The organism is Ruegeria sp. TASC047, assembly GCF_059612445.1.
In genome coordinates this window covers 1-49,982 of the sequence record NZ_JBXWQP010000017.1, presented here as the reverse complement: position 1 = coordinate 49,982, position 49,982 = coordinate 1, and the positions used below count along the sequence as shown (strand labels likewise).

49 protein-coding genes are annotated in these 49,982 nt (G+C 56.1%); 25 read left to right on the top strand and 24 right to left on the bottom strand.

The genetic code is table 11. The features are described 5' to 3' along the window. Positions 1-60 precede the first annotated feature (60 nt). The 4 genes from AC2FLO_RS02180 to AC2FLO_RS02165 all read right to left on the bottom strand — a co-directional run bounded on the left by AC2FLO_RS02180 (position 61) and on the right by AC2FLO_RS02165 (position 5,337). Positions 61-450 (bottom strand): ABC transporter substrate-binding protein, encoded by a 390-nt coding sequence (locus AC2FLO_RS02180; RefSeq protein ID WP_496754635.1) that lies wholly within the window; start codon positions 448-450, stop codon positions 61-63. 221 nt (positions 451-671) lie between these two features. Next, a complete protein-coding gene (locus AC2FLO_RS02175) occupies positions 672-1,244 on the bottom strand; it encodes a helix-turn-helix domain-containing protein (protein WP_480484623.1) in 573 nt (190 codons plus the stop codon). Positions 1,245-1,965: 721 nt separating this feature from the next. Further along, complete coding sequence (locus AC2FLO_RS02170) at positions 1,966-2,898, bottom strand: phosphotransferase (protein ID WP_496754637.1); 933 nt, start codon at positions 2,896-2,898, stop codon at positions 1,966-1,968. A gap of 15 nt (positions 2,899-2,913) precedes the next feature. Further along, entirely contained in the window at positions 2,914-5,337 is a 2,424-nt protein-coding gene (locus tag AC2FLO_RS02165) for a GcvT family protein (protein WP_496754638.1), read from the bottom strand. A 146-nt stretch (positions 5,338-5,483) separates the two neighbouring features. Between AC2FLO_RS02165 and AC2FLO_RS02160 the strand changes: the two genes are divergently transcribed. Beyond that, entirely contained in the window at positions 5,484-6,266 is a 783-nt protein-coding gene (locus tag AC2FLO_RS02160; protein WP_496754640.1) for a DeoR/GlpR family DNA-binding transcription regulator, read from the top strand. 453 nt (positions 6,267-6,719) lie between these two features. Here the strand turns inward: AC2FLO_RS02160 and AC2FLO_RS02155 are convergent, their stop codons facing one another. The 7 genes from AC2FLO_RS02155 to pobA all read right to left on the bottom strand — a co-directional run bounded on the left by AC2FLO_RS02155 (position 6,720) and on the right by pobA (position 12,445). Beyond that, complete coding sequence (locus AC2FLO_RS02155; RefSeq protein WP_496754642.1) at positions 6,720-7,781, bottom strand: 3-carboxy-cis,cis-muconate cycloisomerase; 1,062 nt, start codon at positions 7,779-7,781, stop codon at positions 6,720-6,722. 66 nt (positions 7,782-7,847) lie between these two features. Next, positions 7,848-8,669 (bottom strand): 3-oxoadipate:acetyl-CoA acetyltransferase, encoded by an 822-nt coding sequence (locus AC2FLO_RS02150; protein ID WP_480920853.1) that lies wholly within the window; start codon positions 8,667-8,669, stop codon positions 7,848-7,850. 48 nt (positions 8,670-8,717) lie between these two features. Next, entirely contained in the window at positions 8,718-9,335 is a 618-nt protein-coding gene (gene pcaG, locus AC2FLO_RS02145; RefSeq protein WP_496811616.1) for a protocatechuate 3,4-dioxygenase subunit alpha, read from the bottom strand. 2 nt (positions 9,336-9,337) lie between these two features. Continuing rightward, complete coding sequence (pcaH, locus tag AC2FLO_RS02140; RefSeq protein ID WP_496811615.1) at positions 9,338-10,066, bottom strand: protocatechuate 3,4-dioxygenase subunit beta; 729 nt, start codon at positions 10,064-10,066, stop codon at positions 9,338-9,340. A 51-nt stretch (positions 10,067-10,117) separates the two neighbouring features. Then, a complete protein-coding gene (gene pcaC / locus AC2FLO_RS02135) occupies positions 10,118-10,495 on the bottom strand; it encodes a 4-carboxymuconolactone decarboxylase (RefSeq protein WP_496811614.1) in 378 nt (125 codons plus the stop codon). Continuing rightward, positions 10,488-11,276 (bottom strand): 3-oxoadipate enol-lactonase, encoded by a 789-nt coding sequence (gene pcaD / locus AC2FLO_RS02130; protein ID WP_496811613.1) that lies wholly within the window; start codon positions 11,274-11,276, stop codon positions 10,488-10,490. Before pcaD ends, pcaC begins: the two co-directional genes overlap by 8 nt. Beyond that, the gene (gene pobA, locus AC2FLO_RS02125; protein WP_496754649.1) at positions 11,276-12,445 is read right to left on the bottom strand and encodes a 4-hydroxybenzoate 3-monooxygenase; all 1,170 of its coding nucleotides are present in this window, start codon (positions 12,443-12,445) and stop codon (positions 11,276-11,278) included. Before pobA ends, pcaD begins: the two co-directional genes overlap by 1 nt. Positions 12,446-12,542: 97 nt before the next feature. On the opposite strand from pobA, the gene pcaQ reads away from it, so the two are divergent. The 9 genes from pcaQ (at position 12,543) to AC2FLO_RS02080 (ending at position 21,958) form a co-directional block, all read left to right on the top strand. After that, positions 12,543-13,484 (top strand): pca operon transcription factor PcaQ, encoded by a 942-nt coding sequence (gene pcaQ / locus AC2FLO_RS02120; RefSeq protein ID WP_496754650.1) that lies wholly within the window; start codon positions 12,543-12,545, stop codon positions 13,482-13,484. Between the two features lie 44 nt (positions 13,485-13,528). Continuing rightward, a complete protein-coding gene (locus AC2FLO_RS02115; RefSeq protein WP_496754652.1) occupies positions 13,529-14,185 on the top strand; it encodes a class II aldolase/adducin family protein in 657 nt (218 codons plus the stop codon). A gap of 247 nt (positions 14,186-14,432) precedes the next feature. Beyond that, on the top strand, positions 14,433-15,458 hold the full coding sequence (locus tag AC2FLO_RS02110) for a LacI family DNA-binding transcriptional regulator (protein ID WP_480588717.1): 1,026 nt from the start codon (positions 14,433-14,435) through the stop codon (positions 15,456-15,458). A 93-nt stretch (positions 15,459-15,551) separates the two neighbouring features. Beyond that, entirely contained in the window at positions 15,552-16,856 is a 1,305-nt protein-coding gene (locus AC2FLO_RS02105; protein WP_496754654.1) for an ABC transporter substrate-binding protein, read from the top strand. 106 nt (positions 16,857-16,962) lie between these two features. Continuing rightward, on the top strand, positions 16,963-17,829 hold the full coding sequence (locus AC2FLO_RS02100) for a carbohydrate ABC transporter permease (RefSeq protein ID WP_480488815.1): 867 nt from the start codon (positions 16,963-16,965) through the stop codon (positions 17,827-17,829). Between the two features lie 12 nt (positions 17,830-17,841). After that, positions 17,842-18,672 (top strand): carbohydrate ABC transporter permease, encoded by an 831-nt coding sequence (locus AC2FLO_RS02095; protein ID WP_209506825.1) that lies wholly within the window; start codon positions 17,842-17,844, stop codon positions 18,670-18,672. Between the two features lie 12 nt (positions 18,673-18,684). After that, complete coding sequence (locus AC2FLO_RS02090) at positions 18,685-19,689, top strand: ABC transporter ATP-binding protein (protein ID WP_480588715.1); 1,005 nt, start codon at positions 18,685-18,687, stop codon at positions 19,687-19,689. Further along, on the top strand, positions 19,686-20,459 hold the full coding sequence (locus tag AC2FLO_RS02085) for an L-iditol 2-dehydrogenase (protein ID WP_480588714.1): 774 nt from the start codon (positions 19,686-19,688) through the stop codon (positions 20,457-20,459). The genes AC2FLO_RS02090 and AC2FLO_RS02085 overlap by 4 nt, the downstream gene beginning before the upstream one ends. After that, a complete protein-coding gene (locus tag AC2FLO_RS02080; RefSeq protein WP_496754657.1) occupies positions 20,459-21,958 on the top strand; it encodes a mannitol dehydrogenase family protein in 1,500 nt (499 codons plus the stop codon). The genes AC2FLO_RS02085 and AC2FLO_RS02080 overlap by 1 nt, the downstream gene beginning before the upstream one ends. Positions 21,959-22,048: 90 nt before the next feature. Here AC2FLO_RS02080 and AC2FLO_RS02075 read toward each other — a convergent pair whose 3' ends face one another. Genes AC2FLO_RS02075 through AC2FLO_RS02065 form a run of 3 tightly spaced genes read right to left on the bottom strand, consistent with a single transcriptional unit; the run spans position 22,049 to position 25,270 of the window. Next, entirely contained in the window at positions 22,049-22,930 is an 882-nt protein-coding gene (locus AC2FLO_RS02075; RefSeq protein ID WP_496811612.1) for a DMT family transporter, read from the bottom strand. Continuing rightward, entirely contained in the window at positions 22,931-24,082 is a 1,152-nt protein-coding gene (argE, locus tag AC2FLO_RS02070) for an acetylornithine deacetylase (protein WP_496754661.1), read from the bottom strand. It lies immediately after the preceding gene. Between the two features lie 3 nt (positions 24,083-24,085). Next, positions 24,086-25,270 carry a M24 family metallopeptidase gene (locus tag AC2FLO_RS02065; protein ID WP_496754662.1) on the bottom strand — a complete coding sequence of 395 codons (1,185 nt, stop codon included), beginning with the start codon at positions 25,268-25,270 and terminating at the stop codon, positions 24,086-24,088. A gap of 492 nt (positions 25,271-25,762) precedes the next feature. On the opposite strand from AC2FLO_RS02065, the gene AC2FLO_RS02060 reads away from it, so the two are divergent. The 7 genes from AC2FLO_RS02060 (at position 25,763) to AC2FLO_RS02030 (ending at position 33,032) form a co-directional block, all read left to right on the top strand. Continuing rightward, a complete protein-coding gene (locus AC2FLO_RS02060; protein WP_496754664.1) occupies positions 25,763-26,137 on the top strand; it encodes a hypothetical protein in 375 nt (124 codons plus the stop codon). 304 nt (positions 26,138-26,441) lie between these two features. Continuing rightward, on the top strand, positions 26,442-28,025 hold the full coding sequence (locus AC2FLO_RS02055) for an ABC transporter substrate-binding protein (protein WP_496754666.1): 1,584 nt from the start codon (positions 26,442-26,444) through the stop codon (positions 28,023-28,025). A gap of 68 nt (positions 28,026-28,093) precedes the next feature. Beyond that, positions 28,094-29,188: a M24 family metallopeptidase gene (locus AC2FLO_RS02050; RefSeq protein ID WP_496754667.1), complete on the top strand. Its 1,095-nt coding sequence runs from the start codon at positions 28,094-28,096 to the stop codon at positions 29,186-29,188. After that, a complete protein-coding gene (locus tag AC2FLO_RS02045) occupies positions 29,188-30,195 on the top strand; it encodes an ABC transporter permease subunit (RefSeq protein WP_480588708.1) in 1,008 nt (335 codons plus the stop codon). Before AC2FLO_RS02050 ends, AC2FLO_RS02045 begins: the two co-directional genes overlap by 1 nt. Beyond that, positions 30,195-31,097, top strand: a complete 903-nt coding sequence (locus AC2FLO_RS02040; protein WP_496754669.1) for an ABC transporter permease subunit — start codon at positions 30,195-30,197, stop codon at positions 31,095-31,097. The genes AC2FLO_RS02045 and AC2FLO_RS02040 overlap by 1 nt, the downstream gene beginning before the upstream one ends. Before the next feature lie 4 nt (positions 31,098-31,101). Next, positions 31,102-32,079: an ABC transporter ATP-binding protein gene (locus AC2FLO_RS02035; RefSeq protein ID WP_480508272.1), complete on the top strand. Its 978-nt coding sequence runs from the start codon at positions 31,102-31,104 to the stop codon at positions 32,077-32,079. Further along, positions 32,076-33,032, top strand: a complete 957-nt coding sequence (locus AC2FLO_RS02030; RefSeq protein WP_496754671.1) for a dipeptide ABC transporter ATP-binding protein — start codon at positions 32,076-32,078, stop codon at positions 33,030-33,032. Before AC2FLO_RS02035 ends, AC2FLO_RS02030 begins: the two co-directional genes overlap by 4 nt. Before the next feature lie 73 nt (positions 33,033-33,105). Here the strand turns inward: AC2FLO_RS02030 and AC2FLO_RS02025 are convergent, their stop codons facing one another. Next, complete coding sequence (locus AC2FLO_RS02025) at positions 33,106-33,876, bottom strand: transporter substrate-binding domain-containing protein (RefSeq protein ID WP_496754672.1); 771 nt, start codon at positions 33,874-33,876, stop codon at positions 33,106-33,108. 121 nt (positions 33,877-33,997) lie between these two features. Between AC2FLO_RS02025 and AC2FLO_RS02020 the strand changes: the two genes are divergently transcribed. The 3 genes from AC2FLO_RS02020 to AC2FLO_RS02010 are packed head-to-tail and all read left to right on the top strand — an operon-like array spanning position 33,998 to position 35,850. Beyond that, positions 33,998-34,738, top strand: coding sequence for an amino acid ABC transporter ATP-binding protein (locus AC2FLO_RS02020; RefSeq protein ID WP_480588705.1), 741 nt, complete (start codon positions 33,998-34,000; stop codon positions 34,736-34,738). Between the two features lie 9 nt (positions 34,739-34,747). Next, the gene (locus AC2FLO_RS02015; protein WP_267365874.1) at positions 34,748-35,503 is read left to right on the top strand and encodes an amino acid ABC transporter permease; all 756 of its coding nucleotides are present in this window, start codon (positions 34,748-34,750) and stop codon (positions 35,501-35,503) included. An 11-nt stretch (positions 35,504-35,514) separates the two neighbouring features. Further along, entirely contained in the window at positions 35,515-35,850 is a 336-nt protein-coding gene (locus tag AC2FLO_RS02010) for a carboxymuconolactone decarboxylase family protein (RefSeq protein WP_480588704.1), read from the top strand. A gap of 31 nt (positions 35,851-35,881) precedes the next feature. On the opposite strand, the gene AC2FLO_RS02005 is transcribed toward AC2FLO_RS02010, so the two are convergent. Then, the gene (locus AC2FLO_RS02005) at positions 35,882-36,814 is read right to left on the bottom strand and encodes a hydrogen peroxide-inducible genes activator (RefSeq protein ID WP_480588703.1); all 933 of its coding nucleotides are present in this window, start codon (positions 36,812-36,814) and stop codon (positions 35,882-35,884) included. A 107-nt stretch (positions 36,815-36,921) separates the two neighbouring features. On the opposite strand from AC2FLO_RS02005, the gene katG reads away from it, so the two are divergent. After that, positions 36,922-39,102: a catalase/peroxidase HPI gene (gene katG, locus AC2FLO_RS02000; protein ID WP_480588702.1), complete on the top strand. Its 2,181-nt coding sequence runs from the start codon at positions 36,922-36,924 to the stop codon at positions 39,100-39,102. A gap of 69 nt (positions 39,103-39,171) precedes the next feature. Here katG and AC2FLO_RS01995 read toward each other — a convergent pair whose 3' ends face one another. The 6 genes from AC2FLO_RS01995 to AC2FLO_RS01970 form a co-directional block, all read right to left on the bottom strand. Further along, a complete protein-coding gene (locus AC2FLO_RS01995; RefSeq protein WP_496754676.1) occupies positions 39,172-40,014 on the bottom strand; it encodes a fumarylacetoacetate hydrolase family protein in 843 nt (280 codons plus the stop codon). A gap of 18 nt (positions 40,015-40,032) precedes the next feature. Further along, positions 40,033-40,788, bottom strand: a complete 756-nt coding sequence (locus tag AC2FLO_RS01990; RefSeq protein ID WP_496754678.1) for an SDR family oxidoreductase — start codon at positions 40,786-40,788, stop codon at positions 40,033-40,035. 139 nt (positions 40,789-40,927) lie between these two features. After that, positions 40,928-41,758: an amidohydrolase family protein gene (locus AC2FLO_RS01985; RefSeq protein ID WP_496754680.1), complete on the bottom strand. Its 831-nt coding sequence runs from the start codon at positions 41,756-41,758 to the stop codon at positions 40,928-40,930. Beyond that, entirely contained in the window at positions 41,755-42,183 is a 429-nt protein-coding gene (locus tag AC2FLO_RS01980; RefSeq protein WP_480588698.1) for an RbsD/FucU family protein, read from the bottom strand. Before AC2FLO_RS01980 ends, AC2FLO_RS01985 begins: the two co-directional genes overlap by 4 nt. Continuing rightward, the gene (locus AC2FLO_RS01975) at positions 42,173-43,225 is read right to left on the bottom strand and encodes an aldo/keto reductase (protein WP_496754682.1); all 1,053 of its coding nucleotides are present in this window, start codon (positions 43,223-43,225) and stop codon (positions 42,173-42,175) included. Before AC2FLO_RS01975 ends, AC2FLO_RS01980 begins: the two co-directional genes overlap by 11 nt. Beyond that, entirely contained in the window at positions 43,222-43,959 is a 738-nt protein-coding gene (locus tag AC2FLO_RS01970) for a GntR family transcriptional regulator (protein ID WP_496754684.1), read from the bottom strand. The genes AC2FLO_RS01975 and AC2FLO_RS01970 overlap by 4 nt, the downstream gene beginning before the upstream one ends. Positions 43,960-44,040: 81 nt before the next feature. Between AC2FLO_RS01970 and AC2FLO_RS01965 the strand changes: the two genes are divergently transcribed. Genes AC2FLO_RS01965 through AC2FLO_RS01950 form a run of 4 tightly spaced genes read left to right on the top strand, consistent with a single transcriptional unit; the run spans position 44,041 to position 49,155 of the window. After that, entirely contained in the window at positions 44,041-45,594 is a 1,554-nt protein-coding gene (locus AC2FLO_RS01965; RefSeq protein ID WP_480588695.1) for a UxaA family hydrolase, read from the top strand. 41 nt (positions 45,595-45,635) lie between these two features. After that, entirely contained in the window at positions 45,636-47,159 is a 1,524-nt protein-coding gene (locus AC2FLO_RS01960) for a sugar ABC transporter ATP-binding protein (RefSeq protein ID WP_480508298.1), read from the top strand. Further along, entirely contained in the window at positions 47,159-48,166 is a 1,008-nt protein-coding gene (locus AC2FLO_RS01955) for an ABC transporter permease (RefSeq protein ID WP_480588693.1), read from the top strand. Before AC2FLO_RS01960 ends, AC2FLO_RS01955 begins: the two co-directional genes overlap by 1 nt. 44 nt (positions 48,167-48,210) lie before the next feature. Next, complete coding sequence (locus AC2FLO_RS01950; protein WP_209506853.1) at positions 48,211-49,155, top strand: ABC transporter substrate-binding protein; 945 nt, start codon at positions 48,211-48,213, stop codon at positions 49,153-49,155. Positions 49,156-49,209: 54 nt separating this feature from the next. On the opposite strand, the gene AC2FLO_RS01945 is transcribed toward AC2FLO_RS01950, so the two are convergent. Together AC2FLO_RS01945 and AC2FLO_RS01940 are read right to left on the bottom strand one after the other, a co-directional pair. Next, positions 49,210-49,509 (bottom strand): CcdB family protein, encoded by a 300-nt coding sequence (locus tag AC2FLO_RS01945; protein WP_480484665.1) that lies wholly within the window; start codon positions 49,507-49,509, stop codon positions 49,210-49,212. Continuing rightward, the gene (locus AC2FLO_RS01940) at positions 49,509-49,739 is read right to left on the bottom strand and encodes a type II toxin-antitoxin system CcdA family antitoxin (protein ID WP_480539822.1); all 231 of its coding nucleotides are present in this window, start codon (positions 49,737-49,739) and stop codon (positions 49,509-49,511) included. Before AC2FLO_RS01940 ends, AC2FLO_RS01945 begins: the two co-directional genes overlap by 1 nt. Between the last annotated feature and the right edge of the window lie 243 nt (positions 49,740-49,982).

Below are 49,982 nucleotides of genomic sequence, written 5' to 3'. Positions count from 1 at the left end.
CGAAACCATCATCTCAATGGATCACAGGCCAATGATGCACTAACAATCAACTTGGACCAGTCAGATGAGGCTGCTCACCCATGGGCTCAGATCGGGATTGCGGGCGCGATCCAGCGAAAAGACAACGTCTTCTCCGGTCAAAGGTGTTCCATCCGAAAACGAGACGCCGCTGCGCAAGGTAAGCGATACAGACTGTCCATCGTCGGAGATACTGTATTCTTCGGCCAGTCCTGGGATGACAGAGTTCCCATCTTCACTGGGGCGCAAAAGCGTGTCGAAAAGGCTGCCAACCATCCAGATGTCAGGGTTTCGATCGGCATAAATAGGGTCAATCAGGTTTGATCCGTCATATCTGGCGAAATTCAGAATGCCACCACGCTCTTGTGCAAACAAAGGTAGGGCCATTGCAGCGGCCACGACGGCAGTCGCTGCCATCAAATTACGTTTCATTGATGAGTTCCTCCCAAAGCGATTCTCCATCGCGTGAAAGTGGTATATATTAACTTCATTACCGCTAAAACGTTTTTTAGCTATGCGTAAATTGCATATTGTGTTCACAGAAGCATTGATTGAGAATTTCGGGGCACGCCACGACGTTCGGGGCAGCACTTTCAAGTGCGACCCCGCGATAGAATATGGAGAACTTTCAGTAAGCGGTTCAGCCGGTGCGATTACTTGGACGTATTTTTGATCGGCGTCGTATCCACCCACAATTCAACCGCTTCGGTATCTCCTAGAACGATCGAATAATGCGGCTTGGACGCGTCGTGATGTATCGTGTCACCGCTCGACATGATGTGGACTTCGTCACCCAGATGATATTCCAACTGACCCGAAATCAGATAACAAAAGGTCTCGCCTTCGTGACACATCTTCTCGGACATGTGACCCGCAGGGCGATGAACAATACAAGGATACAAAAGCGCGCCCGAAAACCCCGGACCCAACTTTTCATAGAACCGCCCGTTGACTCCCAAAGCATAGGTTTGACGTCGATCTTTGCGAACGTATTCGGTGTACTCTTCGGGAACGCTGACTAGCTGTTCAATGCTGGTCTTCAAAGATGCAGCAATTGCCATAAGCGAAGACAGGGACGGGGCACTGATGCCGCGTTCAACCTGCGATATGAATCCTGTCGTCAAATCAGCTTCATCCGCAACCTCGACAAGTGTTTTGCCAAGCGCTTTCCGGCGGCGTCGAATTGCTTTCCCCAGTTGAGACGGGTGATTTTTCTGATCCATCATTTCTTCTCTAGTGGTAGAGCTCGACAGCTCTCAGAGGCCTTGTTTCAGCAAATCCTGTACCAGTGTCCAAAGGGGACAGCGATTCGCTTACCTAGGCGAACTTCATAACCGGTACGGTTATCATTGGCTAAGTTTCTACTAAAAGTGTTTTTGACCCTGAAAAGCAAATTTGGTTCGGACCTTCGTGTCTCTACAAGTTTCTGAATGAGAGGCGTTGTCTTGGCGAACACGTGTGAGGAACCTAGCCAAATCAGCCCGCCGCTATGACAGACTCAGATATGACAAGGGACCTTGTTACAGTCGACTTACTTCACCGCGCGCACAGAAGGAAATCAGTGATTTTGACGCCTTCATTCAAGAAGGGGCGAAGAAACGCCCGCGTACCTGTTGCGTTGATATACGTTTCGACCAAGCGCCAGGAATTCTGCACTTAGCGTTCCTTCGAATGTGCCCCGGGCAAAGACCAACGGTGAAAAATCGCAACCCGTATGTTGAGGTCGCCAGATCAACTCTCGGACCGCATTCAGCTATGATATCTGTTCGATCACGACAGGAAACTGTGCCTCAGGTAGAATTGCACAGCATTTTAACCGACGTTTTGGGGACGTTGCGGCCCCTCAAAGAGCCTACCGTGAAACCTGTTCGAATCCCATTTGTCCGAACCATTTTTCATTTCCACATGCCAGTCATTCATCAAGAGATTGCAACTTATCCATCTGCACTATTCGTTCGCAACTGCCTGAACATGCGCCGCGAAAGCAGGATTGAACATCAGTGCCTTGCACCTGTCGAACCGACCCGTAGCATAGGCCCAGAAATCTTCGGCCGGGTTATCATCGGCATGTTGGATCAAGCCCCAGAGTGTCCACAGAAGATCGCACATCGCCTTGTAGATCACCATTCGCCCGAATTGAGCCGCTGTTGGTGCCGCGCCAAAATAGGAGGTCAGCATTTCGATTTCCTGCTTCTCGGTCAGCCCGGCTTCGACTGACAAATCGCCGAGGTCCCAAAGAGCATCATTCATCCCGGAATATTCGAAATCCACGATCCACATACGGTTGCCATTGTCGAGAAAGTTCTCGCAAAGCGGATCGCAATGGCTGGGAACCAGCGCGCCCGGCTTGTCCTGCAGCAGCTGTTTGATCGGCGCCGCTTCGGTGACGATTTCAGTATAGCCTTCGGGTAGGGAAATATCCTTTGTTGCCAGGACTTTCAGATATTCATCGATCATCGAAAAAAGTTCGAACCGGAACTCGAAAGGACGGGGTGACTCGTGTAGTTGCCGCAGGGCATGCCCGGCACGCGCGGCCGCTCCGGTGCGCGCTGCGAAAAGCTCGGGTGTCATGGTGACGATATCGTCAATGCAGTCACTGATCATCACACCGGTATCTGCATCCGCCCAAAGCACAGCGGGACCGATACCAGCTTCGGCTGCGACCTTGGCATTGTGAATCTCAACGCCACGATCGATATAATCCGCGGTGCCGTCTCCGGGGATGCGAACGATCATGGTGTGCCCGCAGGTTTCCACTCTGTAGACTAGGTTGGTCAACCCACCCAGCCGCTTGATTTTGCTGTTTTGTGCTGAGGTGTCCTCAAAGCCTTTCAGGTTGCGAAGTTCACTCAGGACACGGTCAGTGTTTCCGTCAGTCATTTTCTGCCCTCCCCCTCAGGCTTTTAGCCGTTCATTGGTCGATTCGAACAGAGACCCGTCCACCCGGCGGATCTGTTTGCGGTCACCGAACAGTTCGAGTTCGAATTCCGTCTGGTCCGTCATCGCCACCGGAAGATAGCCGTAGATGATCGTTTTCCCGACATGGTACCCATAACCACCGCTGCTGGCGCGCGAAACGGTTACGCCATTGTGCAGGATGGTTTCTCCCCCGGTCATCGGCAGTTTTTCTTCGGTCACAAAGGTACAGTGTATCTGTGCCGTGCCATTGGATTTCTGGTCCTCCAGCACATCGCGCCCTATGAAACTTTCCTTCGATTTCAGGTGGACGCGAGAGCCTAGGCCCGCTTCTACAGGTGTATAGTCCGGGGTGATGTCGGTGCTCCAGTAAAGATACCCCTTTTCCAGGCGCAGCGAGTCAATGGCCCGGTAGCCGATATCGCGGATGCCATGGGCCTGTCCGGCCTTCCAAAGCTGATCATAGACATGAAGTGCAAATTCGGTTGGGATGTGCAGTTCCCAGCCCAACTCGCCGGTATAGCCTATGCGCACCGCACGCACTCTTGCTGCTCCGACTGTAATGTCGCGCGCTGTTGCAAAGGGAAACGCAGCGTTTGAGATATCCTCTTCGGTTACCGCCTGCAGGACGTCGCGCGCTTTTGGTCCGCAGATGTTGATCACCGCCCGGGAAGAGGTAACCTCGATTAAATGTGCTGATCCGTCTTCCGGTAGATGACGTCGGATCCAGTCGGAATCGTGAACCCCGAATCCGGCGCCGGTCACGATATAGAAATGGTCGCGCCCTAGGCGGGTGATAGTGACATCCGCCTCGACGCCGCCTTTGTCGTTACAAAGTTGGGTATAGATTACGCTGCCATCCGGCTTGTCCATGTTTGAGACCGCCAGGTGTTGCAACACACCCAACGCGCTAGAGCCGATCAGCTCGAACTTGGAAAAGCTCGACTGGTCGATCAGAACGACACTTTCGCGGGCAGCGCGGTGTTCTTCGGCCGCGAAGACATGCCAACCGGGATTGAGGAAATCGAGCTGATCCACTGGGGCGACCCCAGCTGGGGCAAACCACAAAGGCCGTTCCCACCCGTTCTTCGATCCATAAACCGCCCCGTGTTCTTTCAATCGGTTATATAGTGGAGACAAGCGCAAATTACGTGCGGTCTCGGCCTCCTGGCCCGGATAGCGCATCTTGTAGTGATGCGCGTAATGTTCGACGGCTCGGGGATACATAAAGGCCTTGGTCGCATGATGTGGGCTGAACCGCCGCACGTCCAATGGCCAAAGATCCAGGCTTGGGCGCCCGTTCAGAATCCATTCGGCGATCATTTCCCCCGCGCCCCCGCCAGCCGCAATGCCGTAGAGGAACCCGGTCGAAAGCATCAGGTTCTTGATCTCAGGGGCCCAGCCCATTACAAAATCACCATCGGCGGAATAGGGGATCGGTCCATTGATGATTTGCCGGATTCCGACCTGGTTCACGACAGGGGTGACGACACCGGCAAGTTCAGCCAGCGGCGCGAAACGGTCAAGATTGTCAGGCAGCAACTGGCGCACAAACTCTCCGGGAATACCCCGTTCTCCAAATGGCAATGTGTCGTCTTCGTAACCTCCGATGACCAGACGCCCGCCAGCATCGGGCTTGTAATAGACCAGACGCTCGGGGTCGCGCAGTGTGGGCAGGCCCTTGGCCAATTCCGGCTCTGGCAACGGTTCTGTTACGACATATTGGTGCTCGACAGCGCAGGCTGGCACCACGACGCCCAGTTTTGCCGCCAGTTCACGGCTCCACATGCCCGAGGCCAGCACAACGGTTTCCGCCTCATAGTCGCCGTTGGTTGTCATCACTTTGGTTATGCGACCATTGCGGATTTCGAAATCCTCAACCTTCACCCCCTGCCTGATCTGCGCGCCGTGGTTACGCGCACCGGCTGCAATCGCCAGACACAGGCCAGCGGGGTCAACGTGGCCGTCCGACGGAATAAAGGCGGCCCCCTCTAACCCGTCGGCATCGATATAGGGAAACAGGGCCTTCGCTTCGGCGGGTGAGATGATTTCCATCTCCAGGTCAAAACTGCGTGCCATCGTCGCCAAGCGTTTTGCCTCCAGTAACCGTTCCTTGGTTGCCGCCAGCCGCAAGCTGCCGACTTTCTTCCAGTCGAATTCCATACCGGTCTCGTCAGCCAGCCGGTCGTAGAGCGCGACTGACCGTTTCAGCATCCGGGTTGTATTGCGGGAAGATCGCAATTGCCCAACCAGCCCGGCGGCATGCCACGTTGCCCCCTCTGTCAGAGATGCCTTTTCCAGAAGGACCACATCCGTCTCACCTGCCCGGGCCAGATGATAAGCGATTGAGCATCCGATGATGCCGCCGCCAATAATAAGGTGTTTTGCAGAATGGGTTGTCATGGCCTCGCCCCTGTCGACAAATTGGGTGCCAGATCACCGTATCGGCCAAAATAAATCAACAAAAATTAAACAAGAGTGTTGAAATATGTCGATTTAAGGGAGTAACTACAATTTATCCTGTTAAAGTCCAACATCCGAGTGACTGAATGTCAAAATACGAAAAGGACATCCTGAGCGCGGTTAACATGCATGGCCGAATCTCGGTCATGGACCTGGCGCAGAAGCTTAACGTTTCCGATCAGACAATCCGTCGAATTGTAAAGCCGTTGGTGGATGCGGGGCAAATCGACAAGGTTCACGGCGCGTTGATCAGCACCCAAAAGGTTCTGGATCCCCCTTTCATCGCGCGTATGACAACCAACCGCGCAGCGAAAGTCGCCATTGCCAAGTCAATATTGAACCTTGTGCCAGATAACGCGTCCATTGCTATCGATACGGGATCTACGTCGGGTTTTGTGGCCCAAGCCCTCAAGGCGCGCAGAGATCTTACCGTGGTGACGAATTCAGCGTTCATCGCAACAACTTTGGCCATGGGGAACGGCAACCGGGTCTTTATGGCAGGCACACAGCTTCGAAATCATGACGGGGCAGCGTTCGACCGCGCGGCCTTTGACGTTATTGCAAATATGTCGGTGGAGTACTCAATCCTGTCGGCGTCACGTGTGGATCCGAAACAGGGTTTTTTGGTGTTCGAACAATGCGAAGTCGATATTGCGGTCGCAATGAAGGCGATCAGCGAACGATGTTTCATGGCAGTGGACTCGACCAAGTTCCAGGCATCCGAACCCAAACCGGCCTTGCGTCTTCCGGCTCTTTCGGCAAGTGACTTCCTGATAACCGAGCGGAAGCCTGCGCCAAAATTTGAAGGCGTCATAGGTCGGGCAAAGACAGTAATCGCCGCAGATCAGTTTCAAACTTCTGATGAGTGATTGGCCTTTGGGAACGGACGTTTTTTCCTATTGTTTACCACAAAGCTGTGTGGAGTGGCGGGATTGCGTCGCTTGCATAACGCGTGTGCCGCATCAATATTGTCGGCGACATCTGACATACTCCGGCACTCCAAAATGGCAACTGTCCTGATATCCGCTTCAACGAAATTCCGATATGTTCCGTCCAACGTAGGCTGACTTCCTTGGCCGTGAAATAAGCCAGCGACAGATCGACAGGGCGATCCTCGGCCATCGCCTTGATCGGGAACGCTGCCTGTTCTCGATTGTTCGATGACTTATGGTTGCCCGCACCGACACTGATCCTTCGCTACTGAAGTGGCCCGTCGTTGTGATTGGGAAAACGGAGGAAACACGATGCGAAACAAGTGACAGAACCTGCGACGCCAAGTCAGCGTCGCACCTGAGTAACGTCGGGCTCAGAGGCCAGTGCAGTCACTCCACCATGCCTATCCGTTCGATCTGTTGCACTAACGTACCACAGCTGATCAGAGCCTGCCCCGTTGCCAGGATCATCTGGGGCAGGATCATCCATTCCAGCGTCCAGGCAACGCCGGAACGTTCTTGCTCGTGCACCAGCGCCTGATGCATGCCCGACAGTTGGGTTGCGTTGAAACGAGCCAGTGCGACCAGCAGTTCCGCGCGGACCGGGTTGCGCTTGTGAGGCATCGCCGAAGATCCGCCGCCACCTGTCAGCGAAACCTCGTCCACCCCCTGCTGGGCCATAAGCGACACGTCCTGACCGATCTTCCCCAGCGATCCGGTTATCAATGAAAGCCATGAGGCAAATTCTGCAAGATTGTCCCGGCGGGTATGCCAGTTTGCATCGCAGCTGGTCAGGTCAAGCCTATGGGCCATATGATGTGCGATTGCCTGTCCGGACCCGTGCATCCCGGCGCGGTCGCCAACGGCACCGCCAAGTTGCAGCACAAGCAATCTGGGCTGCAATTCGGTCAGGCGTTTCTGGTGATCGGTCAATGGCAACCGCCAGTTTCGCAGGCGCGTGGCAACAGAAATCTGCAATGCCGCCTGCATTCGGGTTCGCCCCATCATCACGTGTTCGCCATGTGCCTGTTCCAGCGCCACAAGCGCATCCGTCAGGTCAGAAAGACGGGCCGAAAAAACCTTCAGAATGTCCTTGATTGACAAAACCAGAGCGGTGTCGACAACATCCTGCGAGGTCATCCCCTTATGCAGCGCGACGTGGCAATGATCAGGCAATGCCGCTTTGAGCGACCGCACCAGCGCGGGCACCACAACGCCATCCGATGCCGTCCCGTCGCGCAGCACCTGCATGTCGGGACCGTGTTGTCGGATGAGTTTTGCCGCGGTTTCCGCCACCTCGGGTGGTACGGTGCCGACAGCCGCCAAAGCCTCTGAATATGCGGCCTCGACGGACAGCATGTGTCTCAGCTGAGCCTTTGCACCCAGCAACTCTGAGGTCTGTGGGTCCTCAAACAGCCCGCTGAGCCAGGGATGAGTGGAAAGCTGTTCCATCCTATATATGGCCTTTGAATTGAAGCGGGTGGGAATCAATCGTCATGGCACAATTACTCCCTGCGCTCAAAGAGCCAAAATCTCGCGGGCCTGTTGCCAGGTAGCGACCGGACGTTCGTGCTTTGCGCATAGCTCTGTCACGCGATTGACCAACGCAGCGTTCGAAGGCGCAAGCGTGTTGCGGTCCAGCCGGACATTGTCTTCCAGACCTGTTCGCGTGTGCCCGCCCGCAGCAATAGCCCATTCATTTACCACAATCTGGTTTGGACCGATCCCAGCGGCACACCATTCGGCATCCGGAGCGCGATCCTGCATGGATTTTACGTAGAAGTCGAACACGGCCCTGTCGACTGGCATCGCGTTTTTTACACCCATGACAAATTGAACATATAGCTTGCCATACAGCTTGCCTTCCTTGTGCAATCTGATCGCTTGCAGGATGTGGGACAGGTCAAACGCCTCGATCTCGGGTGTGACTTCGTATTTTCGCATCTCGGCTGACAGCCAGTCCACCAGGTCGGGTGGGTTTTCATAAACCCGGGTGGGAAAGTTGTTCGACCCAACAGACAGCGAAGCCATATCAGGTGACAGGGGCAGCATTCCGCCCCTGGCCTGACCGGCCCCTGACCGCCCGCCGGTGGAAAACTGGATGATCATTCCGGGGCAGTGTTTTTGCAAACCCTCTTTCAAGAGAGCGAATTTTTCGGGGTCGCTGCTGGGCGTCTGATCATCGTTGCGAACATGGGCGTGGACAATGCTGGCCCCGGCCTCGAACGCCTCTTGCGTGCTTTCGACCTGTTCCGCAACCGAGATCGGCACCGCTGGGTTGTTCTTCTTGGTCGGCAGGGAACCGGTGATGGCCACGCAAATGATGCAGGGTTTGGTCATGGTGATTTCCTGAATTAAGTGCTGCCTTGGAAAGACAGCACCAAGTAGTCAGATATCAAAAAAGACGGTCTCATCTTCGCTTTGTATCTTGATATCGAAGCGATAGACAACTTGACCGTCCCGATTAGTGCGTTTGGCCAGCAGCGTTGCGCGGCGGCGTTCCCATTCGATGAGATTAAGGACCGGGTCCTTGCTGTTGGCCTCTTCCTCGTCTTCGAAATAGATACGCGTATTCAGGCCGACATTGATGCCCCGGGCAACAACCCAAAGGTTGATATGAGGCGCTTGCTGGCCCACGTTTCGTCCTGGTGTCGGGCCAGGTTTGACTGTGTCGAACGCCCATTCGCCGGTTTCAAAGTTGGTGATGACGCGTCCCCAGCCGCGAAAGCCGTCTTCGACATCGCCGCCTCCCTCAGGATGAGCATAGACGCCCCTGGCATTTGCCTGCCAAGCCTCAAGCAGAACATCCTTGATGGGCGATCCTGCCCCGTCCACGACCAGTCCTTCGACCCGAATTCGCTCACCCTCGGCATTTGGTCCGGCTATGTCCCAGCCCAATTCCTGCCTGTAGATTTCAAATCCGGCAGCCCCGGGTGCCAGACCGATATGGACGTAAGGCCCGGCTGTTTGCGAGGGGGTTTCCTTCAGATAATTAAGCTGTTGCATCTTCAGTTCCCCTCCAGACGGTTCTCAAAAAGGGTCGAGCGCCGACCGCGCAAGACCACGTCGAATTTATAGGCGATGGTATCCAGAGGGATCGTTGAATTCATATCAAGCCGCGAAATCAGGCGGCTTATCGCATCGGCATCAGGAATAGTTTTCACGATCGGACACCTGTCGATCAGCGGGTCACCTTCGAAATAGCATTGTGTGATCAGACGTTGTGCAAAACCTGTTCCGAATATCGACATGTGGATATGAGCAGGACGCCAGCTGTTCACCCAATTGCGCCAGGGGTAGGCACCGGGTTTTACGGTGCGGAAGAAATAATACCCGGTTTCATCTGTCAGGGTGCGGCCGCAACCACCGAAATTGGGATCGATCGGTGCCAGATAGGTATCCTTCTTGTGGCGATAGCGCCCACCCGCATTCGCCTGCCAGATTTCCACCAACGTGTTTGGCACCGGACGTCCGTTTTCATCCAGCACCCTGCCGTGCAGAATGATACGCTCGCCAATCGGGCTTTCACCGGGCCGCGCATAGTTCGAGATCAGGTCGTTATCCAGAGGGTCAACATCGTTGTGGCCAAAAACCGGGCCGGTGACCTCACTGATCGAGTTTTGCAGCGAGATCAGCGAGTATTGCGGTGAACGGGTCACGCTGGTCTTGTAGTCGGGCGTCAGCGCAGGTGGGTGCCACTCGCGGTCGCGCTGGTAGAATTCACCTTGTTTCAACATTGTCGAATCACACTTCCTTTTGTCTGACTGGGGTTTCTGCGCGTTTCCCATTCAGTCCTGTTCCATTTCGTCATAGGTCTGTTTTGCCAGTTTGAGGGCCTGATTGGCGCGTGGCACACCCGCGTAGATCGCGACGTGCTGAAACGCTTCAAGTACATCCTGCTTGCTGGCGCCTGTACGGGCTGTGGCGCGGATATGCATCGGGATTTCTTCGAAGTTTCCCAACGCAGCCAGCAAAGCCAGCGTTAGCATGGATCTCTCACGGTCGCTGAGTCCGTCCGAGGCCCAGACGGTGCCCCATGCGCCTTCGGTGATAAGCGTCTGAAATGGACCGTCCAGATCAGACTTGGCGGCTTCGGCACGATCCACATGGGCATCGCCCAGAATTCTGCGCCGCACTCGCATACCGGACTCGTATTTGTCACTCATTGCGGTTCTCCATTAGGAAGGCGGACAAGTGTTCAGCATAGGCGGCGGGGGCTTCCACGCATGGCAGGTGCCCGGTGTTGGGTATTTCGGCATAGCGCGCCCCGGGGATCCTAGCACAGGTCTGCCGGACCAGTTCGGGCGGGCAGGCGCGGTCATATGATCCGGTAATGGCAAGAACCGGCAATCGCAGCGCCCGGGTCATGAATTCAAGATCAGCATTTGCGATCGCGTTGCAGCATCCCAGGTACCCAGAAACAGGGGTACGTATCAGCATGTTGCGCCAAAGCAGCACGTTATCGGTTGCCCTGAAATCCGCCGCAAACCAACGGTCCAGAATTGCGTCAGCCACAGACTCGATGCCGGACGACCGGATCGCGCCCATCCGGTCACGCCACATCTGGGGCGTCCCCATTTTCGCGGCGGTGTTGGAAAGAACAAGGGCACGGATCAGGTTTGGTCGGCGCGAAGCCAGCGCCTGACCTATCATCCCGCCAATTGACAGGCCGACAAACACCGTGTCGCGAACCCCGATATGGTCAAGCAAAGCCTCGGCGTCATCCGCCAGCTCAGCCATGCTGTAAAGCGCCTGAGGGCATTCCGACAGGCCGTGACCACGCAGATCGAACCGGATCAGGCGCAGCCCCTTGGGCAGCAACGGCAAAACCTTGTCCCAAAGGCGCAGGTCAGTTCCCAGCGAGTTGGCAAACACCACAGGCATGCCATCTGGATCGCCATCCTCACGCCAATGCAGGTGAATGTTATCCAGCGCCGCAATCTGCATCAGTACGGCAGCCCGACATAGTTTTGTGCAAACACCGATTGCGCCTCTTTGTTTTCGCGAAGGAAATCAATGTCAGCCTTCTGCATTTTCAGGTCAAAGCCGTTCTGTTCCGGAAAACGGTGCAACAGATTGGTCGTGGACCAGCTGAACCGCTCGGCCTTCCAGATCCGGGCCAGCGCTTTTTCGGAATAGCGGTCGATGCCTTCGCTGTCGTGGTCTTCATAGAATTGCAGCAGTGCGTTGTGCAGATAGTGGATGTCGCTTGCCGCCGTGTTAAGCCCCTTGGCCCCTGTGGGGGGCACGATATGCGCGGCATCCCCACACAGGAACAAACGGCCCCAGCGCATTGGTTCGGTCACGAAAGACCGCAGCGCCGCAATTGATTTTTCGACCGATGGCCCTGTGATCAGTGTCTCAGCATATTGCGCGGGGATCCTGCGTTTCAGCTCCTGCCAGAAGGCTTGATCAGTCCAGTCATCGGCACTGTCAGACAGCGAGCATTGAATGTAGTATCGGCTGAGGTTCTCATTTCGCATGGAACAAAGCGCAAAACCGCGTTCCGATCCGGCATATATCAGTTCGTTATGGACCGGGGGTGTTTCGGACAAAACGCCCAGCCAGCCAAACGGATAGACCTTTTCATATTCCCGGCGCACGGTCAGCGGGATGGTTTGACGCGACACCCCATGAAATCCGTCGCAACCGGCGACAAAATCGCAATCAATCCGGTGTCCGGTCCCATCCGATTTATACGTCACATAAGGTGCATCGCTGTCAGCCCCGTGAATCTGAACATCATCGGCGTTGAAAACAATCTTACCGCCCATTGCCTCGCGCGCATCATACAGGTCACGGGTTACTTCCGTTTGCCCGTAAACAACCACATGACTGCCTGTCAGCTTTTTAAAGTTGATGCCGAATTCGATATCGCCATACGAGATCACTGTGCCGTCATGGACAAAGCATTCCTTGTCCATCCGCTCTGCCACACCAGCTTCGCGCATCAGTTCCACAAAACCGGTTTCCAGAATGCCAGCGCGAATGCGGCCCAGAACATATTCCCTGGTTTTGCGCTCTAACACGATGGTGTCTATGCCCTTGCGGTGCAACAACTGGCTGAGCAAAAGACCTGAAGGTCCACCGCCGATGATCGCGACCTGAACGCGCATGTTGGCTCTCCTGATTTCGCGTATCTAATAATTGAACGCCATATCTCGATATGTAAAATGAGTTCTGCTTGGACTTAGTTGCCGGAATTGGAAAGTAATGATAGATCGCCGCATCAAAGTTAGGCATATTCAATGTTTTATTGAGATATGTCGCGAGAAAAGCCTGAAAGTTGCGGCAGAGAAGCTGTTTCTCACGCAACCGGCGATATCCAAGACACTTAAGGAGCTTGAGGATATTCTGGGCACTGTGCTGTTGTCCCGTAACAGGTCCGGTGTTTCTCTGACGCGGCAGGGCGAAGTGTTTCTGCATTTCGCCGAAATGTCACTGGCCGCTTTGCAGCAAGGTTTTTCTGGTGTGGAACAGATCGAGGCGCGGGGCAGGGCCAGCCTTCGGGTCGGGGTGCTGCCTTCGGTTGCGGCCCGTTTGATGCCAGCCGTTGCTACCGAGTTTTCCGAACTTGCGGGCAATGCCCGACTGAGCGTTTTCGACGGTCCACATGGCCATTTGATGGAGCGTCTTCGTCTGGGCGACCTGGAGCTTGTTATCGGGCGTTTGGGTCGCCCTGAAACCATGCAGGGTATTTCCTTTACCCAGCTTTACGAGGAGAAGGTCGTCTTCGTCGTGCGCGCGGATCACCCACTGCTGAAAGCCCCCGATCTCAGGCGGATTACCGAGTGGCAAGTGCTTTACCCGCCTGAAGGATCGGCAATTCGGCCCTTGGTGGATCGCCTTATGATCGCGCACGGGATTGGTGAAATCGAAGATCGTCTGGAAACTGTCTCGGGTGCTTTCGGGCGGGTGTATACCCGGCAGACCGATGCGATCTGGATCATCTCGGCGGGGGTGGTCGCCAATGAAACCAGCGATGGCCACCTTGTGGCGCTGCCGTTTGACACATCGATCACACGCGGGCCCGTTGGGCTGATGCGTCGGCCTGACCAGGTCCTGTCACCTCAGGCGCAGGTTTTCGGGTTGGCTTTGGACAATGCAATTGCGAGGTTGGGCTTGTCGCCTGATGGTGCGACCTCTGATAACTAAGGCTGGTCCATTCTGCCGGGGTGGCGCTAGGACAGGAGCACAAGATGGATGACAAGGAACGCAGAATCCGTGAGGCGATTATCGAGAAATGCCTTTTTCTGAATTCCAGTGGTCTTAGCCAGGGAACATCCGGCAATATCTCGGCCCGATACGAGAACCGGATGCTGATCACACCTTCGGCGACGCCATATGACAAGCTGACCCCCGAGATGATCGTCTCAATGCCATTTGATGGAGAGTATGGGACCTGGGATGGCCCGCTCAAACCTTCGACCGAATGGCGGTTTCACTTCGACATTCTAAAGACCCGCCCCGATATGGGCGCGGTGGTCCATGCACATCCGACCTATTGCACGGCGCTGGCGATTGCACACAAAGAAATCCCGGCAGCGCATTACATGGTCGCGGCCTTCGGCGGTCCCAATGTTCGCTGCGCACCCTATGCACGCTTTGGCACGCCCGAGCTGTCGGAGCTGGCGATCGAAGCGCTGCAAGAGCGAACCGCCTGTTTGCTTGGCAATCATGGGTCCATTGCCATGGGTGAGGACCTGGACAAGGCCATGTGGCGCGCGGTCGAGCTGGAAACCATTGCCTGGCAATATTACCTTTCCCTGGCCCTCGGTCCGGTGATCTTGACCGATGAACAGATTTCCGAAACGCTATCCGGTTTCGCTTCTTATGGTGTTCAGGGCGACTACTAGGACGTCGCAGCAGGTACTGCTAAGAAGCAAAATGAGCCTGAACAGACCTGACTGCCAAGATGGCTGCGCTGAGGGGCGGTATATTGGGCTCAAGTCCAAAACGTCGCGACGTGATCAGGAGGTTTTCGCCTGTCGGCGTTGGTGTCACGCATCTGGCCATTCGCGCGGATACCGCTTCCTATTGATTTATTGCCGCGCGTAAAGAAGATGTAAGGTCAAAGCAAAAGAGTTCCGCAAGCGGGTAGGTATGACAAAAATAAGAAATATGGAGGAGTTTGCGGCCCTGAGCGGGATTTCTCGGCCAACGGTTTCCAAATATTTCCACGACCCGGAAAGCGTTCGTTCCTCTACGCGGGCGCGTATAGAAGAAGCGTTGGAAAAGTTCGATTACCGTCCAAATATCTATGCGGTGAACCAGAACCGAAAGCTGACCAAGAATATCGGTATCGTTGTTCCCTATCTTGCCGATCCATTTTTTGCCGAGATGGCTAGGTACCTTGAGCAGAGCTGTATTGTCGCCGGGTATCGTCCATCTCTTTTCAGCTCGCACGGTGAGCAGGAACTCGAGAACGAAATACTCGACAGCCTGCGGTCGCTCAAGCCGGCCGGAGTACTGTTTGCTCCTTTGGGGCGCGGGTCGGACCGAGCTCACATCGAGAAATTTTGCGCCGAGGTGCCAACAGTTCTGTTTGACAGCAACCTCGAAGGTTTGGGTGCAGCGTTTATAGGGTCGGACAATTTCAGTTTTGTTTCCCAAACCGTGGAATACATGACCCGGACGGGTGAACCTCCGTCTTTCTTTGAAATGCGCACGCCAGCAAACCCAAACGCCAACAAGCGACGCAAGGCATATATTGAGGTTATGGAACGTCTGGGGTTCGAGCCCCATGTCATAAAAATCGATGGTGAAGGCTGGGCGTTTGAAGAGATCGGGCATCAGGGTGCTTTGAGAGTGTTGGAGAAAGGTGCTCTCAGGACGAATTCAGTTTTGTGCAGCAATGACCGTCTTGCGATCGGATTTCTGGCAGCCTGTTATGAGCAGGGGATTCGGGTTGGGCGAAAGGAAGATTGCTCACTCCGTGTCGCGTCAAATGACGACCACCCCTTTGCAAAATTTACCTGCCCATCGCTGACAACAGCTGCGCATGATTATGACAACGTGGCTGGGCGCAGTGTGGATACCTTGTTTAAACTCATTGAAAGCGGAGGAAAATTTGACGATCGGACGGAAACTCTGTTTCCGGCACGGCTTGTCTTGAGAGAATCCGCGTGAATTAAAACTTAACGCGCGTAAAGTTATTATTGACGCCGCGACAATTTATAAACTAGGGTCTCTGTACAGCATCCAAGCTCAGGGAGGACAGGGATGTATTTGAAGAACGCACTTCGTGCGGCGACTGCGTTGACTTTCGTCGCTACGGCAGCAGCTCAAGCGGAAACCATCACGATCGCGACCGTCAACAATGGCGACATGATCCGGATGCAGGGCTACACAGACGTTTTCTCTAAAGCGACCGGCATCGATGTCGAGTGGGTGACGCTTGAAGAAAACGTACTGCGTCAGCGCGTGACCACCGACATCACGACCAAGGGCGGTCAGTTCGATATCATGACCATCGGCATGTACGAAACTCCGATCTGGGGCGCGAACGGCTGGCTGGTACCGCTGGACGGTTTGTCCGATGAATATGATGTTGGTGATCTGCTACCTGCGATGGCAGGCGGGTTGAGCCATGATGGCACGCTTTACGCTGCGCCGTTTTATGGCGAAAGCTCGATGATCATGTACCGCACCGACCTGATGGAAAAGGCCGGTCTGGAAATGCCCGAAGCACCTACATGGCAATTCATCCGTGAAGCTGCGGCTGCCATGACCGATCGTGACAACGACATCAACGGCATCTGCCTGCGTGGCAAGGCAGGTTGGGGTGAAGGTGGTGCCTTTATCACCGTAACCGGAAATTCTTTCGGTGCGCGCTGGTTCGATGAAAACTGGAAGCCGCAGTTCGATCAGCCCGAGTGGAAAGAGGCGCTGACGTTCTTCGTCGACATGATGAGTGAATCCGGCCCAGCTGGCTACGCCACTAACGGTTTCAACGAGAACCTGTCTTTGTTCCAGCAAGGCAAGTGCGGTATGTGGATTGACGCCACCGTCGCCGCATCTTTTGTGACAAATCCGGACGACTCAACCGTAGCTGACAAGGTTGGCTTCGCACTTGCACCAAATTCGGAAGGCGTCGACAAGCGCGCCAATTGGCTTTGGGCTTGGGCGCTGGCGATCCCGGCGGGAACTCAGCAAGAAGATGCAGCCAAGCAGTTCATCGAATGGGCAACCTCGAAAGACTACATCGAGCTGGTGGCTGAAAACGAAGGTTGGGCCAATGTGCCTCCGGGTGCGCGGACCTCGCTTTATGAGAATGACAACTACAAGGAAGTTCCATTCGCAAAAATGACTCTGGAATCGATCCTGATGGCTGACCCGCAGAATTGCTGTGTGCAGCCGACGCCCTATACCGGTGTACAGTTCGTGGCCATTCCGGAATTTGCAGGGATTGCCACACAGGTAAGTCAGGAATTCTCGGCCGTTTATGCCGGGCAGCAAACAGTGGATGAGGCGCTTGCCAAAGCGCAGGCCTTCACAGCAGAAGAGATGGAAGCCGCAGGGTACTGAGGCAACCTTCCCAGCGGGGGGCAGACCTTCTGTCCCCTGTTCCCACTTCCACAATTCGTGTTTTTCTCGCAGGCTGCCTTACGCCTGAACAGAGAGGTCTTGCACAATGGCAACTCAACATTCCAGATCAGTTGCACGCCTGATGATGGCACCCGCAGTGGTGCTGCTGCTTGGCTGGATGCTCGTGCCGCTGACGATGACCCTGTATTTTTCCTTCAAGAAATACCTTCCCTTGCGGGGCGGAGATCTCGGATGGGTGGGTTTCGACAACTATATCCGATTTGTTTCGTCCAGTTCGTTTTGGCCTGCGGTACAGGCAACGCTTGTCATTGTTATCGGCGTGTTAGCGATTACGGTCCTACTGGGCATCCTGCTCGCCATGCTTCTGGATCAACCGATGTGGGGCCAGGGGGTGGTGCGCATCCTCGTTATTGCACCATTCTTTGTTATGCCGACTGTGTCAGCTCTGGTCTGGAAAAACATGTTCATGGACCCGGTCAACGGGTTGCTGGCCCATCTGTGGCGCTTTTTCGGGGCTGAACCGGTCTCGTGGTTGTCCGAAGCTTCAATGACCTCGATTATCATGATCGTGTCGTGGCAATGGTTGCCATTTGCGACACTGATTCTTTTGACCGCAATCCAGTCGCTGGATAGTGAGCAACTGGAAGCTGCTGAAATGGATGGCGCACCGCCGCTCAAGCGGTTCTACCACATCATTCTGCCGCACCTGAGCCGTGCAATCACAATCGTAATCCTGATCCAGACAATCTTTCTGCTTTCGATCTTTGCCGAGATTTTCGTCACCACAGGTGGCGCGTTCGGCACCCGTACACTCACCTACCTGATCTTCCAGCGCGTTTTGGAAAGCCAGAATGTCGGTCTCGGATCAGCCGGAGGTGTCTATGCGATCATTCTCGCCAATATCGTTGCGGTCTTCCTGATGCGCATCGTCGGCAAGAACCTGGACGCGTGAAGAGGTAAAACCATGGCCCGCACCGTTACAATCCAACGCAAGTCGCTGAACACTGCCCTGGCCTGGGCCGTCGGTCTGCTGATCTTTTTCCCGATCCTCTGGACCATCCTGACCAGCTTCAAAACCGAAGCACAGGCCATCGCAAGCCCGCCACTGTTCCTGAACTTCGACTGGACGCTCGAGAACTATGCTGTCGTGCAGGAACGCTCGAACTACATGCGTTTCCTTTGGAACTCAGTCATCATCGCAGGCGGGTCAACCCTGTTGGGTGTGATCATTGCCGTACCGGCAGCATGGGCAATGGCGTTTGTTCCTTCGAAACGTACAAAGGACATTTTACTTTGGATGCTCTCTACCAAGATGTTGCCGGCAGTCGGTGTCCTTTACCCGATCTACCTGCTGTTCATCCGTCTGGGGCTGCTTGATACACGAGGTGGACTGGTTGTCGTGTTGATGCTGATCAACTTGCCCATCATCGTCTGGATGCTCTACACCTACTTTCGCGAAATTCCCGGTGAAATCCTTGAAGCTGCGCGGATGGACGGGGCAACGCTGAAAGAGGAAATCCTGCACATCCTGACACCCATGGCTGTACCGGGCATCGCTTCGACTGTCCTGCTGAACTTCATTCTTGCCTGGAACGAGGCATTCTGGACCCTCAACCTGACAGCCGTTGACGCGGCCCCGCTGACCGCATTTATCGCCAGCTATTCCAGCCCCGAGGGCCTGTTCTTTGCCAAGCTCAGCGCGGCTTCAACAATGGCCATTGCACCGATCCTGATCCTTGGCTGGTTTAGCCAGAAACAACTTGTCCGCGGCCTGACTTTTGGCGCTGTGAAATAAGGAACACTTCTCATGGGACGTATTCAACTCAAGTCCGTGACCAAAAGCTTTGGCGACGTGCAGGTTATCCCGCCACTGGATCTGACCATCGAAGACGGAGAGTTCACGGTGTTCGTCGGGCCATCGGGTTGCGGTAAGTCCACTTTGCTGCGCCTGATTGCGGGTTTGGAGGACATCACCTCTGGCTCCATCGACATTGATGGGGCCGATGCAACAAACGTACCACCTGCAAAACGCGGTCTGGCGATGGTTTTCCAGTCTTATGCCTTGTACCCGCACATGTCCGTTCGCAAGAACATCGCCTTTCCCTTGCGCATGGCAAAACTGGACCAGGCCGAAATCGACAAACGTGTGGAAGGGGCCGCGCAGGTTCTGAACCTGACCGACTATCTGGATCGCCGCCCCGGTCAGCTGTCCGGTGGCCAGCGCCAGCGTGTGGCCATCGGGCGTGCCATTGTCCGCGAACCCGCAGCGTTTCTGTTCGATGAGCCGCTGTCCAACCTGGACGCCGCGCTGCGCGTTGGCATGCGTTTGGAGATCAGCGAGTTGCACGAGCGGTTGGCGACAACCATGATCTATGTGACCCATGATCAGGTCGAAGCAATGACGATGGCCGACAAGATCGTCGTGCTTCAGGCTGGTGTGATCGAGCAGGTCGGAAGCCCGCTGGACCTATATCGAACGCCGCGAAACCTTTTTGTCGCCGGGTTCATCGGTTCGCCCAAGATGAACTTTATCGAAGGCGAAGAGGCTGCAAAACACGGCGCACATACAATCGGTATCCGCCCCGAACATATTGCTGTGTCCGAGAGCGAAGGAACCTGGAGCGGTGTCGTGGGCGTGTCCGAGCATCTTGGATCAGATACGTTTTTCCACATACATGAAACCGGTCTGGCGGAAACAATCACGGTGCGCGCGGACGGAGAGGTTGGATTTCGGCATGGCGACCGTATCTACCTGACGCCACGTGCCGACGTGCTTCATCGTTTTGACGCCCAAGGGCTGCGGATCGAATGAAGCGACTGGACGGAAAAACCGCGCTCATCACCGGGGCTGCGCGCGGAATCGGGTTGGCCTTTGCAAAAGCTTACGTCGCCGAAGGTGCGCGTGTGGCCATTGCCGACATTGATATCACGCGGGCGCAAGCCGCAGCCTCGGAAATAGGTGGCGCAGCAATGGCGGTCGAAATGAATGTCGCTGATCAGGACAGCATCGACAATGCTGTTGCGCGCACAGTGGATCAGTTCGGTCAGATTGACATTCTGATCAACAATGCCGCCGTCTTTTCAGCAGCGCCAATCACCGAAATCGACCGCGCCGATTACCAACGCGTCTTCGATATCAATGTCTCGGGCACCCTGTTTACACTGCAGGCCGTTGCGCGACACATGATCGACGCCAATGTCAAAGGCCGGATCATTAATCTGGCCTCACAGGCTGGTCGGCGTGGCGAATCTCTGGTCGCCGTTTACTGCGCCAGCAAGGCCGCCGTAATCTCTTTGACGCAATCAGCGGGACTCAATCTGATCGCTCACGGGATAAATGTGAATGCGATCGCACCTGGTGTTGTGGATGGAGAACATTGGGATGGCGTCGATGCCTTCTTTGCGAAGTATGAAAATAAACAACCGGGACAGAAGAAGCACGAAGTTGCATCAGCGGTACCGTTCGGCCGAATGGGACGGGCCGAGGATTTGACCGGGATGGCTGTGTTTCTGGCGTCTGATGAAGCGGAATACATCGTGGCCCAGACTTACAATGTCGATGGCGGAAATTGGATGAGCTGATGACCCCTTTGGCGGACATAACACCGGTAGAGTTGCGCCTTAACCACCTTGGGGCGCTTCCGGCAGATATCAAGAAACCCGGATACCGGCGAGAAGATTTGGCACCTGGGATTGTTCATATCGGACTTGGGAATTTTCACCGTGCGCATCAGGCGTGGTACATCCACAGGCTGATGCAAAAAGGGTTGGCCCTGGACTGGGCGATCATCGGGGCCGGAGTTCGGGCCTATGACGCGGACATGCGCGAAAAGCTGATCCGGCAGGACTGTCTGACAACTTTGATCGAGCTTGACCCGTCCGGTGTTTCGGCCGAAGTCATCGGCCCGTTGATCGACTATCTGCCCATTGAACCCGGAAATGCGCCTCTGATCAGGAAGATGTCCGATCCCGCCATTCGGATCGTGTCCCTTACCGTTACGGAAGGTGGCTATTTTCTGGATGCCAAGTCGGGTGTTTTCGACGTGGACCACGGTGATATTCGACACGACGTGCAAAACCCGCAACAGCCTCGCACGGTCTTTGGTGCCATTGTGGCGGCACTTGGCAATCGCCGTGCCGCCGGGCATCTGCCCTTTACGGCATTAAGCTGTGACAACCTTCAGGGCAACGGTACCATGCTGCGCAATTGCGTTGTTGAACTGGCGCGCCTTACGGACCCTGATCTTGCGGATTGGATCGATCAGAACGGGGCGTTCCCGAATTCGATGGTGGATTGCATTGTTCCCGCAACCACTGATCATGTCCGAACCCAGACCCGCGCCCTTGGAATTGAAGACAGCGTTCCGGTTTCACACGAGAACTTTCGCCAATGGGTGATTGAAGATGATTTCTGCGCCGGGCGGCCGATGTTGGAGAAAGTCGGCGTTACGATCACCAAAGACGTACACGCATATGAAACCCTGAAACTGCGTATTCTGAACGGCGGGCACCAGATTCTGGCGAATGTGGGCGAGGTTCTGAACATCCCCACAATCTCGGACTGCATGAACGACCGGGAAATTTCGGCATTCTTCCTGAAAGTACAGAGCGAAGAAATTCTTCCGCACGCCATTGCAGTTCCCGGGATGACACCGGAACAGTATCTGGATCTGGTCAAACGCAGGTTTTCGAACACGGCTATTCACGACACCACGCGGCGCGTGGCCTTTGATGGGTCTGCACGCCACCCCGGATTCTTGCTCCCGTCCCTTCGCGATGCACTGGCCTCGGGTACATCTGTCACCGGTCTGGCGCTGGTTGAAGCTTTCTGGTGCCGGATGTGCGCCGGTCTGCGTGAGGACGGATCAGAGATTGCGCCCAATGATCCCATCTGGAGCGATTTGCAGAGTGTGGCCCTTGCCGCCAGGGAACAGCCCGAAAAGTGGCTTGAGGCAGCAAACCTGTACGGAAGTACTGGTCGTGAAGCCCAGTTCGCAGAAGCCTTCACACGCTGGTTGCCACGGATCTGGCAGCACGGATGCCGGACGACGATCAAAAGCTATCTGAATGCGCTTTCCTGACGGTTGTGATCTCGGTTCAGGTGGTTTCCATTATTGAACTGGTCGCAGGCTTTGAATTTCCGGTTGTCCGATCGAAAACTGCCATAGGCGTCAATCTTTGGATTTCCGCACGATATATACGCCTGCGAGGCAGAGAACGAAACCGAAGGCGATGCGCCAGGTTACCGGCTCGCCCAGGATCATCCAAGCCAGTGCAATTGCCAAAGGTGTGACAAGGTAAAGCAATGTGGACACGCGGGTCGCGTCGCCGCGCTGAACAAGTGCGACATAGAGGCTGATCGAGATCAGGGAATTGGCGATGACCAGATACGCAAGGGAAAGGATCAGGTTTGGATGCCAGGTGACTTCCATCGTTTCGGTCGCCATTGCGATGGGAAGCAGCACGGCAAATCCGATCACATATTGAACAGCACCACCCAACACTGGGTCGCTGCGCCGCCCGTGACGTTTTTCCAGCAAAGTGGCGGCGGTCAGGCCGACCAATGCACTAACCGCAAGCAGCCCGGCGGAAAGAGGCACTGCGCTAGTCTTGTCAAAGACGCTGATTGCAACCCCCGCAAAACCCAGCGCCAGGCCAACCCACATCACGGGCCGTCCACGCGCTTCTCCGACCAGGGGAGAGAGGGCGGCGACAAGGGCGGGCTGCAAGGCCATCACGATGGCAGTGGTGCCGGCACCCAACCCCTGTTTCATCGCCTGATAGGCCAGACCGAAGTAAACACACTGAATAAGAAACCCACTTGCCGCCATCGCGGCCCAGTGCGCCGGATCACGCGGCAGGGCAGGGCGGAACACCGCCAGCAGCGGCAGAAGACACAGAACAGCCAGACCATAACGGATCGCAAGCATGGTCATCGGTTCCACATAGGGCAGCCCCAGCTTGGCAAAACTGTAGCCACCCGCCCAGAACAGCACGAACAGAACCGGTGCACCCAACCAGAATATCGATACCGCGCGGGCCGAGGTCATCATCTATTCCAGCTTCGAAAATAATCGCCCAAGCATATCAAGGCACTGGGTCATCTGGTCGACCGAGACGTATTCATCCGGTTTATGCGCCTGATCGATTGATCCGGGGCCGCAGACAACGACGCTCATCCCCAACTGCTGGAATATCCCGGCCTCGGTGCCGAAAGGTACAACGTCGGCGCCATTTGCCCCTGTCAGTTCCATCACAAGGTCACGCGCTTCGTTGTCGTCCATTGGCTCCAGCCCGTCAACCTCACCGATTACTTCGGTCTTGATACCGGCATCGGGATGAACAGTCTGCATTGCCGGGATCAGGGTTTGCGCGCAAAACCGGTGCAGTTCGTCTTTGACGTAATCCGCATCCGCCTTTTGCACTGGTCGCATCTCCCAATCGACCCGCGCCTTGCCGGGGATCACATTATGGGCCACCCCGCCCACCAGCGTACCGGTATTGATTGTTGTCCATGGTGGGTCGAACGGGCTGTTTTCCGGTGCTCGCCCTTGCAAATCTGCCTTCAGCGCCAGCAGTTTCGACACGTATTGCACTGCGTATTCGACAGCGTTAACGCCGCGCTCGGGGGCCGAGCCATGGCCTTCGAACCCGGTAAAATGCGTTGTATATTCAAAGCAGCCCTTATGGCCTTCGATGATGCGCATCGAGGTGGGCTCGCCGATGATGACCACAGCGGGTTTTATCTCACGCAGGGTCTTGGCCAAAGCCTGCGCGCCAAAACAGCCGATTTCTTCATCATAGGTAAAGGCAAAATGCACTGGGCGCTGAAGGTCCAGCTTTGCGTAATACGGGGCCATGACGACTGCCGCCGCGATAAACCCTTTCATATCGCAGGTTCCGCGCCCAAACCACTTGCCGTCCCGCTCCTCCATCACGAACGGGTCCGAGGACCAGTCCTGATCGGCGACAGGCACTACATCGGAATGGCCTGACAGAACGATACCACCGTCGCGCTTTGGGCCCAACGTGGCAAAAAGATTGGCTTTGGTGCCGGTTTCGTCATGCAATATTTCCACCGCTGCACCGCAATCGCTCAACCGGCCCGCGAGGTGCTTGATCATGTCCAGGTTGCTGTCTGACGAAACCGTGGGGAAGCTGATCAGTTCGCCCAGCAGGGTCTTGGCGTCTTCGAGGATGCTCAAGGCTTAGTCTTTCACAAAGAGCTTTCGCTCGATATTGCATAGGGCTTCGGCGGGGCCGTTTTCAGTGATAAGAATGGTTTCCGTGGTCTCAAGCCCCCAGCTGTCCATCCACAGCGCAGGCATGAAATGAAAAACCATGCCCGGTTGCAGAATGGTCTCGTCTTCGGCGCGGATCGACGCTGTCCGTTCGCCCCAATCTGGCGGATAGCTCAGGCCGATAGGGTATCCCATGCGCCCTTCCCGTTCGAGTCCGTGACGGGCAAGAACCTTAAGAAAAGCGGTTGCAATGTCGCTGGTCCGATTGCCAGCCCGTGCAGCCTCTAAACCCGCCGCTATCCCTTCGATCTGCGCGCGTTCCGCGTCCCGCATTTCTGGCGGCGGAGTGCCAAGAAATACCGTGCGGCAAAGCGGAGCGTGATAGCGCCGATAGCAGCCTGATAGTTCGAAAAATGTTGCCTCACCTTCTTTCATCGGCGCGCCATTCCATGTTAGGTGCGCGGCAGTGGCATCCAGCCCTGAGGGTGTCAAAGGGACAATGGCCGGGTAATCCCCCCAATCATCCTCAACCCCGGTAATCCCGGCATGAAAGATATCTGCGACAAGGTCGTTCTTGCGCACGCCCACCGCTGCACGATCAATGGCCGTTTGGATTACTTTTTCGGAGATCCGGGCCGCCTTGCTAATAAAGACAATTTCTTCTTCCGACTTGATCAGACGCTGCCAGTTTACAAGTGCCGTCGCATCCACCAGCGTCGCTTCGGGCAATTCCTTGCCCAAAACCTCGTGTGCCTTTGCGGAATAGTAATAGTTCTCCATCTCAACGCCGATACAGACCGCGTCCAGCCCAAGCGCGCGAATGTGGCCAGCCAGATCCTGCATTGGATGGCGTATGGTTGATTGAACGTAGTGGTCTGCATAGCCGCGAATGTTGTCCTTGGACATCCAGCATGTGCGCAACCCACCCAATGCATCCATCTGGCGTCCCCACCAAATCGGCTCACCTTCCATGCCGAGCAATACGCCCTGATGCACGTAAAAGGACCAACCATCATAGCCAGTCAGCCAAGCCTGGTTCGAAGGGTCGGTGACAAAAAGTAGCTCTAGCCCCGCTTTTTCCATAGCGCTTCGGGTCTTGGCGATCCTGCGGTCATATTCCGCTTGGCTGAAAGGGGCGTGTTCAATCGGCATGGCATCCTCGGAGGCTGGATATGACACGTACTTGAGCGCAATCTTACCAATTTGTACACAAATGAACTTGTAAGCGATACCTGAACCGAAACCCCTATTAGAAGTTATTGGGTTATCTAACGAGGAGATCATGGTACGCGTACAGGGTATTCACCCTCAGCATCGAAGGACGCCGTAGAATAGAGCGCTGGAAGCACGCGAAGGTCCCTGTTCGGCGGTTAGTGCGTTTCCGAAACCGCGCCAAAAGTCATGAGCCACCGAGGGTCATGAGAAATTTCTTCAGACCTCATCTGATCGCGGTTTTCGCGGGCCAATCGACTATTTGTGCGGTTTTATGCTGCGCCTGAGCGAGGATCGGCATTTCTCCGCTGGATATGATTGCAAGACGGCAACGGTGGCACCTGATCTCGCGCGCGGCATGGTGCAGGGGGTCGGTGTCTTGGGCACAGTGAAGGCTCGCTGCCAAACCCCAGATGTCCAAGGACTCAATCAATGCTACACACTGCGCCCACCTGTCGAGAGGCGGCCCCTTGTTTCGATGCATGTCGATCCAGCGCGCTCGACACCAACGGCATTCTCAATTCAACGCGTGCCGCGTCCCCTGTGGTGAACGAGGCAGAGTGTCAGAGCCTGCGCAACTCGACCGGTCAGAGGAAAGCGCGCAATCTTTGGGGAATGGTTGCGTGGGGTTTGTTGGTGATAGTCCAAATCGCTGCGTACGCCGCCATGTTCTATGGCGTGTTGGTTATGCATATCTCGCTGCTTCCCTACGTATTTCTGGTTGCACTGACAGTCTTATTCTGGCTGGGCTACGATTGCATTCGCGATATGCGCAAGGATACTTCATCAGCTAACGGTCAAAGTTAGATATCCATTCTTAGCTGAATGACTTCGGGTCAATGACAGTCGATATCTGTGGCCAAACTGCCGGGCCCAGTGGAATGTAAGTGTTGCCCTTCGTGATTTCCTTGGGGCGGGGCGCTTTCAGGTTCAAGACACACCCTGGCAACAGGCATCTTTCACGAAAGTCAGTGACAGAGCCGGTTGACAACAGGTTTTGTATTTTGGATACATTTGTCAGGGATATCGCAACGAACTGTATTGTCACTGAACGCTCTGACGACAAAGAGCCCTGCGATTGTCTTGCCAAGTCCATTTCTGGGAGAAAATCATGAAACTCAATCTTCTGGCCGCAACCACGGCAATAGCCCTGTCGGGTGCCGTGGCACAGGCAAATACCCTGGTGTATTGTTCCGAAGGTTCACCCGAGGGGTTTGACCCTGCACTGTTTACCGCGGGAACTACCTTTGATGCTTCGTCGCATCCTATCTATAACCGGTTGCTTGAATTCGAAACCGGTACAACCAATGTGATCCCCGGTCTGGCTGAAAGTGTCGAGGCCAGTGATGATGGCCTGGAATACACGTTCAAGCTGCGCCAGGGTGTCAAATTCCATTCGAATGACGAATTCACCCCGACCCGCGACTTCAACGCTGATGACGTAATCTTTTCGTTCATGCGCCAAAAGGACGAGAACCACCCCTATAACCAAGTGTCTGGTGGCACGTGGGAATACTTCCAGGGTATGGGGATGCCGGATCTGGTCTCTTCTATCGAAAAGATTGATGACTACACGGTGAAGTTCACCCTGTCCAAGCCAGAGGCACCCTTTGTTGCGAACATGGCGATGGATTTTGCATCGATCATGTCAGCCGAATATGGCGATGCTATGATGGCTGCCGGAACGCCTGAAAAACTGAATACCGCGCCCATCGGGACCGGGCCTTTCTCGTTCGTGGCCTACCAGAAAGACGCGGTGATCCGCTATGCCGCCAATGGCGACTACTGGAAGGAACCGGCGCAGGTCGAAAACCTGATCTTTGCCATTACGCCGGACGCGTCTGTTCGCTATCAAAAGCTGAAAGCTGGCGAATGCCATGTGATGCCTTACCCGAACCCGGCTGACATTCAAGCGATGAAGGATGATGCAGACATCAACATGATGGAGCAGGAAGGGCTGAACGTCGGGTATCTGGCTTACAACACCACGATGGCGCCGTTCGACAACCCCAAGGTTCGTAAAGCGTTGAACATGGCGATCGACAAGCAGGCGATCATCGACGTGGTTTTCCAGGGCTCGGGCCAGGCTGCCAAGAACCCGATCCCGCCAACCATGTGGAGCTATAACGACGCTATCGTGGACGATCCATATGATCCCGAGGCGGCCAAAGCCATGCTTGATGCCGAAGGTGTCTCGGACTTGTCGATGAAGATCTGGGCGATGCCGGTTCAGCGCCCCTATAACCCCAATGCCCGCCGCATGGCCGAGCTGATCCAGGCTGATTTTGCCAAGATTGGTGTGGGCGTCGAAATCGTCTCATACGAGTGGGGCGAATACCTGTCACGCTCGAAAGAACTGAACCGCGACGGTGCTGTTCTGCTGGGTTGGACCGGTGATAACGGCGATCCGGACAACTTCCTGGCCGTTCTGCTGGGCTGTGACGGGGTCGAAGCATCGAACCGTGCACAATGGTGCCACCAGCCGTTCGAGGATCTGATCCTGAAAGCCAAGCAAAGCACCGATCAGGCAGAGCGGACCAAGCTGTATGAAGAAGCGCAGGTCGTGTTCAAAGAGCAGGCCCCATGGGCAACCATTGCTCACTCGGTTGTATTCATGCCGATGAGCAACAAGGTGCAAGGCTACAAAGTGCACCCGCTGGGCGGCCACATCTTCTATGGTGTGAGCGTCGAGTAAGCCATCACTCACTCACCGGAGCTGCCTGTTTGGCGGCTCCGGCTTTTTTATTGAGGAGGTCGGCCTGAATGCCGGATCTGTCCGAATATCGTCAACTGGCGCGGGACCTGTCAGTCGACGCATTAGCTCTTGTACCTGGCCCAAACTTCACCCGCGCTTTGGGACAAGCTTTCATGAGCCACGAACGGCCCTTCGTGGTTGTTGTCCCAGCCGAGGGACAGGCCGCAGCGATTGTGCCCAATCTGGAACTGGCGTCATGGGATCTTGTCGGGTTCGAGGGCGCTGTTTTCGATTGGCGCGATCAGACCGGTTATGACGATGCGTTTACTGTTTTGGCCGCACATATGCCGATCCGCTCGCTTGCGGTGGAAGGTCAGGTGATGCGGGTTTTTGTCTCTGCGGCTTTTACCCGTGCTATGCCGGACTTGAGGATCGTTGACGGTGAACGCGAAATCTCGGGCCTGCGCATTATCAAAACCGATGAAGACATTGCTGCGATGCAGGCGGCCATCGATATCTCGGAACGTGCTCTGGGTCGTGTGATTGCAGATGTGCGCATCGGCCAGACTGAAAAACAGGTCGAGCAGGCTCTGATACAGGCACTGTTTGCAGAAGGAGCCGAGTCTCTGGCGTTTTCGCCCATCGTGGCGGCTGCCGACAATTCTGCACGGCCGCATGGGAAAGCGCGCAGCGACTACCAGATCAGGGCAGGCGACGCGTTACTGTTCGATTTCGGCGCCTGCAAAGATGGTTTTGCCGCTGACATCACGCGAACCTTCTTTGTTCAAGACGTATCGGACGAGGGTAGGGAAGTCTACGATACCGTTCTGCGCGCCAACAAAGCCGGATTCGATGCCTGCCGCCCGGGTGCAACGGCCCATGACATCGACGATGCGGTCATCAGCGTGCTCGAGGCCTCGCCATTTGCGGATCGTATACGTACCAAAACGGGTCACGGGCTTGGCCGGGATGTGCACGAGGCGCCTTATATCATGCGCGGAAACCACCAGAAAATTCTGCCGGGCATGGTCTGGACGAATGAACCAGGTCTCTACGCGCTCGAAAGTTTTGGCGTTCGCATCGAAGATGACGTGCTTGTCACTGCGGATGGTTGCCGGTCGCTGACCCATTTCTCCAAAGAGCTTACAATCATAGGTCGCTGATGTTTGGTTACTTACTCACCCGCATTGGCCTGTTCGTCCCGACTTTTCTGGGCGTGACGTTGATCTCATTCATGTTCATCCGGGTGCTGCCGGGTGATCCGATCATCGTCATGGCCGGCGAGCGAGGCATGACTGAAGAACGCTATCAGGAAATGGTGGAAAAGCTGGGTTTCGACAAACCGGTGTTGCAGCAATACTGGGAATACCTTGCCGGGGTATTGCAGGGCGATCTTGGCGAAAGCTTTGTCACCAAAAAACCGGTCTGGGAGGAGTTCTTTTCGCTGTTCCCCGCGACAATGGAACTTTCGCTCTGCGCCATGATCTTCGCCATTGCATTGGGTCTGCCTGCCGGAGTGATTGCGGCGGTGAACCGGGGGAAGTTTTTTGACAGGGCACTGATGTCCTCGGCATTGGTCGGATACTCGATGCCGATCTTCTGGTGGGCGCTGCTGCTGATTATCGTGTTCTCGGGCAATCTTGGCTGGACACCGGTGTCCGGCCGGATCGACCTGCTTTATTACTTCCCAAGTGTCACCGGTTTTATGCTGATCGACAGTCTATTGTCCGGGCAGGAAGGCGCATTCGGGTCGGCCGTTCGTCATCTGGTCCTTCCTACGATTGTGCTGGGCACTATTCCGCTGGCCGTGATCGCGCGTCAGACCCGGTCGGCGATGCTAGAGGTACTGGGTGAGGATTATATCCGCACCGCACGCGCCAAAGGGTTGTCGCCGACCCGGGTAAACGGGCTGCATGCGCTACGTAACGCGCTGATACCGGTTGTCACGGTGATCGGGTTGTCGGTTGGTACATTGCTGGCGGGGGCAATTCTTACTGAAACCATCTTCAGCTGGCCGGGCATCGGCAAGTGGATGGTCGATAGTATTTTCCGCAGGGATTACCCGGTAGTGCAAGGGGGTTTGCTGATGATCGCGGTGATCGTGATGTTGGTAAACCTGCTAGTCGATGTCCTGTACGGCATCATCAACCCCAAAATCCGGAGACGATGATGACCGAGTTTTCTTCGACCCAGCCAATAGCCGAAAATCGTCCCAGCGCACTGCGAGAGTTCTGGTACTATTTCAGCGAAAATAGGGGTGCCGTGATTGGGTTGTGGATCTTTGCAGGATTTGTGTTCTGTGCGGCCTTTGCCCCATTGCTGGCCCCCTATGATCCGACCGAACAGTTCCGGGACCATATCCTGCAACCCCCTGCCTGGCAGGAAGGTGGAAGCTGGGCCTTCCCGTTGGGTACCGATCCATTGGGCAGGGATATGCTGTCGCGGCTGATCATGGGGTCACGCTATTCCTTCTTTGTGGGGATCGTTGTGGTCTGTGTTGCCGTGACGGGCGGCGTAATGGTCGGACTTCTGTCGGGGTTTGCACCCAAATGGGTTGATACATTGATCATGCGGGTGATGGACATCGTCCTGGCTTTCCCGTCTCTGCTGCTTGCCCTTGTTCTGGTCGCTATTCTGGGCCCATCACTGACCAACGCGATGATCGCCATCGCCATCGTGTTCCAGCCGCATTACGTGCGCCTGACCCGCGCGTCGGTTCTGGCGGAACGGCAGAAAGACTATGTGACCTCGGCCCGTGTGGCCGGTGCTGGCAAGTCGCGGCTGATGTTCATCACGGTATTGCCCAATTGCCTGGCACCGATCATCGTGCAGGCGGCCCTGTCTTTTTCGACTGCCATTCTGGACGCGGCGGCCCTTGGGTTTCTGGGCATGGGCGCGCAGCCCCCCACGCCGGAATGGGGCACCATGCTGGCTGAAGCGCGCGAGTTCATCCTGCGCGCATGGTGGGTTGTAACCTTCCCCGGTCTCGCAATCCTGGTCACCGTACTTGCCATCAACCTGATGGGCGACGGGTTGCGCGATGCGCTGGACCCGAAACTGAAGCGGAGCTGATCGCATGAGCCTTTTGCAGATCCGTAATCTGACTGTCGAGTTCGCCACATCTTCCGGCAGTTTTCGCGCCGTGGACGGTGTCGATCTGTCGGTCGACAAAGGCGAGTTGCTGGCCATCGTTGGCGAAAGCGGTTCGGGCAAGTCCGTGTCGATGCTGGCACTGATGGGCCTGCTGCCCTGGACCGCCACGATCACCGCCGATGAGATGAGCTTTGAGGGCCGTGACCTGTCCGGTATCTCGGCCCGCGAACGGCGCAAGATCATTGGCAAGGACATGGCGATGATCTTTCAGGAACCGATGTCCTCGCTGAACCCCTGTTTTACTGTCGGGTTCCAGATCAAAGAGGCATTGCGCATCCACCTTGGCCTGAACCGAAAAGAGCGTCATGAGCGTGCGGTCGAATTGTTCGATCAGGTTGGCATTCCCGCGCCTGAAAGCCGTCTGAATACCTTTCCGCATCAAATGTCAGGGGGCATGAACCAACGGGTTGTGATCGCGATGGCCATTGCCTGCAAGCCCAAGCTGCTGATTGCAGATGAACCGACCACCGCGCTGGACGTGACCATTCAGGCGCAGATTCTGGACCTGTTGATCCGGTTGCGTGATGAGCATGACATGGGTCTTGTTCTGATCACCCATGACATGGGTGTCGTTGCGGAAACCGCCGAGCGGGTTCAGGTGCAATATGCTGGGCAAAAGGTTGAAGAACAGCCTGTCAGGGATTTGTTCCGAACCCCCCGCCATCCCTATACCACGGCCCTGCTAAGTGCTTTGCCGGAGCGGGCGACGTCCAAGATTCTGCCGACGATTTCAGGTGTTGTCCCGGGGCAATTCGACCGTCCAAAAGGATGCCTTTTCAGCCCAAGGTGCCGCTTTGCCGATGCGACCTGCGCACAAACCCCGCCGAGACCTCATGCCGAGGCGTTTGGCAAGGCGCGCTGTCACCATGTTGAAAAGATTGCCGCCGGAGAGCTGGTATGACCGCACCTATCGTTCAGGCCAAAGACCTGGCCCGGTTTTACACGGTCAAAGGTGGGTTGCTGTCCAAACCCGCTACCGTAAAGGCACTGTCGGGGGTGGATTTCGACCTGCTGCCAGGAAAAACACTGGCCATTGTCGGAGAGTCAGGCTGTGGCAAGTCTACGCTGGCCAGACTGATTACAATGATCGAAGAACCTACCTCGGGCAGCCTGACGATCAACGGGGTCGATATTACCCCTTCGCAATGGAGCAAGATGCGAGAGACGGTACAGATCGTCTTTCAAGACCCCTATAGCTCGTTGAATCCGCGTCAGCGCATCGGGCAGATCCTGCAGGAACCGCTGATTATCAACCGGCCACAGATGACAGCCGCCGATCGCGAAAAGCACGCTCGCAAGATGATCGAGATGGTGGGTCTGCGCCCGGAACATTATGACCGCTATCCGCATATGTTCTCGGGTGGGCAGCGCCAGCGGATCGCCATTGCGCGAGCGCTTATGCTGGATCCCAAGGTGCTGGTTCTGGATGAACCTGTCTCGGCGCTGGATGTTTCGATTCAATCGCAGATCCTGAACCTGCTGGTCGATCTTCAGGAACGGCTGAACCTGGCCTACCTGTTCATTTCACATGACTTGTCGGTTGTCCGGCATTTCGCCGACGACGTGATTGTCATGTATCTGGGGCGCGCGGTTGAAAAAGGCCCGAAAGAGCAGCTGTTCGCGGCACCCCGACATCCGTACTCCAAGGCGTTGCTCTCCACGACGCCCCGTGCCGACCCGGATGCCCGGAAAGAGCGGATCAAGCTGGAAGGCGAATTGCCGTCACCGATGAATATCCCGAAAGGGTGCGCTTTTGCGCAACGATGCTGGCTTGCGACGGACCAGTGCAGGCAAACATTGCCTGAACTGGATGACGAAACCCATCAGGTCGCGTGTCTGCACCCTCTTTTCTGAAGAACCAGATGGCAGACGAAAACGCCCGGGCCATAGGACCGGGCGTCAGGAAGTCCGCACGTCCTTGAAGGCGTCAGAGCCCCCATTTCTCGCGGTTTGCTTCAAAAAAGCCTTCTGCTTTTTTAACCTCGATCCAGTTGTTCACATAGTTGATCCAGATCTGATCGCTTTGTGGCAGAATCATTGCAATCGGCGAGGGTGAACGGGCGCCGGCGTTTTTCACGCGGATAACAGGAAACTTCTCCTCTAGTGTCGAGCCCTCGATGTTCGAAGTGATGAACACGTCAGCACGACCGGCGATTACTTCCTGAAAACCGCGGGCCGGGGCCTCAACCACTTTGATCTCGGCGTTCGGGAACCATTCGCGGACCCGTTTTTCAAACGTGGTGCCCAAAGTCGTGGCGACCTTCACATCAGCCTGGTTGATCGAGTCATAGCCGTCGAATTTGTCGGCCTTGTCCTTGGTGGTGTAGGGGTAGAGTTCCACAGAAATATAGCTGTCGGAAAAACCCGCAACTTTCATCCGCGGTGGTGAAATTGATGCCGACCCGGTCAGGTGGTACTTACCCGCGACCACGCCATTCACCAAAGTTTTCCAATCGGTTGGCACATATTCGACCTCAACCCCCAGATCAGCGGCCAATGCATTCATGATGTCGATGTCGTAACCTTTGTAACTGTTTGTTGCCGGGTCGCGCAGTGTCATCGGGTTCCAGTCACCTGTGGTCCCAACTTTGAGCACGCCGGAATCCAGCACTTCGTTCAGCGCAGATTGCGCCTGCGCGGCACCTGACATTGCAAGTCCAAGCACGGCCGCAGCCGCGACTTTCAAAAAGGTGTTCATAAACGTCTCCTGTTGGTTATGTTTCGAGCTTGTGGCCGTATTGTTCATTGATTTAAGCGCAAAGGGAAAGATAACCTCAAGAAAATATTATACTGGGACTAAAACGGAGGCCGTTCATCTTATGCCAGACGCCGCAATCGAACTTGTGGACGTGAACAAGTGGTTCGACACGTTTCACGTTCTCAAGGACATCAATTTGACGGTCAACAGCGGTGAAAAGGTGGTGATCTGTGGGCCTTCTGGATCAGGAAAATCGACGATCGTTCGATGTATCAATCGGTTGGAAAAACACCAGAAAGGCACTATTCGGGTGGATGGGGTCGAGTTGACGGATGACGCTAAGTCTGCGGCAACCATACGGTCCGAGGTCGGAATGGTGTTCCAGCAATTCAACTTGTTTCCGCATCTGACCGTTTTGGAAAACCTGACGTTGGGTCCGATCAAGGCGCGCGGTCTTGGCCGCAAAGAGGCTGAAGAAAAAGCGCGCCACTATCTGGATCGGGTACATATCCCCGATCAGGCGGACAAAAAGCCCATGCAGTTGTCTGGCGGTCAGCAGCAACGCGTGGCCATCGCGCGATCCTTATGCATGGAACCGCGCGTGCTGTTGTTCGATGAACCCACGTCGGCTCTGGACCCCGAGATGATCTCGGAAGTGTTGGAAGTTATGGTTGAGCTGGCGAATGAGGGCATGACCATGGTGGTCGTGACCCACGAGATGGGATTTGCCCGCAAAGTTGCCGACAAGATGATCTTCATGGATGCCGGTGAGATTGTCGAAGAAGGCAAGCCGGAGCATTTCTTTACCAACCCTCAGTCTGACCGCTGTCGCAAATTCCTGTCTCAGATACTGCAGCACTGAGAGGGGCAGATGAAAAAACTTCTACTAATCGTACCTTTGCTGCTGGCAGGCTGTTCTTCATCCCAGACCTGGGGCTGGTATGTGATCGACCCGACTACAGCATCGGGGTGGATCAATGTGAAATTCCTGATCTCGGGGATGGGTGCAACGATTCAGATTTCACTGATCGCCGCCGTGCTGTCGATCGTCATCGGATTGCTGGTGGCCCTGCCGGGATTGTCCGAAAAACGTGGCTGGCGGCTGGTCAACCGTGTTTACGTTGAATTCATTCGGGCCATTCCCTTGCTGCCGATGCTGTTTTGGGTCTTTTACGGCTTGCCCATCGTGTTCAAGTCGATGGGCATGAACGTACCAATTGACCCGTTCTGGGGTGCAATCATCACCCTGGCGATTTCCGACAGCGCCTTCACTGCGGAAATTTACCGTGCAGGCATTCAATCCATTGCGCGCGGTCAAAGCGAAGCGGCGCAGACCATCGGGCTGAACTATGTGCAGACCATGCGCTACGTGATCCTGCCGCAGGCAATCCGGCGCATTCTGCCGCCCTTGGCAAACCAGTTCATCTACATCGTAAAGATGAGTGCATTCGCCAGCGTCATCGGGATGCAGGAACTGACCCGCCGCGCGAATGAGCTGGTGGTTACGGAATACCGCCCGTTGGAAATCTATACCCTGTTGATCTTTGAATACCTGATCCTGGTTCTGATCATCAGTGCGGGTGTGCGCTGGCTGGAGCGTCGTATGGGCGCGGACGAGCGCGGATAAGGAGAATGGATATGGACTGGAAAGCTTTCATGGCCGAGACCGAGGCCAATATCGGAACCTTTTCAAAGGAAGTGCCCGAAACCGTGCGCGGCTTTGGCATCATGGGCAAGGCCGCCAAGACCAATGGCGCACTAAGTGAGAAAACCAAGGAATTTATGGCCCTTGGCATCGCCATTGCGACCCGCTGCGACAGCTGCATAGGGTTTCACGTGCGTTCCCTTGTCCGGCTGGGTGCAACCCGAGACGAAATGTGCGAGGCATTGGCGATGGCGGCCTATATGGGCGGCGGGCCGTCTTATGCTTACAGCGCCAAAGCGTTGAAGGCTTATGATGTGTTTTCCGGGTAATTGCCGCGCAAATCACCAAAGCGGATTGTGATCAGCCGTTTGGTTCCGGTTTCATTTGCCCCATGCCTCCCGCGTTTTCTTCTGCGGTTTTGCGAATAATTGCACCGATTTTCAGAAGGTTTTCGCCCAGCGGGTTGGTCTTTCGCCAGATCAGGCCGATGGTTCGGGTTGGTGGGGTGTCCTGAAAGCGGGCGATGGACACATCGGCAGACCGGGTTTCCAGTCCCACGGCCATTTCCGGTATCAGCGTTACACCGATGCCCGCCCCGACCATCTGCACCAGTGTGGACAGAGAACTGCCCTCCATAATGTGCTGCGGTTCGATATTGCGGATCGAACAGAAGGAAAGCGCCTGATCTCTGAAGCAGTGCCCTTCTTCCAGCAACAACAGCCGCATCGTTCTGAGCTGTGACGAACTTGGCATTGGCAACCCGGCGTCCCGCGCCGGGCGAACCAGCAGAAAGTCTTCGTTAAACAACGAAAATTCTCGAAGGCTGGGCTCCGATACCGGCAAAGCGACAACGGCAAAATCCAGTCTTGAGTCCAAAATTTCGCCGATCAGGGTTTGGGTGATGGTCTCTTTGGGCTCGATCGTCAGCTGTGGGAATCGTTGCGACAGTGCCTTGATGATTGATGGCAGCAAGTAAGGCGCGACGGTGGGGATGACCCCGATTCTGATGCGACCCGACAAGGGACCAGCGGAAGATTGCACAAGATTCCCCAAATCTTCGACCCGCGTCAGGATTTCGCGGCCATGTTTTAGGACATCTTCGCCAAGCGCGGTCAGGCGCGTCTCGCGCGCTGCGCGTTCGACCAAGGGGCCACCCATGATGGCCTCCAGCTCTTTGATTTGTATGGAAAGCGCGGGTTGCGAAATCGCGCTGGCCGCCGCGGCTTTGCCAAAATGGCGGTAGGTGGCAAGCGCTTCAAAGTAGCGCAGGTGTTTAAGCGTGAGTGACTTCATAGAAAAAACTAATCACAATGATAGTAATTACAAATTTCCAATTATCGAAACTTTGGGATACGAGTCAAGACATCTGAACCCCTCAGTAAATACTCAGGAGATTTTCAATGGACGGCAATCCCCACAATCATCAATCCGGCGGCTGCCCAGTCTTGCATGGCGGGAACACGGGCACAGGCAACTCTGTCACCAAATGGTGGCCGGATGCGCTGAACCTGGACATTCTGAGCCAGCACGACACCCGCACCAACCCGATGGACGCGGATTACAACCACCGCGAAGCGGTCAAAGGGCTGGATTTCAATGCTGTTCGTGCTGACGTCGAAGCGTTGCTGACCGACAGTCAGGACTGGTGGCCAGCCGATTGGGGCCACTATGGCGGCCTGATGATCCGTCTGGCGTGGCACTCTGCCGGGTCGTACCGCCTGGGGGATGGTCGCGGCGGCGCAGGTTCGGGCAACATCCGTTTTGCACCGCTGAACTCGTGGCCGGACAATGCCAGCCTTGATAAAGCGCGCCGTCTGCTCTGGCCGGTGAAAAAGAAATACGGCAACGCGCTGTCCTGGGCAGACCTGATTGTTTTGTCGGGAACGGTTGCCTACGAATCCATGGGTCTGAAGACCTTTGGCTTTGGCTTTGGCCGCGAAGATATCTGGGGCCCGGAAAAAGACGTCTATTGGGGGTCGGAAAACCAGTGGTTGGCCCCGTCCGAGAACCGCTATGGCGATCTGGAAACACCCGGAACGCTGGAAAACCCGCTGGGCGCGGTGCATATGGGCCTGATCTATGTGAACCCAGAAGGTGTGAACGGCAACCCGGATCCAGCAAGAACTGCGCTGCACATCCGCGAAACCTTTGCCCGCATGGCGATGAATGACGAAGAGACCGCCGCGTTGACCTGTGGTGGTCACACGGTCGGCAAAGCGCATGGCGCGATGGCGGGCGATCATATCGGCGCCGAACCCGAAGCCTGCCCGGTCTCCGGTCAGGGTCTGGGATGGGACAACCCCGATCAAAACGGCAAGGCAACCAACGCGTTCACTTCTGGTATCGAGGGTGCGTGGACGAAAAACCCGACCAAATTTGATATGGGCTTTTTCGATTACCTGTTCGGCTATGAGTGGGAATTGGGTAAATCGCCCGCGGGTGCACAACAGTGGCAGCCCATCGACATGCCGGAAGAGGAAAAGCCGGTCGACCCGACCGACCCTTCGGTTCGGCGTATGCCGGTCATGACCGATGCGGACATGGCAATGAAGATCGATCCTATTTACAACGCGATCTGTCAGAAGTTCATGGCTGACCCGGATTACTTTGCTGACACTTTTGCCCGCGCGTGGTTCAAGCTGACCCACCGCGATATGGGGCCACGTGTCAATTACTATGGCCCAGACGTCCCGTCAGAAGAGCTGATCTGGCAGGACCCGATCCCTGTCGGTTCGACCGGGTATGACGTCGATGCCGTCAAAGCAAAGATCGCCGACAGTGGTCTGACCGCGGTCGAGATGATCACCACCGCGTGGGACAGTGCCCGTACCTTCCGTGGCTCGGACAAACGCGGCGGCGCAAATGGTGCGCGTATCCGTCTGGCACCACAGAAAGACTGGGCAGGGAACGAGCCCGAGCGTCTGGCAAAAGTGCTGGGCGTGCTGGAGCCGATTGCAGCGGAAACCGGTGCCTCGATCGCCGACGTGATCGTTCTGGCGGGTAACGTCGGTCTGGAACAGTCGATCAAAGCCGCAGGCTTTGACGTGACGGTTCCGTTCTCGGCCGGTCGCGGCGACGCAACGGATGAGCAGACCGATGCCGATAGCTTCTCGGTGCTGGAGCCGTTGGCGGACGGGTTTAGAAACTGGCAGCTGAAGGAATACGCGGTATCACCCGAGGCGATGATGCTGGACCGCGCGCAACTGCTGGGTCTGACCGCTGCGGAAATGACGGTTCTGGTGGGTGGCCTGCGTGTGCTGGGCGCCAATCATGGCGGCTCGGCGCATGGGGTCTTCACGGATCGCGTGGGTCAGTTGACCACCGACTTCTTCGTCAACCTGACGGATATGTCGCTCAGCTGGCACCCGGTTGACGGCGGCACATATGAGCTGCGTGACCGTGCCTCGGGTGAGGTCAGGTTCACCGCTACCAGCGCGGATCTGGTCTTCGGCTCGAACTCGATCCTGCGTGGCTACGCCGAGGTCTATGCCCAGGACGATAATGCCCAGAAGTTCGTGCGCGACTTCGTGGCGGCCTGGACCAAGATTATGACCAACGACCGGTTCGATCTGGTAGCCTAAGTCGAAAATTATCAGGCGAGGGAAACCTCGCCTGATATTGTGTTCGGGCTGACATCTGATAGTGCCCGATTATCCCGCGATCACATTCTGTTTTTGAACACCCAGGCCTTCGATGCCCAATTCCATCGTGTCGCCGGGTTTCAGATAGACTTGCGGGTTTTGCCCCATGCCCACACCTGGCGGAGTTCCGGTCGAGATCACATCGCCCGGTTGCAGGGACATGAATTGCGACAGGTGTGAGATCACAGTTGCCACCCCGAAATGCATCGTCCGGGTCGAGCCATCCTGATAACGGTGGCCGTTGACCTCAAGATACATCGGCAGGTTCTGAGGGTCTGCAACCTCGTCCCGCGTCACCAGCCATGGACCGATGGGGCCGAATGTGTCTGCCGACTTGCCCTTGACCCACTGCCCCGAGCGGTGAAGCTGAAAATCACGTTCCGACAGGTCATTGACCACACAATAGCCCGCGACGTGATCCATCGCTTCGGCCTCGGAGATGTATTTCGCTTCCTTGCCGATCACCACGCCCAATTCGACCTCCCAGTCGGTCTTGACGGACCCGCGCGGGATTTCCACCGTGTCGTTCGGCCCGATAATGGCCGATGTCGCCTTGAAAAAGATCACAGGTTCCTGCGGCAATTCCATACCGCTTTCTGCCGCGTGGTCGGCATAGTTCAGGCCGATGCAAATGAACTTGCCCACTTGGCCGACACAAGCCCCTAAACGGGTGTTGCCTTCAACGATCGGCAAGTCCTGTGCATCCAGCGCGCGCAGTCGCGCCAACCCTTCGTCGTTGAGAACATCACCCGATATATCGTCGATGACGCCTGACAGGTCGCGAATTGTGCCATCGTCGTGCAGCAACCCGGGCTTTTCTGCACCCAAGGCGCCAAACCGCAGTAGTTTCATATTGTGATCCCTTTCAGATTAAATCGCCCATCCGCCATCAATGGCAAAGGGCTGACCTGTGGTAAACGCGCTGCTTTCACTCGCAAGGTAGAGCGCCAGTTCGGCAATCTCGTCGGCAGTCCCAATGCGCCCCATTGGCTGGCGGGCGATGAAATCCGTCATCGCCTTTTCGTAATCGCCCGTCGCCCGCAAACGCTCGTGCAGGCTGGGGCTGTCGACGGTGCCGGGGCAGATGGCATTACACCGGATGCCCTGCGTGACAAAATCGGCGGCGATCGACTTGGTCAGGCCAATTACGGCAGCCTTTGATGCGCAATATACAAACCGGTTCGGAACACCCTTCATCGACGAGGCGACCGAGGACATATTGATGATCGACCCCCCGCCGTTGTTCAACATCGCGGGCAGGGTCAGACGGATCAGGCGATACATGGCCTTCACATTAAGATCGAAACTGAAATCCCAGTCGTCCTCTTCGCACTCAAGAATGGTCCCGTTTGCCACGTAACCCGCGCAATTGAACAGGATATCCAGCGGTGGCAATTCAGCTACGGCACGTTTCACGGCATGCGCGTCTGTCACGTCGAGATGGATTGGAGAGATCCTGTCGATCTCCGAAAGCCCGGCCAAAGTGGTTTCGTTGATGTCGCTGGCAAAGACATGCGCGCCTTCGGCTGCGAACAGTTCGGCCGTGGCACGTCCGATGCCCTGTCCAGCGGCGCTGATGAATGCGGTTTTGCCTTTTAGTCGGTCAGAAGGCTGATGCGATGTCATTCTGGTCCTCATGATTTTCCCGAAGCCGGGTGGTGTGTTGGGGATAACTGCCTTGTTGTTCGCGCCTCAGGGAAAAGATTGGGCAGGATCAGCGGGCGCAAAGCTGTGCGTCGGTTGTTTGGGGTTCAATGCAGCACCGTCAAATCCTGATGTGATATGCCTTGGCCGCATTCCCTCCAAGGATGGCCGCACGGTCATTGGAGGAAAGTGCGTTTAGCAGTTCATCGGTTGCATCGATCCATCGTTCATAGCTGCTGGCCAGTGTGCAGACAGGCCAGTCGCTGCCCCAGATCAACCGCAATGGTCCGAACGTGTTCAGTAGGTGATCCACATAGGGGTACAGGTCCCGAACCGTCCAGTCAGGCGCAGCTTCGGTGACAAGACCGGACAGTTTGCAGAACGCGTTGGTGTCCCGCGCGATGGCGGCCATGTCTTCGGCCCACCCGTCAAGTACACCCTCCCGGATCAGAGGTTTTGAGCCATGGTCAATCACAACCCGCATGTCCGGGTGCCGCGCAAGAAGTTGACGCAACGGCCCAAGGTGCTGGGGCAGGGTGAGGGCATCGAAAGTCAGATCGTTAGATTGGGTGGCATCAAAGGCAGGCGTCAGTGCTGCGCCGAGCATCCAGTTCGGATCAGCGATATCCTGAATCATTGGCCGCAGACCAACCAAAGCGGGATGAGCGGCAAGCTTGGCGATTTGCGCGCTCGCATCCGGAGTGTCAAAATTGACCCAGCCAACCACACCTTTGATAAAAGGTGTCTTGTCCGCCAGTGACAACAGGTACTCCGTTTCGGCAACGGTCGGCGCTGCCTGAACCAGAATTGTCCCGTCGATGCCCTGTGCTTGCAACAACGGCGCAAGATCATCTGGCCCGAAGTCCCGGTAAATCTGGCTCAAGTCCGGTGTCAGCCACCCATAGTCACCACGCGCCAGTGCCCAAAAATGCTGATGGGCGTCGATCTTCACGCGATCACGCCTTTCTTCAGGATGATGTTGCCGTACAGCCTGCGCTCGCCGGTCTGAATGATGGCAAATGCGGATGCCGCGCGTTGGTAGAAGTCGAACCGGTCCAGACCCTGAATTTGCGCGGGGTTGTCAGCCTGCGCGTCGATGATCTTCTGGAAATCCGCGACGGCCTCGGGCACGGCTTCGGGATCACCGACAACCTGCATGGTCAGCACGGGGTCGGGCACGAATGTATCCAGCGGCATGACAGACAACACAGCGCCAAGCAGATCACTTGCCGTTGAACCATCCGCACGGATGCAGTCAGGCCCAAGGCTGGAGCCTGGGAAATTGGCGTCCGCAATAACGATGTCATCGCCATGGCCCATGGCGCGCAGGGCGTACAGCAACTCAGGAGACAACAGCGGGTCGAGGTTACGCAGCATTGACAGGTTCCTTGGGCGAGGGGGCATTTGGCCGGATCAGGCCTTCGGTACGCAGGTCTGACCAAAGCTGGGCGGGGATAGTCCGCTCCAGCAGGGCGACATTGGCTTGAACCTCGGCCGCATTGACAGCGCCCGGAACAACCGTTTTCACGGCGGGATGTCCCAAAACAAATTGCAGCGCGGCTGCGATCAACGGTGTGTCATGGGCCGCACAGACAGTTTCGATCCTGCGCACCCGTTCAAGAACATCCTCAGGCGCATCGGAGTAGTTATACTTGGCCCCAGGCACCGCTCCGGTGGCGAGGATACCTGAGTTATACGGCCCGCCCAGAATGATGCCCACATCGCGTTTCTCGCAAAGTGGCAGAAAACTGTCCAAAGCTTGCTGCTCCAAAAGCGTATACCGACCTGCCAGCAGGAACCCGTCGAAATCGCCAAGACCCAGCAGTTTTTCGCAAACCTGCCATTCGTTCACACCCGCGCCAATCGCAGCGATCTCACCTGCATCGCGCAGTTCAACCAGCGCCTTGTACCCGCCGCCATCGAACAACTCACGTACTTTGGCGTCTGACATTTCCTGACTGCCCTGACTGAAAGCGCAGACGTCATGCACCAGAAGAATGTCCGCATTGGCAACACCTATCCGGTCCCGGCTTGCCTCATATGACCGCATGACGCCGTCATAGGTATAGTCGAACACAATGCGTTTCTGTGGTACGTCTACAAACGCTTCAGGCGTCACCTCATGTGGTTCGCAATCCAGCAGCAGGCGGCCGATTTTGGTCGATAGCTGAATGTTCTCACGCCCAAACCGCCTGATCGCTTCGCCAAAGCGATACTCGGACCGCCCCAACCCGTATTGCGGCGCGGTGTCGAAGAACCGGATGCCTGCGTCAAAAGCGGATTGCAACGCAGCCTGCGCATCAGCATCCGAGACCTTGCGATAAAGATTGCCCAAAGGCGCCCCGCCAAACCCCATGCGGGTTAGTGTCACGGGCCAGGACGTCCTGTTGTTCAGAAGGGCGGTTTGCGAAACGGTCATCCTGCCTCTCGGGTGTTTTGGGGGTTTAAATTGAACAGCTGCGGTCTTTCCTGTTGTAGCCGTTCGATCCGAGGCATCAGTTGCCCAAGGTGATGGCGCATGGCGTCTTGTGCTGCACGTTCATCATGGGCGCTGATGGCATCGAATATCGCCCGGTGTTCGGCCAGTGTTTCCGCGATGCGGCCGGGTGTCGGCAACAGCAACATCCGCGCGCGGCTGACCTGCAGCGACACGGCCTGCGCTACATCCGGCAGGCGCAGCATCCCGGTGAACGCCATCAACAGGGCGTGGAATTCCTCATCCGCGTGATAGAACCCGGCAATGTCGTCATCTTCGATCAACAGCTCTTGCAGGCGCACGTTGCGGCTCAGCTTTTTGCGCTGATAATCGGTCAGGTCACGCGCAACCTTGGCCACTGTTGCCAGCTCCAGGGCCTCTCGCAGAAAGGCGCCTTCGCGGATCTCATCCATCGAGAAATAGGACACGCGTGTACCCGATTGCGGCACCACATCCACCAGCCCTTCTGCGGCAAGCCTGGTGATGGCGTCCGCGACAGGTGCGCGGGATACACCCAGGCGCGTGCAGATCGGTGCCTTTCTCAGATTGGCACCGGGTGGGAAATCCAGTGCCAGGATCGCCTGTTTGATGGATTGGTAAACCCTCTGCGCAAGCGATCCCTCAAATGTTGAAATGTCGGGCAGGCGGGTGGCGTCAATGTCGTATGGGTCGTTCATGAATCTGAACTATCATACTAACATGTTAGTTGACAAGAGTGGATTATCCCCGTAGCTCTGTGGCGAACAAGCGGGGAATCCATGCACCCAGTTTCAGAGATCAAAACCCCGGGAGGCCCGGCCCGTGACACAATCCGGCTGAACCCGGATGACAACGTGATCATCGCGTTGCGCGACCTGAAGGCCGACGCGCAACCGGATGGGATATCGATACGGCTTCCCACGGACATCGCACGCGGGCACAAGATCGCCACCGCCCCGATTGCGGCGGGTGAGAATGTGATCCGCTATGGACAGATCATAGGTCAGGCCAAAGCGGATATCGCCGCGGGCGAGCATGTTCATGTCCATAATCTGGGTATGGGGGCGCATCAGCAGGACTACGCATATGCAAGCGCGAACGCGCCGCTGCCCGAGATTTCAGGCGACCGTATCTTCCAGGGCTTCCACCGCGCCGATGGCAAGGTAGGCACGCGCAACTACATCGGCATTTTGACAACGGTGAATTGCTCAGGCTCCGTGGCGCGGTTCATCGCCGAAGCCGCCGAGAAACGGGGCTTATTGGACGCGTACCCGAATGTGGACGGTATCGTCCCGATCGTTCATGGCACTGGATGCGGCATGTCGGGCAAAGATGAAGGCTACGCCACACTGTTTCGGACATTGGCTGGGTATGCCCAGCACCCGAATTTCGCCGGTATCCTGCTGATCGGTTTGGGGTGCGAAGTGATGCAGGTGGCCGATCTGGTTGGGGGTCGTCCGATCCGTCCTGATGGCGTGCTGCGTTACATGACCATTCAGAGTGAGGGCGGCACACGCCGTACCATTGAACGTGGATTGAACGAGCTGCGCGGGATTGCCGACCTCGCGAACAAGGCCGAACGCAAACCTGCGCCGATCAGTGCGATAACGGTTGGAATGCAATGCGGCGGGTCAGATGGCTATTCCGGGATCACCGCCAATCCTGCTTTGGGCTATGCGTCGGATCTGTTGGTGCGGCATGGCGGTACGACGATCCTGTCCGAAACCTCGGAAATCTATGGCGCGGAACACCTTTTGACCCGGCGGGCCGAGACCGTTGAGGTCGGCGAAAAGCTGATCGAACGCATTCGCTGGTGGGAGGGATATACTCACCGCAACGGCGGCGAGATGAACAACAACCCAAGCCCCGGCAACAAGCGTGGCGGGTTGACGACCATTCTTGAGAAATCGCTTGGCGCCGTCGCCAAAGGCGGCACCGCGCCCTTGCGCGGTGTTTACAAGTTCGGCGAGAAAATCGACAAGGCCGGCTTTGTTTTCATGGACAGCCCCGGTTTTGATCCATGCTCGGTCACGGGGCAGGTAGCGTCAGGCGCGAACCTGATCGTGTTCACCACCGGGCGGGGCTCGGTTTCGGGATATCAACCAACACCCTGCATCAAGCTTGCAACCAACTCCGAAATGTATGCCCGGATGTCGGAAGACATGGATCTGAACTGTGGGGATATCGTCACAGACGGTGTGAGCATTGAGGCAAAAGGCGAAGAGCTGTTCGAAATGCTGATCCGCGTCGCATCGGGTGAACAAACAAAAAGCGAAGAACTTGGCTTTGGTGGGGTCGAATTTGTGCCCTGGCAAATCGGCGCGGTGATGTAGGCGGCACCACCCCTTGGGGAGAGGGGTGTTTGGGAGGATAAATGACAAAACTGGTCGACATGTCGGGGATCGAGAAACACTTTCCCGGAGTCCATGCGCTGAAATCAGTGCAGTTCGATCTGGTGCCCGGTGAAGTACATGCGCTGATGGGTGAGAACGGCGCGGGAAAAAGCACGCTGATGAAGATCCTCTCGGGGATTTATCAGCGCGACGGTGGCACATTGCAAATCGAAGGGCGTGATGCAAACCCAACCACGCCACGCGAGGCGCAGGCTTTGGGTATCGGCATCATCCATCAGGAACTGAGCCTGATGAATGATCTGACGGTGGCACAGAATATTTTTATCGGCCGCGAACCTCGTAAACGGTTTGGCCGACTGAACGATGCTGCGTTGAATGTACAGACGGCCGAGATTTTCGCATCCATGAACCTAAACCTCGACCCCAAGGCGCAGGTCGGCAGTCTGACCATTGCGAAACAACAGATGGTCGAGATCGCCAAGGCCCTTTCTTACCGGTCCAGGGTTCTGATCATGGATGAACCGACCGCGGCCCTGAACGATGCTGAAATTGCCGAGCTGTTCGTGATCATCCGCCGTCTGAAGGCTGAAGGCGTGGGCATTGTCTATATCAGCCACAAAATGGATGAGCTGAAGCAGATTGCTGACCGGGTTACGGTGATGCGCGACGGAGAGTACGTTGGCACCGTTGACGCGGCAGCAACGCCGATCAGCCAGATTATCGCGATGATGGTAGGTCGCGAAGTCAAGGAAGAGCCGCTGGTTCCCCCCGATCTGAGCGATGCGGAAGTTTCGCTGGAAGTGACCGGACTGTGTCGGGGTCACGAAATCCGCGATGTCAGCTTCTCGGTGCTGAAGGGTGAGATATTGGGCTTTGCCGGGTTGATGGGTGCCGGACGTACCGAAGTTGCGCGGGCAATCTTCGGGGCAGATCCGAAGGATAGCGGAGAAATCCGGGTGCATGGGCAGGTGGTCTCGATCCGCACGCCATCCGATGCCGTCAAGGCGGGCATTGGCTATCTTTCCGAGGATCGCAAGCATTTCGGCCTGGCCACCGGGATGAGCGTTCGCGACAATGTTGCCCTGGCGTCGATGGATATGTTCACCGGACGTGTCGGTGTTCTGAACGATGGTGAAATCAGCACGACGGCCAAGGGTTACATCACGCAGCTGGGCATTCGCACGCCTTCGGACACGCAGGAGGTGCGTCTTTTGTCCGGCGGCAATCAGCAGAAAGTTGTCATTGCCAAATGGCTGCTGCGGGATTGCGATATCCTGATTTTCGATGAGCCCACGCGCGGTATCGACGTGGGCGCAAAATCTGAAATCTACAAGCTGCTGGAAGAACTGGCCGGTCAAGGCAAGACGATCATCGTGATTTCGTCGGAACTGCCCGAGATCATGCGCCTAAGCCATCGCATTGCCGTGATGTGCGAAGGCCGACTGACCGGCATTTTGCCGGGCGGCAAAGCCACCACTCAGGAAGACATCATGCATCTGGCGACGCAGCGGGCGGCGGCGATGCAGATAACAGGAACAGCGTAATGACCTCAGCAACGGAAATCGAAAAGAAAAGCCCGCTGGCGGGGCTCTCGGAAAGCGGCGCCTACCAAAAGCTGCTGGCCTTCGCCAGCTTGATTGCCTTGCTGATCGGGTTTTCAATCGCGTCGCCGAACTTCATGCAAACTTCGAACATGATCGCCATCTTGCAGGCGACATCGGTCAATGGGGTGCTGGCGGTTGCTGCAACACTGGTCATCATAACTGGCGGGATCGACCTCTCCGTGGGAACTCTGATGACGTTCTGTGCCGTTATCGCCGGTGTCGTGCTGACCTATCTCGGAATGCCACTGTTGTTGGGGGTTACGGCAGCGATTGCGGCGGGTGCGTTCTGCGGGCTGTGCTCGGGCACCTTTGTCGCCAAGATGAAAATCCCGCCCTTCATTGCCACGCTGGGTATGATGCTGATCCTAAAAGGGTTGTCGCTGGTGATATCCGGCACGCGGCCCATCTACTTCAACGACACGCCGGGCTTTGACCAGATTTCGCGCGGGTCGCTGATCGGAGAGGTTTTTCCCGCATTGCCGATCCCCAATGGCGTGCTGATCCTTTTCCTTGTTGCCATTGCAGCTTCGTACATTCTGGGGCGCACGGTTCTGGGCAGATACACCTTTGCGCTGGGATCAAACGAAGAGGCGGTGCGCCTATCGGGGGTGAATACCGATCTTTGGAAGATGCGCATTTACGCTCTGGCAGGTGGGATCTGCGGTATCGGTGGAATTCTGATCGCGTCGCGACTGAATTCGGCGCAGCCCGCACTGGGGCTTGGCTACGAGCTGGAAGCCATCGCTGCCGTCGTGATCGGGGGCACGTCCCTGTCCGGTGGGCGTGGTACAATCCTTGGAACCCTGATCGGTGCCCTGATCATGGCAGTTCTGACCAATGGTTTGCGGGTGCTGTCCGTCGCGCAGGAATGGCAGACCGTTGTCACCGGCGCGATCATCATTCTGGCCGTTTATGCCGATATGGCGCGGCGCAGGAAGACAGGTTGAACAGTCACAAAAATCAGAAACGAAGACCAACTGGAGGAGAAGACATGCTAACACGTCGTTTCATTTTGGGGGCCCTGAGTGCGGCCAGCCTTTCGATACCTGCAACTATGTCATCAGCGGAAGACATATATATTCCGCTGGTGTCCAAAGGGTTTCAGCACCAGTTCTGGCAGGCGGTAAAGTCCGGTGCGGAACAGGCCGCCGAGGAATACGGTGTCACGATCACCTTTGAAGGCCCGGACAACGAAACCATGGTGGATCGTCAGATCGACATGCTGGCGGCGGCCTTGGCCAATAACCCCAAGGCCATCGGTTTTGCCGCTCTGGACAGCCAGGCCGCTATTCCACTGTTGAAGCAAGCTGATGAAAAGGGCATTCCGATCATTGCCTTTGACAGTGGCGTTGACAGCGACATTCCGGTTTCTACAGCAACAACAGACAATCAGGCCGCGGCTGCGCTAGCTGCGGACAAGATGGCCGAGATGATCGGCGGCAAAGGCAAAGTGGCCGTTGTTGCACATGACCAGACCAGCCGCACAGGCATCGACCGGCGCGACGGCTTCGTCAATCGCATTGCCGAAAAATACCCGGACATCGAAGTTGTCACGGTTCAATACGGTCAGGGTGACCACCTGAAATCGACCGAGGTGACCAAAGCGATCCTGACGGCGAACCCCGATCTGAATGGCATCTTCGGCACCAACGAAGGCTCGGCCATCGGTGTGGTGAACGGGGTGCAGGAACTGGGGACCGAGGGGCTAGTCATCATCGGATATGACAGTGGCAAGGCCCAGAAAGATGCGATCAAAAGCGGGCTGATGGCGGGTGCAATCACTCAGAATCCCGTGGGCATCGGGTATGAAACCGTCAAGGCTGCTGTGGCCGCGATGAAGGGCGAAGAAGTTCCTGCCCTGATTGATACCGGGTTCTACTATTACGACGCATCCAACATCGACGATCCAAAGATCGCGGCAGTGCTGTACGACTGATCTTCATTGTCATACTTGTTCCTGGCTCTTGGTTCTCCAAGGGCCAGAAGCTTGTCAGAATCCCTGCATTAGCATGTCGACGCCGGCGGTGATCTGCGCAAAGTGATCATCAAGGTTGTCGACCGGCGATTTCAGAATGCCCACCGGAACGGCAGCCATGAATTGGGTTGCCATTACAAACGGTTTGCCCTGGATATCAAAGACGGGATTGAGCCGGGTGGCTGGGATCGGCGCGGTCGCTTCGGGAAGCAGGGGCACGACGACGCGTGTGTTCAACCCGCTCAGCAGATCGCTCTGGATGTCCAGAAGATACCCGTCACCTGACGGGTTGGGGAACACGTCGTATTTTGGCATCAGAACTGTCGGTAGGTGTCCAGCGGTAAGCCATTACGCTCGACATACGCGTTGGAACTCTCAAGTGCGGCCTTGTTTTCGGCTTTCCAGCGCTCAGCTTTTGTACTGGCGACTGCGGCCCGAATGCCGTCTTCGGCTGCGCGGGAAAGATTGATCTTCAGATCCCGCGCCTCGGACAGCATATCGCCATCCAGTGATAGATTTGTCGGTTTACGAGATGGAGCATTCATTTGATTACCCTCTGAACTGCGCCATTTTACCATCACACGATATGCGCGTCAAACATGCGCATATTACGTGAAGCGTGGAAGCCCTCTGTTCAATGTCACGTGGCAATCAGGAGGTTTTTGGCCTGAAAAGAGCTTTGCGCTCAGTTCTTGCCTCCCCGATTATTCTGCGACTTTTTGTTTGTGTTTATTGAACTGTTGGTCGAAGAGGTTTTTGAAGGGTCCGTTTTTCTGCATGAGTTGGTC

Excerpts from the sequence above, each read along its gene's own strand:
- AC2FLO_RS02180 (WP_496754635.1), bottom strand. The coding sequence starts at position 450 with ATGAAACGTAATTTGATGGCAGCGACTGCCGTCGTGGCCGCTGCAATG.
- AC2FLO_RS02175 (WP_480484623.1), bottom strand. The coding sequence starts at position 1,244 with ATGATGGATCAGAAAAATCACCCGTCTCAACTGGGGAAAGCAATTCGA.
- AC2FLO_RS02170 (WP_496754637.1), bottom strand. The coding sequence starts at position 2,898 with ATGACTGACGGAAACACTGACCGTGTCCTGAGTGAACTTCGCAACCTG.
- AC2FLO_RS02165 (WP_496754638.1), bottom strand. The coding sequence starts at position 5,337 with ATGACAACCCATTCTGCAAAACACCTTATTATTGGCGGCGGCATCATC.
- AC2FLO_RS02160 (WP_496754640.1), top strand. The coding sequence starts at position 5,484 with ATGTCAAAATACGAAAAGGACATCCTGAGCGCGGTTAACATGCATGGC.
- AC2FLO_RS02155 (WP_496754642.1), bottom strand. The coding sequence starts at position 7,781 with ATGGAACAGCTTTCCACTCATCCCTGGCTCAGCGGGCTGTTTGAGGAC.
- AC2FLO_RS02150 (WP_480920853.1), bottom strand. The coding sequence starts at position 8,669 with ATGACCAAACCCTGCATCATTTGCGTGGCCATCACCGGTTCCCTGCCG.
- pcaG (WP_496811616.1), bottom strand. The coding sequence starts at position 9,335 with ATGCAACAGCTTAATTATCTGAAGGAAACCCCCTCGCAAACAGCCGGG.
- pcaH (WP_496811615.1), bottom strand. The coding sequence starts at position 10,066 with ATGTTGAAACAAGGTGAATTCTACCAGCGCGACCGCGAGTGGCACCCA.
- pcaC (WP_496811614.1), bottom strand. The coding sequence starts at position 10,495 with ATGAGTGACAAATACGAGTCCGGTATGCGAGTGCGGCGCAGAATTCTG.
- pcaD (WP_496811613.1), bottom strand. The coding sequence starts at position 11,276 with ATGCAGATTGCGGCGCTGGATAACATTCACCTGCATTGGCGTGAGGAT.
- pobA (WP_496754649.1), bottom strand. The coding sequence starts at position 12,445 with ATGCGCGTTCAGGTCGCGATCATCGGCGGTGGACCTTCAGGTCTTTTG.
- pcaQ (WP_496754650.1), top strand. The coding sequence starts at position 12,543 with ATGATAGATCGCCGCATCAAAGTTAGGCATATTCAATGTTTTATTGAG.
- AC2FLO_RS02115 (WP_496754652.1), top strand. The coding sequence starts at position 13,529 with ATGGATGACAAGGAACGCAGAATCCGTGAGGCGATTATCGAGAAATGC.
- AC2FLO_RS02110 (WP_480588717.1), top strand. The coding sequence starts at position 14,433 with ATGACAAAAATAAGAAATATGGAGGAGTTTGCGGCCCTGAGCGGGATT.
- AC2FLO_RS02105 (WP_496754654.1), top strand. The coding sequence starts at position 15,552 with ATGTATTTGAAGAACGCACTTCGTGCGGCGACTGCGTTGACTTTCGTC.
- AC2FLO_RS02100 (WP_480488815.1), top strand. The coding sequence starts at position 16,963 with ATGGCAACTCAACATTCCAGATCAGTTGCACGCCTGATGATGGCACCC.
- AC2FLO_RS02095 (WP_209506825.1), top strand. The coding sequence starts at position 17,842 with ATGGCCCGCACCGTTACAATCCAACGCAAGTCGCTGAACACTGCCCTG.
- AC2FLO_RS02090 (WP_480588715.1), top strand. The coding sequence starts at position 18,685 with ATGGGACGTATTCAACTCAAGTCCGTGACCAAAAGCTTTGGCGACGTG.
- AC2FLO_RS02085 (WP_480588714.1), top strand. The coding sequence starts at position 19,686 with ATGAAGCGACTGGACGGAAAAACCGCGCTCATCACCGGGGCTGCGCGC.
- AC2FLO_RS02080 (WP_496754657.1), top strand. The coding sequence starts at position 20,459 with ATGACCCCTTTGGCGGACATAACACCGGTAGAGTTGCGCCTTAACCAC.
- AC2FLO_RS02075 (WP_496811612.1), bottom strand. The coding sequence starts at position 22,930 with ATGATGACCTCGGCCCGCGCGGTATCGATATTCTGGTTGGGTGCACCG.
- AC2FLO_RS02065 (WP_496754662.1), bottom strand. The coding sequence starts at position 25,270 with ATGCCGATTGAACACGCCCCTTTCAGCCAAGCGGAATATGACCGCAGG.
- AC2FLO_RS02060 (WP_496754664.1), top strand. The coding sequence starts at position 25,763 with ATGCTACACACTGCGCCCACCTGTCGAGAGGCGGCCCCTTGTTTCGAT.
- AC2FLO_RS02055 (WP_496754666.1), top strand. The coding sequence starts at position 26,442 with ATGAAACTCAATCTTCTGGCCGCAACCACGGCAATAGCCCTGTCGGGT.
- AC2FLO_RS02050 (WP_496754667.1), top strand. The coding sequence starts at position 28,094 with ATGCCGGATCTGTCCGAATATCGTCAACTGGCGCGGGACCTGTCAGTC.
- AC2FLO_RS02045 (WP_480588708.1), top strand. The coding sequence starts at position 29,188 with ATGTTTGGTTACTTACTCACCCGCATTGGCCTGTTCGTCCCGACTTTT.
- AC2FLO_RS02040 (WP_496754669.1), top strand. The coding sequence starts at position 30,195 with ATGACCGAGTTTTCTTCGACCCAGCCAATAGCCGAAAATCGTCCCAGC.
- AC2FLO_RS02035 (WP_480508272.1), top strand. The coding sequence starts at position 31,102 with ATGAGCCTTTTGCAGATCCGTAATCTGACTGTCGAGTTCGCCACATCT.
- AC2FLO_RS02030 (WP_496754671.1), top strand. The coding sequence starts at position 32,076 with ATGACCGCACCTATCGTTCAGGCCAAAGACCTGGCCCGGTTTTACACG.
- AC2FLO_RS02025 (WP_496754672.1), bottom strand. The coding sequence starts at position 33,876 with ATGAACACCTTTTTGAAAGTCGCGGCTGCGGCCGTGCTTGGACTTGCA.
- AC2FLO_RS02020 (WP_480588705.1), top strand. The coding sequence starts at position 33,998 with ATGCCAGACGCCGCAATCGAACTTGTGGACGTGAACAAGTGGTTCGAC.
- AC2FLO_RS02015 (WP_267365874.1), top strand. The coding sequence starts at position 34,748 with ATGAAAAAACTTCTACTAATCGTACCTTTGCTGCTGGCAGGCTGTTCT.
- AC2FLO_RS02010 (WP_480588704.1), top strand. The coding sequence starts at position 35,515 with ATGGACTGGAAAGCTTTCATGGCCGAGACCGAGGCCAATATCGGAACC.
- AC2FLO_RS02005 (WP_480588703.1), bottom strand. The coding sequence starts at position 36,814 with ATGAAGTCACTCACGCTTAAACACCTGCGCTACTTTGAAGCGCTTGCC.
- katG (WP_480588702.1), top strand. The coding sequence starts at position 36,922 with ATGGACGGCAATCCCCACAATCATCAATCCGGCGGCTGCCCAGTCTTG.
- AC2FLO_RS01995 (WP_496754676.1), bottom strand. The coding sequence starts at position 40,014 with ATGAAACTACTGCGGTTTGGCGCCTTGGGTGCAGAAAAGCCCGGGTTG.
- AC2FLO_RS01990 (WP_496754678.1), bottom strand. The coding sequence starts at position 40,788 with ATGACATCGCATCAGCCTTCTGACCGACTAAAAGGCAAAACCGCATTC.
- AC2FLO_RS01980 (WP_480588698.1), bottom strand. The coding sequence starts at position 42,183 with ATGCTGCGTAACCTCGACCCGCTGTTGTCTCCTGAGTTGCTGTACGCC.
- AC2FLO_RS01975 (WP_496754682.1), bottom strand. The coding sequence starts at position 43,225 with ATGACCGTTTCGCAAACCGCCCTTCTGAACAACAGGACGTCCTGGCCC.
- AC2FLO_RS01970 (WP_496754684.1), bottom strand. The coding sequence starts at position 43,959 with ATGAACGACCCATACGACATTGACGCCACCCGCCTGCCCGACATTTCA.
- AC2FLO_RS01965 (WP_480588695.1), top strand. The coding sequence starts at position 44,041 with ATGCACCCAGTTTCAGAGATCAAAACCCCGGGAGGCCCGGCCCGTGAC.
- AC2FLO_RS01960 (WP_480508298.1), top strand. The coding sequence starts at position 45,636 with ATGACAAAACTGGTCGACATGTCGGGGATCGAGAAACACTTTCCCGGA.
- AC2FLO_RS01955 (WP_480588693.1), top strand. The coding sequence starts at position 47,159 with ATGACCTCAGCAACGGAAATCGAAAAGAAAAGCCCGCTGGCGGGGCTC.
- AC2FLO_RS01950 (WP_209506853.1), top strand. The coding sequence starts at position 48,211 with ATGCTAACACGTCGTTTCATTTTGGGGGCCCTGAGTGCGGCCAGCCTT.
- AC2FLO_RS01945 (WP_480484665.1), bottom strand. The coding sequence starts at position 49,509 with ATGCCAAAATACGACGTGTTCCCCAACCCGTCAGGTGACGGGTATCTT.
- AC2FLO_RS01940 (WP_480539822.1), bottom strand. The coding sequence starts at position 49,739 with ATGAATGCTCCATCTCGTAAACCGACAAATCTATCACTGGATGGCGAT.